Below are 55,666 nucleotides of genomic sequence, written 5' to 3'. Positions count from 1 at the left end.
CCAGTTCGCAAGGTACAGGTCAGGGCGCAGCTCAAGGTAAACCGGCCGGTAAACCTGCTCACAAGGGCAAGGCCCCGACCCGCGCCGGCTCTGCCAAGCCGGGCGCCAAATCCGCTACTCAGGGCGGCAAGCCTGCGGCCAAAGGCAATGGTGCCAAGCGCCCGGCACGGTGAGTTTTCTGACTGGAAAGCGATAGAAATAAAAAGGCGACCGAATGGTCGCCTTTTTATCTGAACATTAGAATTTTTCAGGAAAGTCTTCCTATTTGAAAAGAATCAATTTATTAACATGTAAATATTTTATTGAGAAATGACTTTAAATCATCCAATGAGGTGCTATTCATATCTACATATCCATGTTGTGCAGCATAACCTACAGTGGATATATCATCATAAAAACTAGCTAGTATGGCTCTAGCTTTCGCTTTAGCTTCATTGTTTGGATATTTAAAATCTTGAGGTTTAGGCCTAGCTATACCCTGTTGAGGCGTGTGTTTTTCAAGATTTTCTGCTAATTTAGAAAAATATTCATCTACATGCTCTAATATAGGTGTGCTTTTTTGCGTGTCGATAAATAAATCTTCAAGCATTCCAGTGTCTTCACCTGGCTTTGAAATTATAAACACACCTATGTGAACGTTTCCTTTATTGCAAACGATAATATCGCCATGCTTATTTGGCGTTGAGAAATTATTTCTCGCAAGGGTTTTCTTTATTAGCTGGAATGCTTTTTCTTTAGAGTCATCGGCATCTACAATAATAGCAAAACGTTGTACCTGGCCAAACATACTTTCTTTTATTTTTGCTTGGAATTTTGATGGGAATGATGTTATACCACCAGCCCTTATTATCTGAACGCTTGTTTCAAGATTAATTTCTTTTAGTATTGCTTTAATGAAATGTTCATCGTCTGAGCCTTCAACGAAAATTAAGTTTTTCTCAGATATTGCATCATGAATTGATATGGAAGACTGATTTGATTGACTGGTTTGCTCTGAATTTAAAATAAGAGGCATGATTATCTTACCTCCCAGTTACTTTCAATTGCAGTTTTGAGTGTATCAAAATTATAGTGATTTATTTTTATGTTTTCTGTCTCTTTATCTAATCGATAATAAGATATGTCTGAATATTTATCTTGCAAAGCGCTTTGACACAAAGCAACGAGAGCCTCGTAGGAATGCGTGGTGATAAACAACTGGATTTTATTTTCTCTTGCAGCTTTGTTTATAATTCCCCAGATTTGAGGGAGTGCACTATAATGTAAACCATTTTCTATCTCATCGATTAATATAATATTTCCTTTATTAGCTTCAATTGCGAGAAGGATACCAAGAAGTTTTTCTATTCCCTCACCTAGAAAGCCGATAGGTATTTTTGTTTTTAACCCAACATCTCCATATATTGACACCTGCCCACCACTAACACCTAGAGAGATATTTTTAAGTTTTGGCTCTATGACTTTTAATGAGTTAACTATATTAGGTATCAAGCCTTTTTTATCAAGCTGGGTAAAATACTCTGCGTTTAATTGAGCATTTCCCTTCAAAGATGATGACAGATAGACAACAGATAAAGGAGCTCCAGTTAACATCTCAAAGTGCGATGTCATTTGTTGTCCATTTGATGTTATTTGTACCTTACCAGCGCTTTTTCCTCCTTCAACGTACGATATTGATAAACCTTCTTGGTTAAATGCCAGAGTTTGGTTTATTATCATACTTTCATTATTTGGTGAGTATGTTGCATTATTTCTCACATCTAGCTTGCCATATTTTATTGTAGCTTTACTAAGTTTTTCATCTTCACTTCTAGCGACTAGATAAATTTGATTGCTGAGGTCGTAATTATGAAAAATTGGTGCCCAAACACTATCCTTATCTAGCAGGATATTTCCAATTCCTCTCCATGCATATTGTTTTATTGTTAGTTCTGGACTTCCTCTGTCATATAAAGTAAAAATGGCTTCTAATATTGAACTTTTACCTGTGTTATTTTTTCCACCAATAATATTTATGTTCTCGAGATTTTTTATTTTTAAATTTGAAAATTGTTTGTAGTTAGATATTGTGAATTCGGTTAGCATATATATCCCTATAGTAATATATAATTTTGGAATACCTACCTTTTGATTTCCCGCCTTGGTTTGCGTAAAAAACCTGGGGCACCCAGCTTTTTGAGTTAGGCGTAATGCTGCTGAATCCGACGCTACCGCCCTTGGATTACAGTTTCCAATATGCTCCATTGACCTGCCCTTGCAGCAACCCATCGCAGCTCAACAGGTTCTGAATGGTCATGGTAAGCCAAACGAAACTGCTGATGTGAGTATCAAATTGACTTAATAATCAGAAAAGTTTCGTTTTTTGACCGGCATCAAACTCTCTTGCTCTGTATCCTTCACATCTTCCCAAACAGCGTCAGGCCCTGCCTATTGGCCATGGCTCGGTGGTGATAAGAAGTGGGTACCCAAGCTCAAATGATGGCTGTCCTCATCAGGAAAGGCTTTGTTATCTTGCCGGGGATGTCGGCAGGGGCGATCCGTGCCCCCTTATCTCACTCCAACAGGAGCAATCAGATGGCAATAAAAACGCGATCCCGCAGGGAGAAGGTGGGCAGCGGCCTTGGGCTGCTGCTCGGGATCATCGGTTTCAATCTGCTGGTGCCTTTTTTCTTTGAAAAGCAGGCGGGCTTTGATGGCAACCAGATGCTCTGGGCCGCCGTGACGGCGCTGGTCTGCTCCGAGCTGGGGGCCAGAGTGGGCAAGTGGCTGGATCGCCGGGAGCAAACGAGAGCCGGCGATTGATTCAGGAGGCAGCCGACAGGTCGCGCGTTGCTCTGAACTGGCTGGGAGTCAGGCCGGTGATGCGCTGAAACTCGCGATTGAAATTGGATTTGGTCTGAAAACCGGCGTTCATCAAGATCTGGGTGATGCTTTCATCCGTGTTCAGCAGAGCCTGTCTGGCATGGGCAATTCGATATTCGTTGATGACCCTGGGGATGCTCTGCTGGTGCACCAGATTGACGGCACTGGAGATCTGCTTGGCGGGAATGCCCAGTTTGCGTGAGAGACGGGCCAGGGTCAGCTCAGGATCCAGATAGCAGGTTTTATCTTTCATCAGGTTATCCAGCAGAGCCACTATCTCCCGGGCGCGATCTTCGTTCAGCAGCGGCGCTTTCTCCGCAGGCTCGGGTTCGGAGGCTGGTATCTCCTCCTCTTCTGCGTCAGGGGTATTGACCCCTACCACCACCACGGCCGCCGCCAGCATGGGCACCAGCATCAGATGACCCAGCGACAGGATATAGGGCGCCAGCTGGCCTTGATTGAAGGCGAAGTCGAGGGAGACGACGGCATCGATGGCCGCCGAAAACAGCAGCATCCAGCCCGCGATATGTTCCGCCCGTCTGACCCCCTCCCACTCATTGAACGAGACATACAGCAGCTGCTGCGTCTTATCGGAAAAACGCACCAACGCGATGCCGTAGCAGAGATAGATGGCGGTCAGCAGGCCATCCAGTGGCAGTGGCAACCAGTTGTGGGTCAGCATACCGAGGGCAACCAGCGCGGGACCGATGCCGTGCAGCCAGGAAAAACGGGCCCCTGGCACCTTGGCCCGGCTGAAGATATGCCAGGCGGCCACCGGAATAAGCGAGGCGAGGATCGGCTGCGCGAGAGTGAGCAGCGCCAGATCGAAGGTCCAGCGCAGCCCCACCACGCCGGTGGTGATGGCGCACAGCAGCAAAAAGAGGGCGGTCGTTCTGGCCGCCCGGCCAAGGCGCGCCAGCAGCACGGCGGCCAGCAGTGCCAGCAGCAAGGAGACGATAAAGGGTATGGGTATGGCCAGCATCATGTATCCCGTGTGCAAAGAGAGGCCGTTGACCGGCGGCGGCATGCCAGCATAACGGCTTGGGTCAGGCGAATGAAGCCCATGATGGCGCAGGCGCGGTTCGAGGACGACCTGAAACCGGTTTGAGGACGCCCGGGGGCGCTTTGCTCCCCATGATAAGGGCTCTCAATCACCATAAAAGGCAGGTATCCATGTTCTCTTTCTACTGGCTGGCGTGGCAACGCGCCCTGGATTTTTCGGGTCGCGCCACCCGGGCTGAATGTGGGTGGTTCATGTTGGGCCATCTGCTGGTCACCCTGATCTGCATCTGGCTGGACGTGCTGCTTGCCAATCTGGGCTGGCTGGATCTGGGCTACGGCCTGGTGAGCAGCGTGCCCCTGATTGCGCTGATCGTGCGTCGCTTGCACGACACCGGCCGCTCCGGTTGGTGGGGCTGGGTGTTTCTGGTGCCGGCCGTGGGGCCCTTGCTGCTTATCTATTTGCTGGCGCAGCAAAGCGGGGAAACCCATGTTGGCAAGGAGGCATCGGCATGAGACACGCACTCTGGTTGTTTATGCTGTGCTGCTCGCTGACGGTGGCTGCCGTCGACAATCCCCACGATTTTCCCAAGGGGACGCTGGGCCTGCTGCAGGTCGACAGCCTGATCCGTGGCGAGCTGCTGTGGATGCAAGGGCGGGTGGGGGAGGGAACCTATACCACCACTGATGCCGAGGGGCGTCACTGCGCCATCCGGGTGCCGGTGGCGGTCGGCAAGGTGGCGAGCTGCGGCCTTGGCATCGACTCCGCCGCGGGGCTGGCCATCGTCGTCATGACGCCGCGGCTCGATGTGGCGCTCAGCAAGGGTGAGCGGGTGAACAGCAGCGACTTCATCTTCTCCCGCGAGGCCGCTGACCCGGCGGCCGACGGCTATATCGTCAGCGGGATCGCGGCAGACGAAGGGTTTGTGCTGAACTCGCGGCGGCGCTGGATAGCCTGGTTGCTGGAAGACAAACCGGTGCTGCGCTGTCAATGAGGCCTCCCTCGTCAGAAGGATGCGCCGGCCAAGGAAGGTCCACTGGCCGGTGTGCCTACTGCCACACTTCCTGCCCCTTGGCATTGAGCAGGGTGTGAAACAGATAGTGATCGTCCCGATCGTAATAGACGGTGAGGGTGTGCTGCTCGGTGTAGTCCGCCGCCACGCTGGCCACCGTCATGGGTATCAGGATCAGCTCCCCCAGCCCCATTGTCACGGCGCTCGCCGTGGCCTGGCCATTGCCGTCAGCGCGCTTGTGGATCTTGCCTAGCACGGTAAAGCGATCGCAGCCCTGCACCTTATCCTCGGTCAGAAAGGCGGCCTGCTGACAACGCTGGGGCTCGCCCAGTTCGGCGCGAATGGTCGTGCGGGTCTGCCCCGCTGCCAGGGTGTTGCGAAAGCGCCCCGAGTAGTGATCGATGGCGGCGGCGCAGCCGCTCAGCAGCCCGATCAGCAGCAGCGGTGTGAGCCGCAGACAGGCGGGTTTCATGGGCGGGCCTCGTTATCCGCCGAGGGGGCATAGCCCCGCCGCCCGGGTTCGCTGCGATGCAAAAAGGTGGTCAGGGTATCGCGCGGCGGCGTGATGCCGCACTGCACCAGGATCCGCCCGATCGCCCCCCTGTGATAGCCGCCGTGGGTCACCAGATGCAGCAGCATCTCGGCGCGGCTCATCTGCCCCCTGTCGCCATCCACGAAGTTGAACGAGAGCACGGCCTCGCCATCTGCCTCGCTCAGGCCGGCAAGGTAATCCAGATACCAGTCATCCAGCTTGCCGATGGCGCCGTGCAGCATCGCCAGGGTCGGTGTCTCGGGGGTATTGGTGGCGGTAAAGCCGTGCCGTTCCCCCAGCAGATTGGCCTTGAAGATGGCATCGACCACATGGATATGGTTGAAGATGCGCAGGGCCGTGTGGTGAGCCTCGCCGTCTTGCGCGGCATCCAGGGTGGCGAGGGCATCGAGCAGTTCGCCATCGGCCCAGGCCTTGTAGCGAAACAGCGAGAGCAGGGTTGAGCTTGGCATGGCACTCCTTGGCGCTTCTTGTGTCCAAAAGCGGGCATATTATCCAGATGGAGCCAAAAATGACACTCCCCCGGCAATGGGGGCGGTTGGGCCAGCCATCGGCTGTGTCCGGGTCGGTGAGGATGCTACCCTGTCAGCCGTTGCCGGATAACACGGCGCCCATAACCCGCCGCCACAAGGAGTCCCCATGCGCATTGCCCTCGTAGGTCTTGGTGATATCGCCCAGAAAGCCTATCTGCCGCTGCTTGCCAGTGACGAGCGAGTCACCCCGCTGCTCTGTACCCGCAATTCGGCGGTATTGGACAAGCTGGCACGCCAGTACCGGATCGCCGAGTGCTTTACCGAGCTGGGCGACCTGCTGGCAAGCCGCCCGGATGCGGTGATGATCCACGCCGCCACCGCGGTGCACCTTGAGCTGGCTGCCCAGTGCCTGCGCGCCGGCATTCCCACCTTTGTCGACAAGCCGCTCTGCGACACTCTTGCCGGGGTAGAGGCGCTTGCCAATCTGGCACTGGCGCAGAACCGTCCGCTGTTTGTCGGCTTCAACCGCCGCTATCTGCCCGCCATGAGCGAAGCCCGCGGCCAGCCGCTTACCGAGCTCAACTGGCAAAAGCACCGCCACGCCCTGCCAGGGGCGCCGCGCGCATTTCTGTTCGACGACTTCATCCATGTGCTCGACAGCCTCTGCTACTACGGCGGCGCGCCTGATGGGGATCTGCATGCGGTGCTGCGGCGCTGTGCCCAGCAGCCCGAGCTGCTGGCCGGGGTGAGCGTGGCCTGGCAGAGCGGGCAGGTGGCGGTGAGCGGCAGCATGAACCGCAGCGCCGGCCTCACCGAGGAGCGCATCGACGCCTATGGCGACAACCTCTCCCTGCATATCGAGAATTGCACCCGGGGCACCCTGGCCCGCGATAAAACCGTGCAGACCCTGGCGCCGGGCGATTGGCAGTCGGTGCTGGCGAGCCGGGGCTTTGCCGCCATGCTGGCCCACTGGTATCAGCAGATTGAGGCGGGGCGGGCCGACGGGGCGCTGATTGAGAGCTACCTGCACGGCCACCGGCTGGCAGAGCAACTGGTCACCCTGGCAGGGGAGTGAGGGTGATCGCCGCGCCGGTTTGCCCGGGCCATGGGCGGAGTGGTGGGCGAAAAAATCGCCGGACCACTGTATGAGATGGCGCATCCCTGCGCAGTTGATTGGCGGGGGCGCTGCCGCGCAAGCCAAGCGGGCGCTTGTTTGCTATCTTGGCGGCCATGAACTGCCAGCAGAGCGACAGAGTGTGATGAACCAGCTATTGAAACGGGGTGGCCGGCTGGCTGCCCTTGCCAAACGGGAGCGGATCCCCGCCATGATGGCCAGGGTGGCCCGTCCATGAGCATCATTTTGGGGATAGACCCGGGTTCGCGCATCACAGGTTACGGGGTCATTCGCATCGTGGCGGGCAAGGCTGAGTACCTGGGCTCGGGCTGCATCCGCACCGATTTGGGCGAGCTGCCGTCACGTCTCAAGCAGGTCTATGACGGGGTGAGCGAGATCATCACCCAGTTCAAGCCGGACGAGTTCGCCATCGAGCGGGTCTTTATGGCGCGAAATGCCGATTCGGCTTTGAAGCTGGGTCAGGCTCGTGGCAGCGCCATCGTGGCGGCGGTCAATGCCCTGCTGCCGGTGAGCGAATACTCGGCCACCCAGATCAAGCAGGCGGTGGTGGGCACCGGCGGCGCCGCCAAGGAGCAGGTGCAGCACATGGTGACCCATTTGCTCAAGCTCTCGGCCACCCCCCAGGCGGATGCGGCGGATGCCCTCGGGGTGGCGCTCTGCCACTTCCATACCCGCCAGATCCTGATCAAGATGGCCGGGCGCAGCACGGGATCAGTGCGCGGTCGTTACCGCTGAGCCGACATTGCCGGTCTGATACCGGCAATTTCAGGCAAGCGGCCATGTGCCGGCTGGTTGCCCCTCTGGTTGCGGCGGCTGTCGGCAAAAGCCCCAACAGAGTCACAAGCTGTCGCACTGCCTTTCCGCCTCATGTTGCTGCTCATTCGGGCGCTAACGATAATCTTCTCAGTTAATCAACAGCTTGTGATGCAAGTTACGTTTTTAGGCCTTCATCGCTTCCCTTCGCTTGCCCGATCGGGACTCCCATAATATGCGCCGGCCGCGTGGTGCGGCCCGGTGAGCCGCAGGCTCCCGCTTCATCCATCATTGGGAGAGTTGAGAAGTGAAACCTTTTGCAGCTGAATTCATGGGCACCTTCTGGCTGGTGCTGGGGGGCTGCGGCAGCGCCGTGCTGGCCGCCGCCTTTCCGAACGTCGGCATCGGCCTGCTCGGCGTGGCGCTGGCATTCGGTCTGACCGTGCTGACCATGGCTTACGCCATCGGCCATATCTCGGGCTGTCACCTGAACCCGGCCGTGACCATTGGTCTCTGGGCTGGCGGTCGCTTTCCGGCCTCCGGCGTGCTGCCCTACATGGTCGCTCAGGTATTGGGCGGGATTGCGGCAGCGGCGGTGCTCTACGTGATTGCCAGCGGTCAGGCCGGTTTCGATCTGGCGGCGGGCTTTGCCTCCAACGGCTATGGCGAGCACTCACCGGGCGGCTACAGCATGCTGGCGGCGCTGGTGTGTGAAGTGGTGATGACAGCTTTCTTCCTGTTCGTCATCATGGGCGCCACCGACAGCCGGGCCCCGGCCGGCTTTGCCCCCATCGCCATCGGCCTGTGCCTGACCCTCATTCACCTCATCAGCATTCCGGTGACCAACACCTCGGTCAACCCGGCGCGCAGTACGGGCGTGGCCTTCTTCGTAGGGGACTGGGCACTGGGCCAGCTGTGGCTGTTCTGGGTTGCGCCCATCGTCGGTGCCATTCTGGGTGCATTGGCCTATCGCGCGATCGCGACCAAAGCCTGATCCGTCAGGGCAACAAAGTGTGGTATCGACACGCCCCCGGGCGTGTTTTTTCGTTTCTGGCTGGCACGAAAACGGGCCGCAAGGGCCCGCAGGGTTGTTTGGTCGTTGGCAAGAGGGGAAGGGCTACAACCCCTTGGCGCTCAGCATGTCCTTGTAGCGCTGGCGCAGCAGTTGCACCCGCTCTACGTAGGCGCGAGTTTCAGCATAAGGGGGGATGCCCCCATGTTTTTGCACCGCGCCGGCGCCGGCGTTGTAAGCGGCGGTGGCCAGCGCCACGTTGCCGCCATACTGCTTGAGCAGCCCCGCCAGGTATTTCACCCCGCCGAAGATGTTCTGCTCCGCCAGCAGGGCGTTGCCCACCCCCAGCTCCCGCGCCGTGGCCGGCATCAGCTGGGTCAGCCCCATGGCACCCTTGCGGGACACAGCGAGGGGGTTGAAGGCGGACTCGGCGTGGATCAGCGCCCGGATGAGGGCCGGCTCCACCTGATAGGCCTTGGCCGCCGCCTGGATGGTGCTGGCGTAGTCATAGAGAAACAGGCCGGTGGTGTGCCAGTTGACCTTGGAGTCGGGGTCGCAGGCGTAGCAATCGTTGAACAGCAGCAGCTCGTAGTGACCCTGCTCCGGCATCATGTCGGAGTAGCGCACCACGCCGTTTTTCTGCACCGACTTGTAGACCTGGATCTGGCGGGTGCCGGGCGGCAGCGGGGGGCTGGCCGGCTCGGGGGGCGGCAGCACCCCCGGGGTGTGCAGGGTGACGGGGGGCGCCGCCGGCGGCTCGGCGGTGAGGATCACCACCTCGGCCGGGGCGGGTGTCTGGCTCCAGCCGGGGGAGGAAAACAGCGGGATCAATCCCATCAACATCCATGCTTTCAACGGCTTGCTCCTTCAGCCTCGTTAGCCTTGTTGAGTAAAGCATCACGGCGCGGGCAGAACAAGCCCGCCCTGACCGACCCGTGCACTCGGCCGAGAAAATAGCGGCGGCAGAGCAAATAAAGAGGCCGCCCATTGGCGGCCTCGCGCGGCAACTGCCGGTTTACTCCTGCAGCCAGAGGCGGGCGCTGCGGGCGGGAATGGCGACCCGCACCCACTGGCTCTGCACGTTGACCACGGCGTTTTGGTCGAGCACATCCCGGTAGTTGCGATACCAGTTCATCTCGAACTTGGCGGTATCGAGCCAGTACTCCTGCTCGTAGTCGCACTTGTTGATGCCGACCAGCCCCTGCTTGCCGCGCTTGAACAGCACGAAGCAGTCGCCGCTGCCGACCAGCTGCATGGGCTGGCCCTGCACCGCGTTGTGGAAGCGGATCATCCCCTTGAGGTCGCTGCGCAGGTAATAGTCCTGCCAGCGCAGCCCGTCCTTGGCCTGGGTCTCGCCATGATCCGAATAGACCAGCGGCGAGCCACCGTCGCGGCCGAGCAGGTAGGCATAGGCCAGCTTCTCGTCGGTCGGGTTCAGGATCTGGTAGCGAAAGCCGTCGTTGGTGGGGATGTCGTGGGTGATGGCGAAGGTGACCGCCCGGCTGCCCGGCAACGCCTGGCCGTAGGCCCCCGGATCCGCCAGCTGATTCATGCTGCCGCCATAGCCAAGCGCCCCGCGCAGGGAGGCAAACAGCGGGAAGTCATAGGCGCCCTGACCGCTGCTGTCGAGATAGGGCTTGAGGAAGCGCTCGTAATCGTTGCTGCCGGCGCCGCCGGTGGTGATCACCTCGCCGAACACGTGCATCCCCTGCTTTATCTCGGGGGTGAACACGGCGTTGATCTGGTAATCGCTCATGTGCTTGACCGCATCGACCCGAAAGCCCTTGATCCCCATCCCCTTGAGCGCCTTGAGGTAGGCCTGCTGCTGGCTCACCACCCAGTTGTTGGGGTCAAGATCCGGCAGCCCCTTGTCGCCCGCGCCGCCGCACAGCCGCCAGTACTGCACGTTGCCCGGATCGTTCCAGTCGCTGATGCACCCTTCCGGGTGGAAGTCCTGACCGGCGAGCAAGTTCTGGCCCAGATCGCCAAACAGCTTCTGCCGCTCGAAGTAGCCGGGGTTGGCGGCATAGCTTTGCAGCAGCTCGCTGCCGGGGTAGTTGAGATCGCTGCGCTTCCAGCTCTCGTTGGCCATGTGGTTGAGCACCACGTCCGCATAGACGGCGATGCCCCGTGCCTGCATGGCGGCGATCAGCTGCTCGAGATCCTGCTTGTTGCCAAGCGGTGTGTCGATGAGGCGCAGATCCTGGGGTTGGTAGCGTGCCCACCACTCGTTGCCCGATGACTTGAGGGGCGGCGAGATGAGTACCTGTTTGTAGCCGGCGGCCTTGATGAGATCGGCCTTGGCGGTGACTTCACTGTATTTCCAGTTGAAAGCGTGCAGTATGACGTCCGCATGTGCCAAAGGCGCGATCAGCATGCCTGCGATCGCCCAGATTCCCGCTGTGTGTTTCATTATTGTCAGTCCTTGTTTTGGGTGCCCAGATGGGCACCCAGAGCCTCACACCGGCCTGTCTTGCCAGCAATCACCGGGCGGCGATTTTGTGAGCACTTTCAAAGCGGACTGTGCGGATCTGTGACGGCTTGCAAAAAACCGCGCAGGCCGCGCCATTACTGACTTTTCAATCACTTCACCGGACTCTTTTCGGCTCAGTCAATCCCGTTGTTGTAGAGCGGCTGCCAGGCGCAGTAGCGCTGGCCATTGCGCTGGTTGTAGAGCCAGAAGCGGTTGCAGTTGTCGTCGTAGTTGCTGGCGCCGACGTTGACGGCATAGCTGCTCAGCCGCTGCCCCTGCAGGGACTGGAACACCCCGTTGTAGAGCAGGGAGAAGTGCAGGTGCGGGCCGGTGGAGGAGCCGCCCTCGCACAGCGCCTCGTTGCGGTTGCCGGCATAGGTGCCGATGGGGGTGTCGGCGGCCACGTAGTCGCCGCTGCGCACCGAGATCCCGCTCATGTGGTAGTAGTTGGTGGCCCAGCCGTTGGGGGCGGTGACTCGCACCTGGCAGCGGGAGAAGACGGTGACGGTGCCGCTGTTGGCGGCGGTGACCGTGTAGGTGGCGCCGCCCCAGCCCGGCCAGTCGTAAGAGACATCGATGGAGGAGTAGGGGTAGCCGGAGCCGGTATGGGAGTGGGCGCCATTGGCCTTCCAGCTGTAGCCCTGGCGCCAGGGCAGCTGGAACTGACCGCCGGCCAGCGGTGCGGCGGTGGCGGCCGCGCCGCCCCTGGGGGAGGTCATGGCGTCCTGGCCGAACAGGGTCCGCCACTGCTCACCGAGCTGGCGCTGCACCGACGTGCTCAGCAGACTGGCGAGGGCAGCCTGGTGCGCGGCCTGCGGCGCCAGGGCGGGGGCGCTGCGTTGCATAAGCCTTTGCTGGGCGCGAGCCTGATAGAAGCGCTCGGAGAGCTGGCGCGCCATCAGCTCCAGCTGGTTGTCAAAGCCCCTGGCCTTGACCAGCTTGGCGAACGGCGCAGCTATGGCCTGCTCGGAGGGGGCCGAGATGAGCTGGCTGCTCGCTTCCATCAGGGCCAGCAGCAGCTGGGGGTTGAGGCTGGTGATGCCGCTCCAGTGCAGGATCACCTCCTCCTTGGGCAACAGGTGGGGCGCCTGTTGCAGCAAAAAGTCGTGCAGATCGAAGGCCATGGCTGCCTCGCTGAACACGAAGTGGGCCTCATCCAGGGGGAGGGCCGGGGTCTGACTGGCGGCAAGCTGCTGCGCCGTGAAGTGATAAGGGGCAAGCGGGGCATGGATGTCGCCGGCCCAGCCGGCGGCGGGAAGCAGGGCCAGCATCAGCAGGGAGGGGATCGGTCTGGACATGATAACTCCTTGGCAAAGTGGTGAGGTGTCGGTGTGGGGATGGACCCACGCGGGCAACAACAGCGCGAGGCTATGCCAAGGCTTCACCATAGGGGTAAATGCCAAAGTTGTTATTCAAATGGGGCTTTTTATGCAGGGGGAGAGCGGTATTTGTTTGTTAACAAATGTTTACAAAAAGGGTTTGTAGAGCCAAATCAGTGAGTTGCGGGCCATGAAATGGCGGGCTGCCGTAAAGGGCGGGGAAGAGGCGCAAGCAGTGTCTGCCACTGGCTTGCCGTGATAGGATCGCCACTGGCCAGACCGGCTGACGGCATGTTAAAAATTATGCAACTCGGTGTGGTTATTGGCTTTTTTGTTATTAAAAGCCGTGATATCGTCAATCTGGTCGGATCTCTGCGACCGACATCAATGTATGAGGACCGGGCCGAATGGCCATGGATGGAACGGGTGTGATAGGCAAGCGGGCGATGGAACTCACGTTCGAAGAGTACTGTGATGCAGACCTTTCCCTGATCAGGGATTACTACGAAACCACTTTCTCCCACTATGTGCCGGATCTGGCCGAGCGGATCTTCGTGGTACGCGACGCCCACTGGCTGGTGGGGGCCGTGCGCCTGCGCGACGAACAGGATTACTACCACCTGTGCGGTTTTCGTCTGCTGCCCCACTACCAGTCGCTGGGGCTGGGCTCGCGCCTGTTGCAGCACGCCTGCAACGATCTGCAGGACAAACCTGTGGTGTGTCAGGCCTTGCCGTTTGAAAAGCCGTTCTACCTCAAGGCCGGCTTCGCCGACCTGCCCCTGCATGAACTGGAGGGGCCGCTCTTCTCGCTGTATGACCAGCAGCGCGAACAGGGTTACCAGATCGAGCTGCTGGTGCGCCAGGCCAAAGCCCCGGTCTACAACTGACGACTCACTGGGGCTTGGTCAACAGGTGGATCTTGCCCGGTGACAGCTCCAGCCCCAACAGATTCTCCTTCAGCCAGGCCTGGTTCGGATCCTTGTCGTTGAGCCGATAGACCGGCTGGGTCTCCAGCCGCTTCTCCATGCTCTGCAGCAGCATGCCGAGCATGAAACCGAACTTCTGCTGCGCCGCCTCCGGCTCCAGCTTGTATTCAATCAACTTCATGTTGTCGAGGAACAGCGCGCTCTGCGCCTTGTCGTAACGCGGTCTCGCCTCATAGGTCATGTTCAGCCGCGCGTCGTACTCGGTCTGATCCGGCAGGGCGATCTTGAGCTTGCCCTTGCCATAGACCCGGGCGGTGTCCGGGCTCTGGCGCCCGATCTGGACATCGCTCTGTTCGAGCTGCACATGGGCCTTGATGATGCCGGGCAGCTCCAGCTGTTTGTTCACTTGCACCTGGGATTGCAGGTACTGGTTTATCTGTTGCTCATTGATGTCATATGAGCCTTGACCTAGCATGGCCAGACTGAGCAGCATAGATTGCAGGATCATGCTAACGACCTGATAGAATGGGTGTGTTTTACAGCATACCATCCTGGCTTCGCGGGATCTGCCCACCGCATTTCACTCGTCTGTAAAAGGAGTTCTCGTGATCAACGGTCTGGAGCACGACATCCAACTGCTGTTTTCCCAGTTCCTCGGCTGGTTGCTGCTGCTGTTTCACACCGTGATCGTGGCGGGGGTCTCCTTTCGGGTGGTGATGAAGCGGCGCCCCATCGGGGTCTCGCTGGCCTGGCTCGCCCTCATCTATGCCATCCCGTTTGCCGGGGTCGGCTTCTACGTGCTGTTTGGCGAAATCCGCCTCGGCCGGCGCCGCGCCGAGCGGGCGCAGGCCATGTACCGCCCTTACGCCATCTGGATCCGCCAGCTGGCCCGGCTCTTCCCCCAGCACTGCTGCGAGGTGGGGGAGAAGGCCCAGCCGCTGCACGATCTGATCCAGGGCCGGCTGGCCATGCCCATGCTCTCCGGCAACCGGATGACGCTGCTGAGCAAGCCGGAAGCCATCCTGCGCGAGATAGTGCGCGACATCCGCCAATCCTCCCAGTCCTGCTACCTGGAGTTCTACATCTGGCACCCGGGCGGCGACACCGACGAGGTGTGTGAAGCCTTAATGGAAGTAGCGGCGCGCGGCGTGGATTGTCGCTTGCTGCTCGATTCCATGGGCAGCAAGACCTTCTTTCGCTCGTCCTGGCCGAAAAAGCTGCGCAAGGCCGGGGTCAAGCTGGTGGAGGTGCTGCCGGTCGGGGCCTGGCGCATTCCGTTCCAGCGCCAGGACCTGCGCATGCACCGCAAGCTGGTGGTGATCGACGACCGGGTCGGTTATACCGGCTCCATGAACATGGTGGATCCCCGCTTCTTCAAGCAGAACGCCGGGGTCGGCCAGTGGGTCGACATCATGATCCGGGTGCAGGGGCCCATGGTGCCGCTGATGTGGTCCATCTTCGTCTGGGACTGGGAGATGGAGACCGGCGAGCGGCTGCTCGACAGCCTGCAGCACGAGCCGGAGGCCTGGCCCCAGAGCAACTACCGGGCCCAGCTCATTCCATCCGGCCCCTTCGTCGGCGGCGACTGCATCCAGCAGAGCCTGCTGCTGGCCATCTACCAGGCCCGCCACCATCTGGTGCTGACTACCCCCTACTTCGTGCCGGACGATCCGCTGGCGGCGGCGCTCTCCTCGGCGGCGGCCCGCGGCGTGCAGGTGCAGCTGGTGCTGCCGGCGCGCAACGACTCCCTGATGGCCAATTACGCCTGCAACGCCTTCATGGAGGAGCTGCTGGAGGCGGGGGTGGAGGTCTATCGCTATGACGCCGGCCTGCTGCACACCAAGAGCGTGCTGGTGGATGACGACTTCGCCCTGGTGGGCACGGTCAATCTGGACCGGCGCAGCCTCTGGCTCAACTTCGAGGTGACCCTGCTCATCGACAACCCGGTGTTCGTCGCCGAGATGACCCAGCTGGTGCAGGGCTACATGATAGAGGCGACCCCCATGTCGCTGGCCAAGTGGCGGGCACGCCCCTGGTACAAGAAGGTGATGGAGAACATGTTCTACCTGTTCAGCCCCTTGTTGTGACATCACTTAATTGCGGCAGGCGCCGAATTGCGCTTGCCTAGCCCCAAGCTGGCCCCGTAGAGTGCGGCAATCACTCCCTGGAGAAACAGAAGAAGATGAAGAAGCGAGTAGCGCTGGCCGTCACGGCGGCCTTGGTGGTGGGTGGGCTGGGTGCCTGCTGGTACACGGGCAACACGTTCGATCGCATCATGGCCGAGCAGATCGCCAAGGTGAAGCAGGAGAGCGGCGTCGAACTGAGTTGGCAGCCGAGTTCGAGCAACCTGTTCGCCCGCGATGGTGTGCTGAAGGTGGTCGTCACCCCGCAGACCCTGGCCAGCCTGGATGGTCAGCTGGAGGGGAGTGAGCCGGTCGAGGCGCAGTTCATCGTCAACAGCCGCATCCTGCCGCTCTACATCAAGAGCCACATGCTGCTCGACACCAAGCAGGGTTCGCTGGCGCCGGTGTTCAACGCCTTCAAGATGGAGCAGTGGCAGTTCGGCATCGAGTCGGTCAGCAGCCTGTGGACCGCCAGCAACAGCAGCCGCTTCTGGGCCAACGAGTTCAAGATCAAGCAGGGGCTCGACGAGTTCAACTTCCTGCCGATGAAGGGCGACTATCACGGCGATCTGGAAGGCAATGGTCACGTCACCTTCCACTGGCAGGGCATGACGGTGCACGAAGAGCAGAACAAGATGGACATGGTACTGGCCGAGCTCAAGGGCAGTGCCGACATGGCCGAGATCAGCGGGATCTGGCTCTCTCCGCGCAGCGACATGACCCTCTCCGCGCTGTCGGTACAGCTGCCGGACAGCGTCAAGGTCTCCCTGCAGGGACTGACCACCGAAACCCAGCTGGCGGGGGATGATGCCCAGACCCTCTCCAGCAGCTACCAGATGAAGGTGGACACCCTCAATCTGGAGAACGAGACCGACAACCTGGCGCTGACCCAGAGCAAGCTTGCCCTCAATCTGAAGGGGCTTGATCTGGAAGGCTATCAGGCGCTGCAGGCCTCCAGCGGCCAGGGCGTGGAAGAGGAAGCGATCCAGCAGGCGCTAGACAAGATGCTCAAGCGTGGCGCCACGCTGGAGCTGGTGGACTTGAGCTCCCATCTCAATGGCGAGCCGGTGGCCATGAAGGGCGACATCAAGCTGGCGGCCACCTCGCTCGAGCAGCTGTTCAACAGCGAAGAGGGGATGCACGCGCTCTCCGGCCTGCTGCACGCGAACCTGAGCGGCAAGCTGGGCAAGGCGGTGCCGCAGCTGGCGCCCATGCTGGATCAGTTCGCCGCCATGGGTTACCTCAAGGCGGACAAGGAGCAGCTGACGGCCGAGCTCAAGCTCGACAAGGGCGCCATGACCGTCAACGGTCTGCCGCTCTGATTGACGTTGCTTTCGTGCACATAAAACAAAGGCTCCCGCGGGAGCCTTTGTTGTTTTCAGTGGCCGGGATTACTTGAATACCACCGTCTTGTTGCCGTAGACGAACACCCGCTCGTTCAGCACCAGCTCCAGTGCCCGGCTCAGCACCGATTTCTCCACGTCGCGGCCGGCCTTGGCCATGTCGTCGGCGCTGAAGGTGTGATCGACGTGGATCACGTCCTGCTCGACGATGGGGCCCTCATCCAGATCGTCGGTGACGAAGTGGGCGGTGGCGCCGATCAGCTTGACCCCGCGATCGAACGCCTGGCGATAGGGGCGGGCACCGATGAAGGCGGGCAGGAAGGAGTGGTGGATGTTGATGATCTTGCGCGGATAGGCCTCGACGAAACTCGGGGTCAGCACCCGCATGTACTTGGCCAGCACCACGTAGTCGGGCTGGTAGCCGTCGATGATGGCGCGTACCTGCTCTTCATGCTCGGTGCGGCTCAGATCCTCGTGGCTGACGGTGTGGAACGGAATGTCGAACTTGCCGGTCAGCTCGGCGAGGGTGTCGTAGTTGCCGATCACCGCGACTATGTCCATGTCCAGCGCACCGGCGTAGTTCTTCATCAGGATGTCGCCGAGGCAGTGGGTCTCCTTGGTCACCAGGATGACGATGCGCTTCTTGCCGGCCTTGACCAGGCGGCGCTGGGCACCGGCGGGGAGGGCATCATCGAGGTCGGCCAGCAGGGTCTCGTCGTTGAAGCGTCCCTCCAGCTCGGTGCGCATGAAGAAGCGGCCATTCTCGTGATCCACGAACTCGTCGTTCTTGTTGATGTTGAGCTGGTGCTTATAGCAGATGTTGGTGATCTTGGCGATGAGGCCCTTGGCGTCCGGGCAGTCCGTCAGCAGTATTTTCTTTTCCATCTCTGTCATGATTCCGTTTGTGTTGTTGGCGCCTGAGTCTGCGCAGGCTGCGCGTTTTTTCAGGCACTATGCCACAAACAAAATCAGAAAAGACAGTGCGCCGTGCGCCCTGATGCAATGCGGCCACAAGCGGTACGCTATTCATCTTTGATGGGTTTTGGGCTGGTATCCGGCGTTTTTTTTCTTTACGCTGTCTGCGCTTATTCTCAGGGCGGGGTGAAATTCCCCACCGGCGGTATCCCGATGTGACTCGGGGAGCCCGCGAGCGCCCGACCCGGTATTGCACCGGGACGGGGTCAGCAGATCCGGTGAGATGCCGGAGCCGACGGTCATAGTCCGGATGAAAGAGGATAAGACAGATATTGCAGGCAAGCCCCATGGGCCGGCCGCTGCATACCTATCTCTGTCTGCCTTTCCATGCCCTGATTCTGGTCCTTGTCTTGTTTAGGAGTCTTACCATGAATCAGTCTCTTCTCAGTGAATTTGGTGATCCCATTGCCCGTGTCGAAGCGGCGCTGGCGGCTCTGCGTGCCGGCCGCGGCGTGCTGGTGGCCGACGATGAAGATCGGGAGAACGAAGGGGATCTCATCTTCGCCGCCGAATCCATGACCAACGAACAGATGGCGATGATGATCCGCGAGTGTTCCGGCATCGTCTGCCTCTGCCTGACCGACGAACGGGTACGCCAGCTCGAACTGCCGATGATGGTGGAGGCCAACTCCAGCCATTATCAGACCGCCTTCACCGTGACCATCGAAGCGGCGCAGGGGGTGACCACCGGCGTGTCGGCGGCCGATCGCATCACCACCATCCGGGCCGCCATCGCCGACGGCGCCAGACCGTCAGACCTGCACCGCCCGGGCCACGTCTTCCCGCTGCGGGCCCGCACCGGCGGGGTGTTGACCCGTCGCGGCCACACCGAAGCCACGGTCGATCTGATGCAGCTGGCCGGACTCAAACCGTTCGGGGTGTTGTGCGAACTGACCAAGGAAGATGGTTCCATGGCGCGGCTGCCGGATCTGGTGGCATTCGGTCGCCAGCATCAGATGCCGGTGCTGACCATCGAGGATCTGGTGCAATATCGTCAATTGCTGTCAGAACGTTCAGCCTGAGCCTCATACGAAATTGTAATAAGCCCAAAATTTGGTTACGCTTTGTGCGAACCTCATCCAGAGACCCTCATTTTTGGCTTAACTTTGCACAAAAAGTGTACGTTTAAAAAAAAATGAGGGTTTTAATGCATTTATCTGTGATGGGGCCTATCCAAACTATGATTTTTTTGTGCCATAATCACGCCGCTTGCTAAACGTCTGGCGAGTTAAAGGGAGCTTTTAAAATGAAAAAAATGTTGTTGGTAGGTGTTGTTGGTCTGTCCGCTCTGCTGGGCGGTTGTGCAAACACCAGCGAACTGGAAACTTCCGTTCAGAATCTGTCTAACAAAGTTGACCAACTGGCTCAAGATGTTAGCGCTGTTCGTGCTGATCAATCCAAGATCGCTGCTGATGTTGCAGAAGCCAAGCAAGAAGCTATGCGTGCTAACCAGCGCATCGACAACATGGCTACTTCCTACAAGAAGTAATCCATGCGAAAAAAATGGCGCAGTTATGCGCCATTTTTTTTTGCCTGAAATTCGTCAAATTCCCGCGTTTTCCCCGCTGATACCCGCCTGACAAGGCAATGCCGAACACTCGGCATCACCCCGTTTTTCATTTCCGCATCGATCAGTAGAGCAGGCTGTAGAGCTTGCGACGGTAGCTCTGCGCCGCCGGGTTGCTGCCCATGGTGGTCAGGATGTCGAGATAGGTCTTCTTGGCATCACCGAAGGCGAGATCCCGCTTGAGGATGGCAAACAGCAGCGTCAGCGCCTCTTCCTGCCGGCCGGCCTGGCTGTATTGCACCGCCAGCTCCTGGGCCAGGGCAAAGTTGTCCGGCTCCTGCTGGTGACGGGCTTCCAGCGCCCGCAGCTCCGGGCTGTCGGCGGCCTGCTGGGCCAGTGCCAGCCGGGATGTCAGGGTCTGGTAGTGATCGTCCTGGGCGATCATCGGGATCTTGCCCAGTCGCTCCTGCGCTTCGTCCAGCAGATTGAGATCGAGCGCCGCCTGAATGAGCCACAGGCTGATGTCGTGGCGCTCCGGTGCCAGCTGATGGGCCTTGCCGAGATGGGCATAGGCAAGGTCCGCCTGACCCTCCGCCAGTGCCTGTTGCCCCTGTTCGAACAGCAACTCCTCCTCCTTGGGGGCGAAGGCGGCAAAGTAGTGGCGCAGGGTGGCTTCGTCCTGCGGGCCTTCCAGAATGGCCTGCTCGTCAGGGCGGCCCTGGTGGAACAGTACCAGCGCCGGCAGGGCGCGCAGGCCGAGCTGGCCAGCCAGCGGCTGCAACTGCGGATCGTTCATGTCCACTTTGGCCAGGGTCACCTGGGGATTGGCCGGACCGACCAACGCTTCCACCTGCGGGGTCATGGCTTGACACTCCGGCATCTGGGGGGCGTGGAAATAGATGACGATCGGCTTTTTCATGGAAGCATCGATCAGGGCGCTTTGGAAATTCTGGGGATGGATGTCGACGATCATGAGGCTGACTCTTGGAAAATGGTGTGAGTTAACATGGGGTTGATGGGCACAGAATTCAAGCTGCCGTCGAGCAGCCAGCCGTTGACGGCGAGAGTCGGTGCCGCCAGGCTGAGCCAGCCTCGGCCGATGGGCCAATCCTGCACCCGGTAATCCTGTTCATCGAGTTGGTTGTCGAGCCGCCACGCTTCCTCTGGCACGAAGCGCACCTTGTCGAGGCCGGCGGCGATGCCAGCGCCTTGAGCCTTCAATACCGCCTCCTTACGCGACCAGAGCCGATAGAAGGCCGGCTCTTGCTCCGCCTCGGGTAGGGCGAGCAGCCACTCATATTCACTCTGCGCATAAAAACGGCAGGCCAGTGGCAGAATCTGGCGACGCCGCTGACCCATCTCTATATCCACTCCGAGCGGGCCGGCGGCACAGAGGGCGATCGCCAGCCAGTCACCGCTGTGGCTGAGGTTGAACTGCCAGCGCCCGTCGCTCAGCGCCGGCTTGCCGTGCGGGTTGCTGCAAAACTGCAGCGCATCGGGGCGGCACTGCAGGCGCTCGGCCAGCAGCCGTCGCAGCAAGCCACGGCTGAGCAGGTACTCCTGGCGGCGTGCCAGCTGACCGATTGACTGCCATGTCTGCCGTTCTTCGGGGGAGAGCAGGGTTTGCAGCAGGCTCAGCTGGTCGGCGTCCGTGTTTGCCGGTTTTAACAAATAGAGATCCACAGAGATCATAATTTTTCACTTAAAAAGCATGCTGAAACAGCGATAAAAGTCAGTTTGATCCGGCCTGGGTGGCCCCTTTCGAGATTGTATATTGTTTGGCCACGATCACATTAATCAGGAAAAATAATGCATTTCCTTGCAAAAATGTGATGTCGATAGGGATTTTCGCTTGCCTCGATAGAATTCTTGGATATAGTCGGGTGCTGTTGCCTTATAAATTGCCCGTTCGGGCCGTATTTTAACAAGTTTTACTATTTTGCGGGGATAAAGGATTGCGCCACCTGATGCTACTGCTGGTCGCGCTCGGAATGGTGGGTTGTGCCTCGGCACCCCAGCCCGAGGTCGCGAGCAAGATTGAAGTTTCCATGATGGAACCCGTTATTGAACCGGAAGCTTCGCAAACCCCAGATGTAAACGAAATCCTGACAGTATACAAAGAGTGGCGCGGTGTTCCTTACCGCATGGGCGGCAGCAGCCAGCGCGGTATCGATTGTTCCGCCTTCGCCCGTGAAGTGTTCCGCAACGCCGTCGGCATCGAACTTCCCCGTGATACCCGCTCCCAAGTCCATGAAGGCACCCGCGTTTCCAAGCAGGATCTGGTCGAAGGTGATCTGGTCTTCTTCAAGATCAATCGCCGTCTCAATCATGTCGGCATCTATGTGGGCAATGGTGAATTCATTCACGCCTCCACCCGCGCCGGGGTGACGCGCTCCAAGCTCGACAGCTCCTACTGGCGCAGCAAATTCTGGCAGGCACGCCGGATCGACATCTGAGTCAGGCTGGACAAACGGCTCGCAGTACGGACTGTTTTTCCAACCTCACTTGAACCGGGCTCGACAGCCCGGTTTTTTATGGCCGTCATTTAGACTTTCCGGGGCCAAGTCACTATAGTGTGGGCCCGTTTTCCTCGGCAGGCCCAGCATGAAGACCCATTCCGACCGCAAATCCGGATTGCATCCACGCAATCGCCATCAGGCTCCCTATGATTTCGATGCGCTCTGCCAGCGTACCCCCGAGCTGCAACCCTTCGTGTTCGTCAACGAGCACGGTACCCAGACCCTGGACTTTGCCGATCCGGCCGCCGTCAAGGCGCTGAACAAGGCGTTGCTGGCGCTGCACTATGGCATTGCGCACTGGGATCTGCCGGCCGGTTATCTCTGCCCGCCCATTCCGGGGCGGGTGGACTATCTGCATCGGGTGGCCGATCTGCTGGCCGAGAGTGCCGGCAAGGTGCCGACCGGCAAGAGTGTGCGGGTGCTGGATATCGGGGTCGGTGCTAACTGCATCTATCCGCTGCTGGGGGCCCGCGAATATGGCTGGCGCTTTGTCGGCTCCGACATCGATCCGGTGTCGGTCAAGGCCGCTACCCTGCTGGCCAAGAGCAACGGGCTGGGCAGCCAGATCGAATGCCGTCTGCAGGGCAGGGCCGGCGACATCTTTCAGGGGATTGTGGCGCCGCGCGAGCGTTTTGCGCTGACCCTCTGCAATCCTCCCTTTCATGCTTCACTGGCAGAGGCGAGCAAGGGAACGGAGCGCAAGCTGCGCAACCTGGGCAAGGAGGCGACGGCCAAGCCGGTGCTCAATTTCGGCGGCCAGAGGGCCGAGCTCTGGTGCGAAGGGGGGGAGGCCGCCTTTCTGGCCAGTATGATCACTCAGAGCAAAGCATTCGCCAGCCAGTGCCTCTGGTTTAGCTCGCTGGTGTCAAAAAAAGAGAACCTGCCGGCGGCCAAGCAGGGGCTGAGCCGGGTCGGGGCCCGTCAGGTGCGGGTGCTCGAGATGGCCCAGGGCAACAAGATCAGCCGGGTCCTGGCCTGGTCTTTCCTGGACGAGGCGGCCAGCAAACAGTGGTGGTCGCCGATGGCGCACAATAACGCCTGAGCCGACTGAAGCGGGACAACGACAAGGGGTATACCGATGGTATTCCCCTGTTTTTTGGGGAGCGTCAGTGGTCAGTCTGGGTCGATACCCGGCACCCACGACAATCGTTTTTCCCCTTGTGTCATCTGGGTTGGCGCCTGCATGTTAGTGATCACTTTCATCCTCGGTACAGTTGTACGCTGAGATTTTTTTGCACTTGCAGTTGAAACTTTCATAAAATAGGACTGGTTAGACCTCTTTACAGGCTTTGAATCGAATAGGGATCGGTACATGAAAGTTGTCGATTTTCTGAAGCGCAAGCGCGAAATACTGGCGCAGCACCCCTTTGAGCTCAAGGATTGGCTCTCTCCGGCGATCCGCGACTACTGGCGTGAGTTTCAGCAAAAGGCACACCTCCACCCTCTGCTGGGCCGGGTGCTGGATTTGCAGAGCGACAGCCAGTCCACGCAGCAACAGCAGGGCGCGGCGCAAGCCGTCAACGGCCAGCCCGTGCCGCTGGATACCCCTGCCGTCGAACTCAGCGGCGAGGCAGCAGCCTTGTTTTCCACCTTGCAGGAGCGCATCGGCGAAGAGACCCATGTCGGTGAGTGGCTGCTGGTCAACCAGCAGATGATCAACGAGTTTGCCGCCGTGACCGGTGACAACCAGTGGATCCACACCGATCCGGAGCGCGCAGCGGCCGAGTCACCGTTCAAGACCACCATTGCCCATGGCTTCCTGACCCTGGCGTTGTTGCCGCGGTTGACGGGCAGCATCAACGAGGCCGCCCCCGAGTTTCCGACCGCCCGCATGGTGGTGAACTTCGGCCTGGATCAGGTGCGTTTCCCGTACCCCATCAAGGTGGACAGCAACATCCGTGCCCGCACCAAGCTGGCTCGGGTTACCCCGATCAAGGGTGGGCTGGAGCTGCTCAAGGAGATCAAGGTCGAGATCGAGGGTATTCGTCGCCCAGGCTGCGTCATTGAATCGGTCACCCGGATCTACTTCTGACGGGGGGACGGTGTCACCCGCTGGCACGAATCGTATTGAAAAAAACAGGCTCACCTCGGTGAGCCTGTTTTGTTTATGGCGGTTTGTTGCACTTGCCTATGTTGCCTCTATGTAGGCGCCACTCACACATCCATGGCTTGCCCCGAGGGCTAGAAGCTGGCCCCCAAGCTGATCAAATGGCGCCACTCTTTGCCTGATAAGGGTGTCTGAACACCTTGATAATCCAATCTGGAGTCTTCCCAATCGAGCTCGCTCGACCAGGAGAGGCGCAGGTGATCGTTGAAGTAGTAGCGCATCCCCAGGCTGCCTTTTACGGCCTGCTCCCGGGTGATGTAGGTCGAGGGCTGGTCCAGATAGCGCTTGTAGGTGCCCTTGCTGAACAGCTCCAGTTGCTCCGACCAGAGTGCGATGGGTTGGCGGTAGTCCCAGCCAAGGCCCATCAGGGGATAGTTGATGATCCTGTCGTTGAAGATATCGGGGATGATGAAGTCGTCCCAATAACCCGGTCGGAAGTAGGAACGCTCCAATCCTGCCTGGCTGATCAGCTCCAGCCGTCGCCGCTTGTCGTTCCAGAACCGGTAACCAGGCCCGGTCACATAGCCCACATCCATGTATTCGGGGTCCAGCATCTGGTATTCAAAGTCGACGGCGGAGCGCAGAAACCAGCGCTGGTCGAAGAAGAAGTCCAGCATGGGCTTGAGCCGGTACTCATGGCTGTTGGTGACGTTGTTGGCGGTCTCGTAGATGTACTCCCCATCCAGCGTATAGCGCCAGTCGAGGTTGGCCACCTCGGTGGAGGCCTTCAGGTTGACGTTGTTGGTCTGCTTGTCGCTGTGCTTGAGCTTGACGTTCAGATCGCTGCTGCCGCTCCACAGCCAGGCTTTCTGGTCATCCGGCGTCAGGGCCAGCAGGGTAATGCCGGTCTTGACGGTCGGTTTGGGTTTGTCCTGCTTCTCGATGCGCCAGCGCTTGACCGCCTCGCGCTTGACGGTGACGGGGGCGCTGTAAGGGAGCGCGATGCGCACTTGCTGGTCACCTATTTCCTCTATGGTGCCGGTCAGCCGGTCACCGTTGTCCATCCAGAGGATGTCGGCCGATACCGCCGGGCTCAGCAGCAGGGCCAGCAGACAAAAAACGCGGTAGCTCATGAAGATCCTCGTGAACATGGTTGGCCATCAGCCGCTGACGGGACGGGGGATACCGTTCTTGCTGTTTAGCACGCCGGCGGCCTTGTCACCATCGACTTCCGGTTTGGCGATGAAGGCCTCCACCTCAGGGGAGAGGATCAGCGGGGCACCCTGCTCCAGCTCCAGTTCGGTACGAGAGAGCGGTGAGTGCACCTCCAGCCAGTGGCGGCCATCGGGCTCGATGGCGGTTTTGACCGGCTGGTTGATGACCCGCACCTGAGTGCCGATGGGGACAATCTTGAACAGGGCCTCGATGTCGTCGGGGCGCAGCCGAATACAGCCGGCGCTGACCCGCAGACCGACGCCAAAATCCTTGTTGGTGCCGTGGATGAGGTAGTCCTGCTTGCCATAACCGAGGCGCATGGCGAATTTGCCGAGGGGATTGTCGGGACCGGGCGGCACCACCGCCGGCAGGGTGATCCCTTTTTGCTCGAGCCAGGACTTGCGCACCATGGGGCCAGGCACCCAGGTCGGATTGGGGTTCTTGGCGATCACCGTGGTGGTCATCTCCGGCGTCTCTCGCCCTATGTCACCGATCCCGATGGGCAGCACCATCACCTCGCTTTTGCCTTTCGGGAAATAGTAGAGGCGCAGCTCCGGCAGATTGATGACGATGCCCTCGCGAGGCACGTCCGGCAGCAGCATCTGGGTCGGCAGGGTCAGCCGGGTGCCCGGTTTGGGCAAATAGGGATCGACCCCCGGATTGGCTTCGAGCAGCGCCAGAAAACCAATCTGGGTGTGCTTGCCGATGAGCTCAAGATGTTCATCTGGCTGGACTATGTAGTCCTCCAGTTCGCCGATCAGGCGGCTGCCTGCCGGGGGCAGCGGGTAGGTGGTGGCGAGGACCGGAGCCGTCAGCAGGCTGGCGGTCAGCGCCAGCAATGAGAGGGTTCGTGCTATGAACATGTACTTCCTGTCTGATTGAGATGAGGGGGCCGCGAGGCGACCGCCTTGGGTAAAAGGGGGAAATTGTCAGTCAAACGGGTGACGATTGCCAGCTTGGCCGGCCAGGGCTACAGCCGGGTCCCGACGTGGCAATCCATCATGTTGACCGTTTCTTGCCCGTTTTTAATGCAAGGCAGCATAACCTGCAATGAACAGCATGCCTGGCGGGCGGTGGGAGAGGGGATGAGTGGTGAGTAGCACCGGCGGCACCGGTGCAGGGGACGTGTCTCGGCGTCGGTACTGCATCGACAGCAGGCACGACAGCGGAGAGTATCTCGCCACCGGGTGCACGCTCACCTGCTGGTTTTATGTGCAGTCGTTTGATCTTTAAAGAGATTCAAGTTGATTTCCAGAGGCGGCTCCGGTAACAATGATGCCCCGTGGAGAGATGCCGGAGTGGCCGAACGGGATTGACTCGAAATCAATTGTGGCAGCAATGCCACCCAGGGTTCGAATCCCTGTCTCTCCGCCATCTTCAAGGCCCAAGCTGCCAGACAGCTTGGGCCTTTCTCTATTTGCACGCTTGCCGGCTTGTTACCCGGCAGGGCGTGTCAGGGCTGGCATGCCGGCGCGCCGGTGGCAGGGGCAGAGCGCCACTGCCAGGGTCTTGTCACGGCGTTACATGCTGGAGAAGACATTCATGATCACCCCGCCCGAGATGATCAGCGCCATCGCCAGGATGGCGGGCAGATCCGGTTTTTGCTTGTAGAGGAGCATCGAGCAGATGGTGACCCCGACGATGCCGAAGCCACACCAGAGCGAATAGGCTACCCCGACCGGAATGGTGCTCATGGCACGGGTGAGGGCGAAGTAGCACAGGCTGTAGGCGCAAACGACCAGTATGGATGGCCCCAGTCTGCTGAAACCGTTGGTCTTCTTGATCATCGAGGTGCCGGTGATTTCAGAGCCGATAGAGAGCGCCAGCCATAAAAATCCGAAATTAAACATGGGTCATTCCTTTTGCGTCAGTTGGCGATGTTGTTGTTCATGGGGGGAGTGAGGGGCTCGGCGGAGGCATCGCTGCCCTCTTCGCTGCCCATCTTGGAGAACAGGTTCATGATGACGATGCCGCTGGCGATGACGGCCATGCCGATCATGGCGGCGGTGTCCGGGTGCTGGCCGTAAAACGCCATCCCCAGCGTGGAGACCACCAGGATGCCGGTGCCGGACCAGGTGGCGTAGGCAAGCCCAACGGGAATGTCTTTTACCGCGCGGGAGAGGGAGTAGTAGCAGGTGCAATAGAGCAGCACGAGCAGGCCGAGCAGCAGCATCTTGGTGGTTCCTTCACTGCTGCCAAACATCTTGAGGGTGGAGGTGGCCGAGGTTTCGGACACGATCACCAGCAGCATCCATAGCCAACATTTTGTTTTTGAAGACATAAGTTAAACTCCGGGTTTGTTATTTAAGGTAAGGTTGTTTTTCTTTTCTTCTGCTTTTCAAAAAATCGATGGCGGCATCGGTCAGTTGGGCCTCGGCCGTCTGTGCCAGCGCCGGATCCTTCTCTACATCGCTGACCGTGAGATAACGGCGCGCCGTGCCCGCCGGCACAGGGGCTGCGTCGTTCGCCGGAGCCAGCCTCTCCAGCAGTTCATTCATGGTGCACAGCACCACACCTATCTCGCCCAGACGGCTGAGCGCCGCCTGCATGTGCTTGGCGTATGGCGTGCCCGGTTGCGCCCCCAGCAGCTGGTTCAGCTCGCTGGCGGGATCGCAGTGATAGCGCAGCGCCAGCACCGGCAAGCCGCTCAGCAGGGCGTCGTGCAGCCGCCGGGCGACGGGGCTTTGCAGCGAGCCGCTCAGCAGGTCCATCGCCAGCGGGTAGTCGAGAAAGGGCAGCACCAGCGCGCGATAGGGGGCGGGCGGCAGGGCCTGTTGCCAGACGCTGGCCGGCACTGTCTCCCCCAGCGGTTGCCACAGCGCGCCATCCTCGATGTCTGCTGCCAGCGCAAGCTGCAGGGGCTGCCCACAGCCGGCCAGACGATTTCGAATGGCCTGCCGATAGCCCTGGGCCGCGGTCACCATCACCAGCAGCGGTGGCTGCATGCGCCTGAGCATCTGTTCGACCAGGCGTTCAATCTGTTGGTCTGTCATGGGGATCTCCGTTAGCCGAGCAGCTTGACCTGCGCGCCGTTTTTCAAGCCGGCGGCGTTGGCCTCTTCGGTATCGATGTGAAATTCCAGCGCGAAATCGTCGCGCACCCGTACCACCACCTCATCGAAGGTCAGCTGGCGCTCGCCGTCGCTGCGCACGCTCACCTTCTGGCCGTGGGTCACGTTCAGCTGGCGAGCGTCTTGTGGCGAGAGGTGGATATGGCGCCAGGCGCAGATCACCTGGGAGCGCAACTCCACGTGGCCGGCGGGGCCGATGAGCAGGGCGCTGCCGGTATTTTCCAGCTGGCCTGACTCACGGACCGGCGCCTTGATGCCGAGGGTGAAGCAGTCAGCGCGGGAGATCTCCAGCTGTGAAACCGGCCGGGTCGGGCCGAGCACCCGCACCCGGGTCAGCGAGCCCTTGGGGCCGACCACGGTGACGCACTCTTCGGCGGCAAACTGGCCCGGCTGGCGCAGCGGTTTGAGCGGCGTCAGGGTGTAGCCCTTGCCGAACAGGGCCTCCACATCCTGTTGTGCCAGGTGGACGTGGCGATTCGAGATGCCGACCGGGATCGCCGGGCTGACCAGGCTCAGACGGGCAGCGATCTTTTGATGCAGTTGGGGATCGATCATGCTTTCTTCCCTTTTCTTGCCGCGGCCTGTCGGTCTTCCGCCTGATCCGCGGCTGGCTGGCTGGCAGGTGGAGTGGCCGGTTCGGTATCGGCACTGCTTTCCGGTGACAGGGCCGGCACAGCGCTTGTTGCGGTAGTCATCTCCTTCTTGGTGTTGGCCGGTGCGCGCGGCGGGTAGCCCTTGAGGTTGCCGAGCGCCGCTACCGCGCTTGGCTCCGGACGGGCAATCACCAGGGAATGGACCTGCTGGTCGATGGTGGCGGCCACCGCGACGCCACGCTCGATGGCGGTATGGATGGCGCTGATCTCCCCTTCGAAGCAGACACTCACCAACCCTGAGCCCACCTTGCGATAGCCGATGCAGCTGACGCCTGCCGCTTTGCAGGCGGCGTCCACCGCCTGAATGGCGGCGACCAATCCTCGCGTTTCAATTACGCCCAAACTTTTCATCGTCGACTCCTGTTAATGGCGGACCAAGCGAATATCGAAATCAAATTGTGCAAAGAAGGCCTCCAGCCGATCCAATTCGTCCGGCGTGTAAGAGGGGTCTTGCGCAATCGGGTAGGGCATATCCAGCCGCTCATATTTCTTGCGGCCCAGCTGGTGGTACGGCAGCATGTCGATCCGCAGGATATTTCCCCGCTTTGCCAATTTCTGTACATATTCGATGGCGCCGGTAATGGCATCCCATGAATCGTTATATCCACGGATGAGCGGCATGCGCACAATCACCTTGGCGCCGTAATCAACCAGCCATTCCAGATTGCGGCGAATACCTTCATTGCCGATACCCAGCATCGCCTTATGCTGTTCGCTGTTGATTTGCTTGATATCGAACAAAAAGGTATCGGTGACGGGCGCCAGCTGCTGGTAATTGGCCAGCGAGGTGGTGCCCTGGGTCTCGATGGCGGTATTGATCATCATTTTCTTGCATTCGCTAAACAGCGCGACGGCAAAGTCGGTCTGCAGGCTCATCTCGCCGCCGCCGATGGTGACGCCACCGCCGGAGGAGATGTAAAAGTCATAGTCCTGCATGATGATCTCCATCAGCTCGCTGACGGTGACATCCTTGCCCATGATGTCCAGCGCATGCTGGGTGCAGACCTCTTCGCATTTGCGGCAGCCAATGCAATCCTTATTGCGATCGATGAAGTGTTTCATGCTGCCGTTCTCTTCGGCCCGGTAATGGACTCCGGCCGGACAGACATTCACGCAGTCACCGCAGTTGATGCATTTGTCGTGTGAAAACATCACCTGAAATTGGCTGCTGAGCCCTTCAGGGTTGGCGCACCAGGGACAGCGAAGGTTGCAGCCCTTGAAAAAAACCAGCGTGCGAATGCCATCGCCGTCATATATCGAATATTTCTGGATATTGAATATGCGGCCGGTTAATTCATTATTTGCGATCACGCTTGCCTCCTCTCCGGATGTGGCAGGCCGCAGTCGCATTATTTGCGACCTGCCATTGCGGAGTACTTCCGGTTATTCTGGCGATTAAGAAAGACGGGTTATCAACGCATCGATCAGAACTTCTCAATCACGGTGCGGCTGATGATCTCGTCCTGCACCTCTTTGCACAGCTCGACGAAATAGGCGCTGTAGCCGGCGACGCGCACGATGAGGTCGCGGTACTTCTCCGGCTCCTGCTGCGCCTTTTTCAGCACTTCGTTGTCGACATAGCTGAACTGCATCTGGCCATTGCCGAGGATGGAGGCGGTACGCAGCAGGGTGATGAGGCCATGGCGTCCCTCCTGGGTATCCAGCAGCCCCTTGAGGAACTTGAAGTTATGCACCATGCCGATGTTCATGGTCTCCACGTTCATCTTGCTGACGGACTTGATGATGGCCGTCGGCCCCTGCTTGTCCGCCCCCTGGGTCGGGCTGATGCCGTCGGAGAGCGGCATCCAGGCCAGGCGTCCGTTCGGCGTGGCGTTGGTCAGCTCGCCGATGGGGGTGTTGTTGGAGATGGAGAGGGTGCCGTGGCTCAGGGTGGAGTAGAGCATCTTGTACTTGCGGCACTCTCGCTCGGTCCACTCGGTGATATCCAGCGCGTACTGGTCGACGTAGTTGTCGTCGTTGCCGTACTTGGGCGCATTGAGGCAGTCGCGGCGCAGCGCTTCGAACCCTTCGAAGTTGGCCAGCAGCGCATCGCGGATCTGTTCGAGTGTGTATCTCTGCTCCTCGAACACCAGCTTGCGGATTGCCGCCATGGAGTCGACATAGGTCGCCAGCCCCGAGAAGATGAGGCCCGGCCCGTGGTTGACCACGGCGCCACCGGCGGCGACGTCCTTGCCCTTCTCCATGCAGCCTTCCACCAGCAGTGACATCAGCGGTTTAGGCGCCACGTCGCGGTGCACGCGCTGGCTGATCACGGTGCCGATGGCCGACAGGCGAACGATGTGGGCAATCTGCTGTTTCACCGCCGCATCGAACTGCTCGAAGGTGCGCAGCTCGCGCAGGTCGCCGGTATCCAGCCCCTGATGGCTGTCGAACAGCACCATGCGTCCCCGGTTGAGCACGAACTCGATGGCGATGGGCCACTGGGTGTAACCGGTGGAGGTCCACTGATAGATGCGCCCCGACTTTTGCGGCTCGACGCAGCCCATCAGGCAGTAGTCGCGGGCGTCTTCAAAGTCGAAGCCCTTGCGCAGCATCATCTTGATGTGGGAGTCGTCAAAGTGGCAGGCCGGGAAGCCCATCCCCGCCTTCACGACGTCGACGATCTTCTCCATGTATTTCTGCGGTGACTGGTTGTGAATGCGGCAGGCCAGCGACGGTTGATAGACCTTCACGAACCGCACGGCATCCATGATGAGGTAGGTCAGATCGTTGCAGGCATCGCCGCCGCTGCGCTTCTGGCCACCCACGGTCAGGTTGATGAAGGGCTGATATCCGGCGAAGTATTTGGCCCCCAGCTCGCTCGACATCCACATCAGCTCGGCGCACTTGATGATGAAGGCCTGCATCAGCTCGAGCGCGCTTTCGTGGGTCAGGCGGCCCTCGCGGATGTCCGCTTCGAACATGGGGTAGCAGTACTGGTCGACCCGACCGAGTGACAGACCGGTCTGGTTCTCCTCGATCTCGAACAGCGACTCCACCGTCCAGATGCTCTGCAGCGCTTCTTGCAGGGTCTTGGGCGGGTTGGCCGGCACGTTCTCGTTCACCTCGGCGATGGTCAGCAGCTCGGCGCGGCGCTGGGCATCCTGTTCTTTCACGGCCAGTTCACGGGCATGGGCCGCGATGCGGCGGGCGTAGTTGACCACCCCTTCACAGGTTTCGATCGCTGCCTTGTAGTAGTAGATGCGATCGATGTCGTCCGGGTTCTCCATGCTCAGCTGGTCGAGATGGGCCTGGGCGTCGGCCTTGATGCCGTTCATCCCCTTGGTGAACAGCAGCACGTCGTAGCCCGGGCAGGTGTCGCCGCCCCCGTTGATCTGGTGGTAGGAGAGGTCGCTGACGAAGGTCTCGCCGCTGAAGGCCCAGACGCCGGCTTCCCGGTACTGCGCTTCGCAAATCTCGTCCAGCGAGCGACCTTCCCAGAACGGTACTATCTCTTCACGGATGGTTTTCTTGTCCGCCTCGCTGATTTCAAAGGGATCTTGCGGACGGGTGCTCATGGTCTCGAGTTCGTCGCGTACCCAGCGCCAGGCAATGTCCGGCGAGAAGGCGCCGGCGCGCGGCTTGCCGCACGGGTGGCCGACGATCAGCTCGTCGTTCTGGATAAGGATGGGGGCGGTTTCACAGGCGTGACGGAACGCCTTGGCCCGCAGCAAGATGGTCGGCATGCCAGGGTTGGCCTTGACGACCTCGGTAAAGGCCAGTGCCCGGTAGATGGAGACGCTGGGGCGCACGGTCAGATAGTGGTTGCGCAGGCGCTGCAGGCGTGGTGTCAGCCCCTCCATCACCGGCGTATCGGCACAGGCGGCGAACGGGGCGACAGAGACGTGCTGCACTCCGCGAAAGAGGCGAACCGGCAGCTTGAGGGCGCTCAGGTTTTGCTGGGCGCAGAGGAACATCTCGGAGAGCGGGTTGATGCTCGCCTGCTCCAGGCTGGCGCCGTGCAGCAGGGCATCAAACATGGGGTAGCCGTCGATGGCGCAGGTGGCGCGCACTTCGCTCAGCTCTGCCAGTTTGAACCACAGGCACTCGACGATCTCGTACGCCTGTTGCTCGGTCAGCGCGCCGTTGGCGATGTCGCGCTGGAAGTAGGGCAGCAGCGCCTTGTCGGCCCCTTCCGGGTTGACCGCATAGCTGCCGTTGTCGAGTTGAAGCGCCAGCTGGAACAGGTAGAACGACTGGCAGGCCTCTTTGAAGTTACGTGCCGGGTGGGCCGGTACATGGTGCAAAATGGCGGCGCTGTCGCGCAGCTCGGCCTGGCGGAACGGGTTGGTTTCGGCGGCGGCCAGGGTTTCGGCGCTGTTGGCCAGGTTCTGTGCCAGTGCCATCAGGGCATCGCAGGCGTGGATGGCGGCGCGGCAGCCGTTGACCTCGTCCATGCCGCTGCGGCTGACGGCGCTGCCCAGCGCGCGGGTTTTCTCTTCCAGCTGCTGCTTGATGGCCAGCACACCCTTCTCCACCACCAGCTTGTAGTCGGGGGAGTCGATGGCGCTGTTCAGATTCAGGAACTGGAAGGTAGACGGGCGCTGCCCGGCACTTTCATCGTGGAAAATGGCGCCGTGCGGGGTGCGGGTCTGGTTGCCGACAATCAACTCGTCGGCATTGATGGTCAGCGGCAGCTGGCGCATCAGCTCGTAAAAGCGGCGTGCCGGTTTGACGGCGGCGGGAATGCCCGCGATGTCGCCATCCAGCCCGCTCAAAATCGTGGCGTGTTCGCTGCACAGGGTGCTGGTGTGCGCCAGTAAACGTTCAGCCAGCACGTTGACGCGCGGCGTTAAGCTGTAGTGTGCCATGAGGTAGGTTCTCCAGTTCTTGTTCTTAATGGCCGGCGGCGAGAGTGCCGCACCATGCCTTGCGATAGAGTTCGGTCAATGCCCGGGCATCCGGCGCGCGCGGGTTGGTCGGAGTGCAGTTGTCGCGCAGCGCCTGGCTGACCATCTCCGCCAGCCGCTGGTCGAAATCGGCAGCGAGGAGGCCGGTATCGCCAATGCCGGCGGGCATCTTCATCTCGTCTTTGAGTGCCTGGATGGCCACCAGCAGGCTGTTGACCCCCTCGCGCGGCGTCTGGGCGGGCAGGTCCAGCAGGTGGGCCAGACGGGCATACTTGTGGGCGGCCTGGGTATCGCACTGCCCGTCGTGGTCGGCGTTCCATGCCACGACCTGCGCCATCAGGAGCGCGTTGGCACGCCCGTGCGGGACGCGGAACACGCCGCCGAGGGCATGGGCCAGGCTGTGGGTGATGCCGAGCGAGGCGTTGGTGAAGGCCATGCCCGCCATGCAAGAGGCGTTGTGCATCTTCTCCCGCGCCAGCAGATCGTGGCCGTCGCGCCAGCAGGCGGGCAGGTAGCGAAAGACCTGCTGCACCACCTTCTCCGCCAATGCGTCGGAAAAGTCGCTGGCCGCCCGGGAGACATAGGCCTCCAGCGCGTGGCACAGCACGTCCATCCCGGTGTCGGCGGTGATGGCGGGCGGTACCGATGCCACCAGCGACGGATCGAGAATGGCGATATCCGGCAGCAATGACGGGTCGACCAGCACCAGCTTCTCGCTGCGGGCCTTGACCACCGAGAAGCTGGTCACTTCCGAACCGGTGCCGCTGGTGGTCGGGATGGCCACGAAACAGGGGCGCTCGCGCCCCAGGTTCGGGCGGGTTTGCGCCAGGGCGAACATGACCGCTTTGGCTGCATCAATCACCGAACCGCCGCCGAGCGCGATCACCAGATCCGGATAGCAGCTGTCCATGAGCTTCATGCCGCGCACGACCGTGGTGATGTCCGGATCGGCCACTACATCGTCCCAGCACTGGAAAGGGATGCCGCGCTGGCGCAGGATCTGCGTCACCCGGTCGGCCAGGCCAACTTTCACCATCATCTGATCGGTGACCAGCAGCGCCTGGCGGGCGGGCACTTCAGCCAGGGCGGACAGGGCGTCCTGACCGAAGCGGATCCGGGGTTTCAGCAAAAATTCACTCATTGGGTCATTCACTCCTCAAGCGTCCCGAAACACCTTCTCGACAATGGCGACCACCGACATGGCCTTGTAGCGGTCTCTGTTGAGCGCGAGGTACTCCTCGGCCAGTACGACGTCGTGCATGCCTGCGCCGACACTGTCGACGGCGACCCAGGAGCGGTCCTTCATCGGTTGCTGCTGATCGTCCAGCTGGGTGATGAGCAGCAGATTGCTGCCACGCAGCTCATCGCACTTCTGCGTGGCGACGACATGTCCGGTTACCTTTGCGAGAATCATGGTTCTTATCGCCTTATCTCAATGGGTTACTTGCCAAGGCGCTCAAGCACCTGACGGATGACCCGCTCCACGTTCTGCTCGCTGATCTCGCCGCCGACCTCGGCGCTGGCGCCGGCAAAGCGGTCGTCGGTGCTGTGGCAGGCTGGCGCTGGGGCACTGAAGCGGGCATCGTCGAGGATGCTGCAGGGCTGGGGCGCTGCCGGGGCGGCGCAGGTGGGCTGCACTGCAACCGGCTGGATGGGGGCGCGCAACTCTTCGATGGTGCGCACGCCGTAACCCACCTTGCGGATGTTGAGCAGGTTCATCGGGCCGACGTTGTCGGAGCTGGAGCCGCCGCCGACGGCGCCGCAGCCGAGGGTCAGTGCCGGCGTGAGGTTGGTGGTGGCACCGATGCCGCCGAGGGCGGCCGGGGTGTTGATCAGGATCCGGTTGACCGGTTTTTCAAGGCTGAACTGGCGGATCACGTCCTGGTTGCGGGTATGGATCACCAGGGTGTGGCCCAGCCCTTCGTTGGTCAGCAACTCGACCACCCGATGACAGGCGGCGCGCCACTCCTCTTCCACGTAGAGGCCGAGCACCGGGCAGAGCTTTTCACGGGAGTAGGGGTTGCTGTGGGAGACGGTGGTCTGTTCTGCCACCAGCACGCGGGTGCTGGGGGGGACGCTGAAACCGGCCAGCTGGCTGAGATGGAGCGCCGTCTTGCCCACCACTTTCGGGTTGATGGTGCCGTTCGGGCGCAGCAGCAGGGCAGCCATCTTGGCGGCTTCGTCTTCGTTCATGAAGTAGGCGCCCTGGGCCGCCAGCTCGCGATGAACCTCGTCATAGATGCAGCGTTCGACGATGATCGACTGTTCGGAGGCGCAGATCACGCCGTTGTCGAAGGTCTTGCTGGTGATGATGTCCTTCACCGCTTGGTGAATGTCGGCGCTGCGCTCGATAAAGGCCGGGCCGTTGCCCGGGCCGCCGCTGATGGTCGGGGTGCCGGAGGCATAGGCCGCGCGCACCATGCCTTCGCCACCGGTTGCCAGGATCAGCGACACGTCCTTGCTGTGCATCAGCTCGGAGGTGGCCTCCAGGGTCAGCTGGGTGACACCGTCCACGATGCCCGCCGGGGCACCGGCGGCTTCGGCGGCGCGCTTGACGATTTCGATGGCTTTCCAGCTGCACTGGCGTGCGCCCGGGTGCGGCGAGAAGATGATGGCATTGCCCGCCTTGAGGGCGATCAGGGTTTTGTAGAAGATGGTGGAGGTGGGGTTGGTGGAGGGTACCAGCGCGCAGATCACGCCCAGCGGCACGCCCACATCCATCACTTTTTTCACCTGATCGTCATGAATGATCCCGACGGTCTTCATCTCTTTGATGGCATCGTAAACGTGCAGCGAAGCGAACCGGTTTTTCAGCACCTTGTCCTGCCAGTTGCCAAAACCGGTCTCTTCTGCGGCCATTTTCGCCAGCGTTTCGGCATGGCGCGCGGCTTCTTCGGCCACGTTCTTCACGATGGCGTCGATTTTCTGCTGCGAAAAGGTGGCCATAATCACCTGCGCCTGTTTGGCGTTGCGCACCAGTTCTCTCGCGTTCTGGCGGGAGAGCAAATCGGTATCGAGTTCAATCATGAATCTATCCTTCATCAGACTAAAAAAGTGCGGGCGGGGCGTGCCCTCTCAGGTCATGCCTTGTGCTGCGCCGCGATTTTTTCGATGTCGTTGTGCGGGCGGGCGATGACGCGAGAGGTCACCACTTCGCCAATGCGTTTCGCCGCTTCCACACCGGAATCCACCGCCGCATTGACCGCGCCGACGTCGCCTTTCACCATGGCGGTGACCAGGCCAGAACCGACGTTCTCATAGCCGATCAGCTCGACGTTGGCGGCCTTGCACATGGCATCTGCCGCTTCGATGCAGGCCACCAGGCCTTTGGTCTCAATCAGACCAAGCGCTTCTTTCATCATGTTCTCTCCCGTTATTCGGCAATTTTGTAGTGGGCGACAATCTTGCTGATGTCGTTGTGCGGGCGGGCGATGACCAGCGAGGTCACCACTTCACCGATGCGCTGTGCGGATTCCACGCCGGAGTCCACCGCGGCTTTCACGGCCCCTACGTCGCCTTTCACCATGGCGGTGACCAAGCCAGAGCCGACGTTCTCATAGCCGATCAGCTCAACGTTGGCGGCTTTGCACATGGCATCCGCCGCTTCAATGCAGGCCACCAGGCCCTTGGTTTCAATCAAACCCAATGCATCACCCATTTGCGATCTCCCGGCCTCAAGCCTTGTGTTTAATGACGATTTTGTTGATGTCGTTGTGCGGACGGGCGATGACCAGCGAGGTCACCACTTCACCGATGCGCTGTGCCGACTCCACGCCGGAATCCACCGCCGCTTTCACCGCGCCGACATCCCCCTTCACCATGACGGTGACCAGGCCGGAGCCGATGTTTTCATAGCTGATCAGCTCCACGTTGGCGGATTTGCACATGGCATCCGCGGCTTCAATGCAGGCCACCAGACCTTTGGTTTCGATAAGCCCCAATGCATCACCCATGGTGATCTCCTCAGAACAGATTGTGTGGTGTGGTTAAGGAACCCCGTCCGTGTTACGGCGTTGAGCCACGGTTGCGGCGTTCAATCGCCACTATAGGTACTGGCGGCATTTGTGGAATTTGAATCTGTAAAACTGAGATATTTAGTTTGTTGTTCTGAATTTATGATTTCTATAAGCCTTATTTATCTATTTATGCTGCAACCACGAGGCTGTTTTCGTCTTGCATAAGGCTGAATTCAGGCCCGGGAAAAGATCGTTGGTCGATGTTAATGAGTTGTTGGTTGATGGGGGCCGAGAGGTAATTTGGCCGGCTGTTAACTGTGGCGGAGCTCATGTTTTGTCGGCGAGGCTAAATGTAAAAAGTGAGCCGGGTGTGACGGGAAGAAGAGATAAGGGTGGTGATGGCGGGTCAGACGGGATGAGGCTGCATTGAGAGCGGGGTGTGAGTGATGTGGATGCCGGCGCGAGGGGGGATGGGGCGGGCTGGAAAAGTTGCGGGTGCCGGTCCTGCCTGGTGATGCGCAAGGGGCGTCTTGTCGGTACGGATGTGCAGTCGGGGGAAGGGGTGGCAGGCAATCACCACGGCATTGCCTTCAGGACAAACAGGCGGACAGGCCGCATGAGGGCAAAGTTATCAGGGGCTTGCGCGAGTCAGCTTGTGGGGGCAGGGCGATACGTGCGCGTCATCGACGCTTGGGCCGGGGTATCCGCCGTATTGCCGGGACTAGTTCAGTTCGCTACCGGATTTGAGGGTGCAGATCCAGAGCGGCGAGTTGATGGAGCTCAGCAGTATGGCCTGCTGATTGAGCCGCTGGGCACTCAGAAACAGCCCATCGTGACTGTCGGACATCTCGCGCATGAAGTAGTCGAAGATGACGTCCGGCGATTGATCGATGGAGGAGGCGCTCGCTTCCCATTTGTTGATGCGGTACTGACGCTCGGTGGCGGAGACCCGGTTGCTGCTGTAGGTAAACGTGACGTAGCGCTGGAGGTAGAGCCAGCCTGCGGCCGAATCGGTATAGCCTTCAACCACCATGGAGCCTTTCCCTTGGCGGCCGAAATTGAAGTGGATGTTGCCGTTGACGTTCTCTTTGTGCATGTCCTCAAAGCGCATGATGCCTTTGGTGGCGCAGCTCATGACGCCATCATTTTCGCTGGGCAGTTGGTAGCAGGCATAGAGTGCCGCGGCGAGGAACAGGGTGCAGGAGAAGAGAAAGAAGGGACGCGGCGCAAGTCTCATCACGGCTTCCAGGAGTAGTAGAAATAGTTGTCGCAATAGCTGAACGGGTTGTCTTCATGCATGGCGCAGTGGGCCAGAAATACCCGGCCCAGGCCGTTGGTTTCCAGTCTGTCCCCGTAGAAAAACAAAAAACGCTCGCCCGGTTTGCAGCTGATGTTCAAACGCTGGCGCACCTGTTCGAAATGCTCACCATAGGTCGTGGCGCTGACCGAGCGCAGCATCTCGTCGCTGGCCAGCAATTCGCACTGGCTGTTGGGGATCCCAGTCAGGGTGACGGGGCGCGGCTCACGGCCATTCAACAGACCAAATGCCAGCAGCATGAGGGCAAACGCGAGCATGCAGCCCCCCGCGATGTACCAGCAGATGCCGCGTGAACGGGGGGTGAGGGGAAGTGGCCATTCGGCAGGGTCGAATGCCGGCTCGGCGGCGGCCACCGTGGAGGGCGAAGGCACTATTTCAATGGCCGGTGCAGGCGCATTTTCAATAGGCTCGATGATGACCTCAGGATTGAGCTGCAAATAACCGCGCGACACCGTGATGATGATATTGTCGATATCGTAGTGGCGAAAAGCCTTGCGCAATATGCTCAGGTATTGGTTGAGGTTGCTGTTCGATGAGGTTAATCCGTTATCGTCCCAGACTTTTTTAAGCACCTCTTCGCGGCTGACAATTCCGGTATTTCGCAAGAAAAAATAAAACAGCGCATTGGCGGTGATGGATAATTGGCTGTCCGGCTCAACGCTTTCCCGCTGAGTCAGGGAACCATCGGTCGCGTCATAAATGAAGCGGGCATTGATGTGGTAGCGCATCTCGGCCTCAATCCATCAGCTTCACGTGGGGAGTGTCATATTATGCAGGGTCTTGACCAGCGCCTGACGGTGCTCGGTGCTCATGGTGCGCCCTTCGGTCAATTCCGATAGCCAGATGCCGTCTGCGGCATAACGTACCAGGGTGCCGGTATGGCCATTATCCAGATCATCCCCTTGTGCCAGATGCGCCAGCATCCAGTCACGCCAGCATTGTCGCAGCACCGGCTCATCCGGCATGGCCAGCGAGAGCACCATCAGCTGGCGGCTCTCCTGGGTGTCCGTCAATTCAGGAGCAGAGAGATAGTGCAGGTAAGCACGGGTAAAGCGGCCGTAGGCGGTCTTGTCTGCCGCCATCAGCGCTGAGATGGCCTCTTCCATGATGGCCAGCAGACGCGCAAACAGGGCAAAGATCAGCGCCTGCTTGTTGGGGAAGTGGTGCAGCAAGCCCCCCTTGCTCACCCCGGCCTCATAGGCGACGGCGTTCAAGGACAGGGCGGCGATACCATCCCGGCCGGCGATGGTGGCGGCCGACTCCAGCAGTTGTCGATAAAGACGTACAGGGTCTTTTTTTCTATGTTGGGTTTCGATGTTCATGGCCCAATCATACCGACCAGACGGTATGTTCATTCTTGATCGCCATCAATATGAGGAAATGGGGAACGGGAGGAAAAGTCGTTATTGTGTGGTGCTTCACAAATAACCTTTAAATAAAGATGAAAGCGTCGCTTTAAATATTTAAATTGGATTTGCTTGAGAACTTGATTTGTCGGTGAATCACGACTTTTTTATCTCCTGGTTAAAGTCGTTCTCAATGAAGAATAACTATTTAAAGGAGTCGGAATAGGGATTAAGCTGTCATTTACTTACCTCATTGCAGCAATCATTTTCCTGAGTGTTTATCTCTTCTATTTAACCACGGCGCGATTGTTTTCAGTGGTAAGGTATATATTTCTGCCACCTTTGGCCATGGCAGAAATATAAAAAAGCAGTGTGTTTGTTGGCGTCACCTTATTTTTCAAGAGGGGCGTCTGCCTCTTGCACCAGTTCGAGGAAGGCGCGCATGGCGGGGGTGATGCTGTGCTGGCGGGTGATGAAGGCGGTATGGCCGATGTCGCGTTGCGGCGCCAGCGGCAGGCAGAGCAGATCCGAGAGCTTGCTGGCGGATCGGGCGAGGCCGGCACTGACGATGGCCCAGCCCAGCCGGTGGCGCACGGCGCTCACCAGGTGAAACAGGGAATCGGTTTCCAGCACCACGTCAAGCCGGATGCCGGCCCGCTCGGCGGCGCGGTCCAGATACTTGCGAAACTGCATGGTGCGGCTGGGCAGTACCAGCGGCCGCTGCTGCAGTGCGGTCAGGGTCAGCTCGTTGCCGGGGAGGTGCTGATCCGCCTCGTCGCGGTTCATCAGCACCGCCATCTGGTTGTTGCCCTGGGGATAGAGGTGGAAGGTCTGTCTGGCGGCACCGGTGAGCGGCTCGTCAAACCCCAGCCCGATATCGCACTGGTGCAGCTCCAGCTGTGACAGCAGGGCTTCGTTGCTGAGCACCGAGAGACGGATGACGATGTCGGGGTAGCGCTGCTTGCAGCGGGCGATGAGCGGCATGATGTCGACATTGGACTGGGGCACGATACCGATGCGCAAGGTGCCGGAGAGCTCGCCATGAAACAGTGCCAGCTCCTGCTTGAGCGCCTCCTGCTCCAGCAGCATCCGCTCGGCATACTGGCGCACCAGCTCGCCCGCTTCGGTGAGGGCGACAAACTGGCTGGTACGCACCACCAGATCGGTGCCGAGGTTCTTCTCCAGCGCCGTGATGCTGGCTGAGAGGGTCGGCTGGGTGATGTGGCAGGCCTTGGCCGCTCTGGCAAAATGCTGGTGTTTGGCCAGTTCGTGGAAATAGTGCAGCTGCTTGATGTTCATGATCATTCGGGAGGAGAGGATGAATCTAAAAATTAATCAATTGAAAAAACGCCGTCAATAGAACAACTCTATTGCCATATAGATTTATTTCATTGGTTTTGCGTCTGCCGCCTCTCTAAACTTGAATGCAGTTTGCATTTTTTAGGCCAACCTGCATGCCTGCCTACACGCCCGTCGACATCCCCGTCAATTTGCCTGCCTCGCCTTCACTGGATCATCTGGTGGAGGAGGTAGCCGTCGCCATCAACATCAATGGCATCAACCATGCGGTGATGATGGTGACCCCGGACGATCTCGACGACTTTGCCGTCGGCTTTCTGTTTGGCGAGGGGATCATCCGGCACAACCACGAGGTCCACGACATCCAGATTGGGCCGGCCGAGCAGGGGATGGTGCTGGATGTGACCATCGCCAACCGCTCCCTGGCCGCTCTGACCCAGCACAAGCGCCGGCTGACCGGGGCGACCGGTTGCGGCATCTGCGGTGTGGCGGCGGTGGAGCAGGCGCTGCCCGCACTATCGGTGTTGCCGCTGACGCCGCCGCTGGATGGGGCCTTGCTGGCGGGGCTGCGCCCGCAGATCGCCCAGTGGCAGCTCAAGGGACAGCAGCATGGCGCCCTGCATGCGGCGCTGGCGCTGGATGCCGAGGGGCGGATCCTGCACTGCCGGGAAGATATCGGGCGCCACAATGCCCTCGACAAGCTGATCGGCCTGCTGCTGCGTCGGCACAGTGCGTGCGACACCCTAGTAGTGACCAGCCGCTGCGGCAGCGAGCTGGTGCAAAAAGCCGCCCGCTTTGGTGCCCGTCACCTCATCTGTCTGGCATCGCCCAGCCAGCTGGCGATCAGGCTGGCCCTCAAATACAACCTCAACGTCGTTCATATTCCCAAGTTTGATGCCCCGGTCAGCTATTCGAGCTATCGCCCGGCGGATCCCATCGGAGAGTGCCATGAGTCATATTGAAAAGCCCGCCAAAGCCGGCGGTTTTTCGTCCCTGCAATCCACCATGAAACAGGTGCTGCGCAGCCAGAAGACCCGTCAGAACATCAAGAACCTGCTGCGGGTCAACCAGACCGACGGCTTCGACTGCCCGGGCTGTGCCTGGGGTGACAACGACCACGGCACTTTCCAGTTTTGTGAAAACGGCGCCAAGGCGGTGGCCTGGGAGTCCACCGGCAAGACGGTGGGGGCCGAGTTCTTCGCCGCCCACTCGGTGCGCCAGCTGGCCACCCAGAGCGACTACTGGCTCGAGTATCAGGGGCGGCTGACCGAGCCGATGCGCTACAACCAGGCGACCGATCACTACGAGCCGGTAAGCTGGGACGATGCCTTCGCCCTGATTGCCGACACCCTCAAGGGGCTGAATAGCCCGGACGAGGTGGAGTTCTACACCTCGGGGCGTGCCAGCAACGAGGCCTCCTATCTTTATCAGCTGTTTGGCCGCCTGTTTGGCACCAACAACTTCCCCGACTGCTCCAACATGTGCCACGAGGCGAGCGGGGTGGCGCTGATCCAGTCGGTCGGCATCGGCAAGGGGACTGTGGTGCTGGATGACTTCGATCAGGCCGATGCGGTGTTCGTCTATGGCCAGAATCCGGGTACCAACCATCCGCGCATGATGAATGCCCTGCGCCAGGCGGCGCGCGGCGGCTGCAAGATCGTCAGCTTCAACAACTTGAAAGAGGTGGCCCTTGAGCGCTTCGCCAGCCCGCAGAGCCCGCTCGAGCTGCTGACCCCGGCGGCCACCACCATCAGCCACCAGTACCTGACGCCGAAACTGGGTGGCGACATGGCCGCCATCCGTGGCATGGCCAAGTACATCTTGGAAGAGGCGCCAGAGGCGGTGGATCGCGACTTCATCGCCCGCCACACCCGCCACTTTGCCGAGTACGAGGCGCAGGTGCGTGCCACCGACTGGGCGGCAATCGAGCAGCAGTCCGGCCTGACTCGCGCCGAGATCGTGCAGGCCGCCCGGGTGTTTGCCGCCAGCCAGAGCATCATCAGCTGCTGGGCCATGGGGGTCACCCAGCATCTACACTCGGTCGATACCATTCGTGAAATCGTCAACCTGCACCTGATGCGCGGCCAGATTGGCAAGCCGGGGGCGGGGCTCTGTCCGGTACGGGGCCACAGCAATGTGCAGGGCAACCGCACCATGGGGATCAACGAAAAGCCGACCGCCGCCTTTATCGACCGGCTTGAGCGTCACCTGCAGGTGAACCTGCCACGGGCTCGTGGTCACAATGTTTACGAAGCGCTCAAGGCGCTGGACGAGGGCAAGAGCAAGGTGCTCATCTGCCTGGGTGGCAACCTGGCGGCAGCGGCGCCCGATACCGACTTCACCTACGGGGCGATGAAAAAAGCCGGGCTCAATGTGCAGATAAGCACCAAGCTCAACCGCAGTCATCTGCAGGTGGGCAAGGCGGCGCTGATCCTGCCCTGCCTCGGCCGCACCGAGCTCGATATCCAGCGCAGCGGCAACCAGAAGATCACGGTGGAGGACACCTTCAGCATGGTGCACGCCTCGACCGGCGCGGCCGAGCCGGTGTCGCCGCTCTGCCTCTCCGAGACTGATATAGTCGCGCGGATGGCTCATGCCACCGTGGGCAGCGAGCGGGTCGACTGGCTGGCCCTGCGCGATGACTATGGCCGTATCCGCGATCTCATCGAGCAGACCATCGCCGGTTTTGCCGATTTCAATGCCCGCATCCAGCAACCGTGCGGTTTTCATCTCGATAACTCCGCGGCGCTGCTGACTTGGAATACCGCCAGCGGCAGTGCCGAGTTTCGTGCCAGCACCCTGCCGCAATCAGTGTTGCCGGAGTGTACCCGCCATGCCGAGCAGATGGTGGATCAGCCAGTGTTGCTGCTGCAGAGCCTGCGCTCTCACGATCAGTACAACACCACCATCTACGGCATGGATGACCGCTATCGCGGCATCAAGGGCCAGCGCAACGTGGTGTTCATGAACGAGGCCGATGCTCGCCAGCTTGGCTTTGCCGAAGGGGATCGGGTCGACATGGCGGCCATCTGCAACGATGGGCGCGAGCGCTGCGTGACCGGTTTTGTGGTGGTGATCTACCAGATCCCGCGTGGCAACATCGCGGCCTACTATCCGGAGACCAACCCGCTAGTGCCCATCGACAGCATAGGGGCGGGCTCGTTTACCCCGACCTCCAAGTCCATCCCGGTGCTGGTGACCGCCTCCCGTCAACAGGACAATCTGTTGCTGCTATGAGCTGAGAGGTTTGCAGGCTTGAGCCGGTTCAAGCCTGCCAGCCCTCTGCTGCAGAGCCCGGACATCCTATAAACAACAACGCCGCATAAGACATGCGGCGTTGTTGTTTGCGTGATTGGTGCCGGTAAGAGGAGTCGAACCCCCGACCTTCGCATTACGAATCCAGATTGTTATAGAATCAAGAAGTTTCACTAAGAGCGATAATTTATAAAAACACCATTTAAATTAATAAGTTATTTTCTTCCTGAAGTCTCATGTTGTCTCAGGTAGTTCCACGCCATATCATCACAAAAGCGGGGTATGGAGAGGGGTATGAAACGTGGTGAACAAGCTACTCAATACAGCTACAGAAATCTCTGCTGCGACCCTGAGAGAAGGTGCAACAGTGCAGCGGTTTGCAGTTCAGTCCAAGCATGGTGGCGGCTTGAAGTTGGAGCTTCGTAGTCACGGTTTGAAGCGTTTTATCTATCGTTACAAATTGGCTGGAAAAGAAGGAGAGTTGCTGCTGGGGAGTCACCCCGCTATGAGTTTAGCTGCCGCTCGTCTCGCCCATGCTGATGCAGTTGCTTTTGTGAAGCAGGGAATTGATCCGCGCCAGGCAGCGAAAGAGGCCAAGATCAAAAACACCCAGATGCCAACACTGCGGGAAGTGTATCGTGATTGGTTGATGCTACGCGCCAAGTCAAAGCCAATAGGTCCAAGGACACTGGCTGACTATGAGGGAACCTTTACACGCCATATTGAAAGAGTGTTGGGCAATCTTCGTGTTTGTGACTTGTCACGTGCCGTACTGTATGAGCATTTTCGCCAAGTAGATACGGCTGAAGGGACACGCAAGGGATTAATCGTGCTGAATCAATGTTTGGATCATGCTGTTCTTCAAGGCTACATTGAAATTAATCCCGCTCGACTGTTAAAACCAGCCATGTTTGGAGCATCAATGCCGCCTCCCCGTGAACGGTGGCTGACTAAAGAGGAATTAAGGAGATTATGGCTTGCACTTGATCAGGCAACATCAGGAGCCGGCGCTAAAGCGAGTGGAGGACGTGGTATAGCTTCTAATGTGGTGTTGTCTCTTTCGGTAGCAAATTGTTTACGACTAATTTGTTTGACTGCGGTCCGGCGTTCAGAAGCCGTAGCTATGAAGTGGGAACAAATTAATGGTGAACGTTGGACGATTCCAGAAACGAAGAATGGACGAAGTCATGTTGTTACATTATCTCCTCTAGCCTTAGATATTCTAGAGCAGCAGCGAAAATTCTCTCAAAGTCATTATGTGTTTGAATCAACGACTAGGTTTGGACACCCAATTACGGGGGATGCAGTTACAAAAGCATTAGAACGGGTTAGATTAAGATATCTGGCTGAGTTTGAACCATTTAGTCCACATGATCTGCGTAGGAGTGTTGCAACTGGTGCCGCTGAATATCTAGATGCTCCGGAACGTTTGATTGAGTTATTGCTTAACCATGTACCAAAAGACCGTTTGATTAGAACATACCAAGTTGGAGGTATGGCGGATAAGTTGCGGAAATTATTCTTGTCATGGGGGGGATTCATGAAGTCAGTGATTACTGACTTAGTTAGAGAAAATGACACAGGGAATGTGATTGCCGTTGAGTTTAGAAAAAAATGACAAAATCCTTCCAATATGTTCAGGAATGCGAATTAGGGTGATTGTTTGTTTTTTTGTGTATTTATTAGATTATTAATCTTGTTGGTGTAATAAGATCAAACATAAATGCTGAGAAGTGTGATGTAATCAACATTTCATAAAGGTGGCGTAAGTGTTCACCGTGACTGCATTAACGCAGACGCACGTCCGGATCTGTGCGAGGGTGGTGGGTGACCACCATTCCTACCGCGACCAAAATATATTCACTGTAGTGGGCTAAATTTTAGGGGGAGTTATGTTTCTGTAATCCGGAAAGGTAAACTCTATATTGTTGAGAACTAAGGTCATTTTATTTGGATTTTTTAATATTGGTTTAGTAAGTTGATCTAATCTATATACTGGTACAATAACAACGCAGTCACCGCAATACTCAATGGGGATCCAGCAATATACCCGAGAATCCTTTGATGTATCTGCAACCCCATTGATGCCAACAGAAAAAACGTTAATGGTTTTAATGATGGTTGTTTTTTCAATATCAAAAAAGAAGCCGTCGCAGACCACATCCTTTAAGTAAAGGAAGAATCCATCATTAATTACTCGCTTATATTTTGGAATATTATCATTTGGTTTTTCCACACTAAATTTAAATTTCCTTTTTAAACTTATATAACATGAGTAGTAGTCATGCGTTTGATCTTTTCTCGCACACTGCTTGATAATTCTAATCCCAACCTTGCATATGTTATCTAAGTGTGCCTGTTCATATATTCCCACTTCATTGTCGTTAACCTTGTCGAATATAACACAACCTGAAGGATCACTTTTTACGTCAACATTGCTCTCTAACAGATAATATTTATATACCAATAAATCGTTTTCGAAAACAGATTGGCAATATTTTACCGCATCAATTTGAATTGTTTTTTCTCTGCGCGGCAAGTCCTTTCGATAAATTTCAGATAACAGTCGCCTGTTTAATTCATTTCCTAGTTGATGATAGAAGGTAATATCATTGAGAGCCGGAACAGTAGATTGCAGTAATGCACTAATTGCCTTCGAGCGAGAAATGTTTTGTGATTTGCAATAATTATCTAGCGCACGTATCGTATCCATATTTTCAACATTAAATGTTATGCGATTAGTCATGGTTATATCTCATTATGCAAAAAATACAATATGCATAACTATTGACATAAAATACTTTTATGTCAATGACATTGCTATAAAAATCATGCGCTCTATCTATGATGAAACGCCTGAAGTATGACCACCGACATTGATCGGGAAATCCCATATGACAGACAGCATGTTAAGCAGCGGAATGCTCCTCAAGCATTTCGACGGAGCACTTGGTTAGGACATGCATGCCAAGCGCACCTGTCTTTGGTTAATGCCACTCTAAAGCGTGATTGAATAGGGGGTCATTGGCAATTAATACCATCGGCCCCGTCCTCTCCTTGGCCTACTGGCAGGGTGAGGTCGCGAACGTATTTTGAGCGACACAACCTCATTTGACCGAGCGCACAGGCTGTGATCTTATGCTCCCTTTTACGGGAGGCTTACCGTGCCCATTGATGCTTTTTCTCGATACTTCGCCGACCTGAAAGACCCGCGGCAAACCGCCAAGATTTCCTACTCGCTATTTGATGTCCTGAAGCTGTGCGCCGTTATCGGCGGTGCCGAAGGCTGGCATGATATCGAAGACTTTGGCGAGGCCTACCTCGACTGGCTCCAGCAGCGAGGGCTGTTTCCCAACGGGCTACCGGTGGACGATACCATTGCCAGAGTGGTGTCACGGCTCGAGTGAATGCACGCCGTAAAAAGTCGATCGCACCGAGGCAGGGGCGAGTCGCTTGCAGGCTGGAGATGGATTGCTAAGAGCCATCGCATCGCATTTTTTACATGAGAACCCTCTCCTATGGACGACAAGGAGGGCACATCATGAAACTACTGAAATTGAAAGACGTTATCGAAATGACATCGCTATCCAAGGCCTCAATCTACCGTCAAGTTAAAGCAGGGACATTTCCCGACCCTATCAGGGTAGGTCCAAGAGCAGTTGCATGGGTTGTTAGTGAAGTTGAGAGTTGGATTGAGGATAAAAAAAGTCTTAGAGGGAGCTAATTTCTGACGAATTACCGATCTTGTTTTGTTACATGCTGAGACTGTAGACCTCATTCCATCAGGCATTAGAGTAAGTTGGCTGCCTTGAGGGTTAAGGTTTTGATGCCGGCAATATTAATATATAACTACACACTTAATAAAACTGCACACTGCGTATGCGGTGCGACAGCACAAGTATGGCAGGAGTTAGCAACCACCGGTATAACTCAATCCATAGCCCACCATATCGCTAAGCTGACAACGCTGTTTCAAACCATCAATGCAAGTGCACACTTGCAAACTGCTACCCCAAATCTAATATGGGCATCTATTCGTAGAATGTGCTCATGCTTCTGTTTTATGGAGATTACTATGTTTGACAACCTTAATGAGTATCTGGCAGCAGCTGAACGCCATTACCAAAAACGTGGGTATTCTTTCGAGAAAGACAATCTCATTAAAATCATTTCTGTGATGAGTGATGCTTTTGCCAAATACCCTAGGGTCTTTGCTTTTAGAGTTGACCTTCACTTCCCTGATAATATTTTCACTAGGATGCTATCGGGTGGTAATTCACGCTATCATGGTGCGGTGCTGAAAGCATTTTTTGCGGAGCTTGAAAAGTTGTTTGTGCTGGATCAGATACGCCAAGCTACAAATGGAAAAAGGGTTCGCAAAACAACGATTAGATACGTTTGGGCGAGAGAGCAAACAGCTGAGGCTGTAGTTCCACATTATCATTTGATGTTTTTCTTAAATGGGGAAGCCTATTGCTCTCTGGGGAATTTTAAGTCTAAGAATATGAATCTGGCAAACAAAATCAGAGTGGCTTGGCATCGAGCCGTCTTTGAAGAGGATTTATCAATTGATTTTTGCACGGAGCGAGGGTTGGTTCAATTCTCAGAGAAGGGACAGCACGAAATTTTCTCCGATGATCCAGTAGCTATAAAAAAAGTGCTGCTTCATGCAGCCTACCTTGCCAAAAGGGAAACTAAGCGCCGTGGAGTGGGATATCAGTGTTTCGGGGGGACGAATAAATAACACCTAGATGGAGATGGTAAGGTGTTCTCTTCTTTAGTTTTAGTTGTGAGGGATGACATGCAACCCGGGAGTTTCTAACAAATTGTTCACGCTCTCGCCCTGGGTGGTGAGAAGCTTATCGGTGCGCTTTGAGGGACGAACAAAACTACTAAAGCCCCCGGCTTTGCCGGGGGAGACTTAGGTATATAATAACTTCCCGTAAACCACCCGAAGTCAATTAGTCGGCCTTGCCACACGCATCAGCCCACGCAGGATGAGCATCACTGCTAGGTCTACATGTGGGGTCATAGCAAGCATTTGGTTCTCCTCAACAGATAGACCATTGTTCAGGGCTGCAACTGAAAACCGTTCAAATTCGGCTCGGCCCTGCCACGCCGCATGCGACGTGGCCCAAGGTTGCACGAGACCGATTGTTTCGGTGATGTCGCGGGTACAGCCCCCGAAACCTCCCATCAGGTACAGCGGCTGTCCGCTCTGTAATGACATCAGCGCTTCCTCAGCGATGCCCGGCATAGAGCCCTTGTATTTGTCCACCCGGCCTCCAAGCACGATCCGGGCATCAGACACCGCTAACATGGTTCGGCGCATCGCGGTCAGTCCATCTGACCACTCGGCTTCCGTTGGCTGTTGTTGGGCTAATCTCAACCGTTCATCCAACGGTAACCGCGTACCGTCGAGCTGCAAGCAGACAAGTTCGGCACTACCTTCGAGGTCGTCCACCGTCGACTTAAGGCTAGGGGCCGGCTGTAGGATATGAACCGGCCATGCCAGGAAGTTCATTACGTCTGCATGGTAGTCGTTCTCTGCAGAATCGCGCCGATGTCGAGAAACTAGTTCGAAAAGCAACTCACTGAACCCGTGCTGACGAAGGTCGCCCCCGTATACTAAGCGAGCCCCAAGCGCGAGTAGGTGGCGCGCAATTTCCGCCATGGCATCACGCAGGTGCCCATCACTCAAGCCCAGAGCGGGCATATCCGGGCTCTCCGAGATGGAGATGGCTATAACCTGCTGTCCAAGCACCTCTTCATAGCTCATCGCACCGCTCCTGCCATCCATTCGGTCAAACTACGCAACTGAATTCTTGGAGCAACCTCCGCAAACAAGCGTTCCTCCTCCGCGCTGAGCGGCGGGTCCGGATAGACGATTAATGCCTCCGGTACATCTTCTGCCGGGGGAAGACTGGCGAGCGAGATAAGCTCAGGCGGCCTCGGTAGGAAGACCACTGTCGGGTCGGATACTCCTCGGGCGAGCTCCACTCGACAGCGCCATAGGAAATCCTTCAGCACCTCGTCAAGGAGGCGGCCGATTACGAAGTCGATTCGGCTGGCCCCATGTGGTTCTAAGCGCACGACCGGCACATTGCCCATGTACGGGAAAGCGCGTTCGTCTATATCGCTGATGCTGTTGGCTACCACAAGTGGCACATTCCAGCGCTTAGCCTCAATCACTTCGCGTCGGCACCACTCACGGGAGGAATAGGAATCGGTGTGAATCGCCACCATAGCACTCACGCGCACCTGCTGGAGCAGCACTTTCTGGAAACGCAGGCCAGCAGGGATGTCATGCACGTCGAAAAAGCTTGCTAGCCCATGGCCTTCGTGCAGCTGTGTGCGTATCGCTTTCGCGATACGCACACCATCCTCATCATGTTTTGAGTGGCTGAGGAAGATTTGGACCTTCTTAAGATACGCCTCCAGCGCCGCTTCGTCCTCGGCAGGGCGCTTCAGATGCTCAAGATAGTGGCGTAGCATCCGACAGAACTCGTAGGTTAACTCGGCCGTCAACTGTTGGTGATGTTCTTCCTGGGAACCCATCCAGAGGTCCCAACGCAGTGCTTGTTCTGCTACTCCCAAGCTTCCCAGCACCCCAGATTCAATAGCAACTGGAAATACCCGGGCGCCGAGACCGGCCTGTTCGGTCTGCTCTACGAGTTCTTGGACATATCCGGTCCAGGCCGTGTCAGCTACCAAGCTAGGGTCGGCCAGAACCACTATGGCAGTTGTTTCCGCCTCGTTGAGGTCTATTGGCAAGGGGCCTACTAACCCTGGGGCGGCGGCATAGCGATAGATAACACTAAGGCCAGTACCGCCCGCAATGTTCTCATAGAGCTTGCGACGGAAATGCTCTCGCAGAACATCAGCTATCGCACCACCCTCTGCGAAATCAGGATGCCAAATGACGTAAAGAACTAGGAGCGGGCGTGTCAGATCGGTCATAGATAGTCTCAATTATTGTGCAGTCTACGTCTTCGCTACCTGCTTTAGGTTCCAGTGCGTGGGCGTAAATTACGGCATAAATATCATGAAACGTGGTCGAGAGGGCGCAGTAATAAGTTTGACCACCATAGTGGCGATAACTGACAAAAACTTTATGCATTACAGGCACTTTGTCGCGAGACAAACCCTCTCAAACGTCATCACCCATGAGCGTCCTCAATGGCTTTAAAGGTGGGCGATAGACAAGGGCAACGCGGAGGCTGACTGCATCAGTGCGTCATGCCGCACACCAAACATTTCCTGTTGTACTTCATCATTTCCTGCGAGTTCTTGATGAACTTGGCGCGCGACGTTCTAGCCGCATACGCATCTTCAATCCATTGACCTAGTTCCTCAGGTGTTCTCGGATAGATCCAATATCTCGCGTAGCAGTCAATGTGTCCTTTCGTCCAATTCTCATTCAAGCGTGGCGGCATATTGGCAGTATTACCTTGACTCGGGAGGATGATGCCCATGACACCATTTGGCAATGTCTCACCTTGTTGAAGTGAACTCTTGAGCTCCCAGTCGACGTATCTCCGGCTATGGGTGCAACTTCCAACAAGCACAATAGTGACTGTCGTGTCCTGTAAATACTTCTTTCTAATTTGGGACATCACATAGGTAGGATTTGTGCTGTTGATGAAATCATCATTCTCGTTGGCACCAAGCACATATGGAGTGAATACCTTGTGCTTATTAGCAAACTCATCGATGAATGCGTTAACTTCGTTTTTATCACCCTTGTAGTGAGAAATGAAAACCTTCCTCTTGATACCTGTGTAAGCCATTTCAAACCCCCCACGCATTTGTAATGCCAACACTCTATCGCTTCTATGTGTTCCCGACAAACGCTTATGCCCAAAAGGTATTGCCTATCTGTGTGACTGTTTGTTGGCGTTGTTAATGGAATGGTCATCCCCTCTCAACCCCGCATCGCCTGTGCCAAAGTGAGACGATAGCCGACACCGTCGAGTTGATGTGACTCAAAACATGGTCGCAAAGGCTACGAGTGGGTAAACTAGCCCGCAATCGTGCGCCTTTGGTGCTCCCCTTAATCTCGTCTCAATCTCCGGGTATTCCATGGCCATCAAGAAGAACGAACTCTATTCCTCCCTCTGGGCAAGCTGTGATGAGCTGCGTGGCGGGATGGATGCCTCCCAGTACAAGGACTACGTGCTGACCCTCTTGTTTGTGAAATACGTCTCCGACAAGGCCAAGGGCAACCCCTACGCCATGATCGAGGTGCCGGGTGGGGCGAGCTTCGATGACATGGTGGCCCTCAAGGGCAGCAAGGAGATTGGCGAGGGGATCAACCGCATCATCAGTGCGCTGGCCGTTGCCAACGATCTGCAAGGGATTATCACCATTGCTGACTTCAACGATGAGGACAAGCTCGGCAAGGGCAAGGAGATGACCGACCGTCTCTCCAAGCTGGTGGCTATCTTCGAAGGGCTCGATCTCTCGGCCAACCGTACCGAAGGGGACGATCTGCTGGGGGATGCCTACGAATACCTGATGCGTCACTTCGCCACCGAGTCGGGCAAGTCCAAGGGGCAGTTCTATACCCCAGCCGAGGTGTCGCGCATTCTGGCCAAGGTGATCGGCATCAGCCGCCAGACTCCGCAAGATGCCACCGTCTACGATCCCACCTGCGGCTCGGGCTCCCTGTTGCTCAAGGCGAGCGATGAGGCCGGTCCCAAGGGGCTCTCCATCTACGGGCAGGAGATGGACAACGCCACTCAGGCGCTGGCACGGATGAACATGATCCTGCACGACAACCCGACAGCCAAGGTGTGGAAAGGCAATACCCTGGCCGATCCGCAATGGAAAGAGGCGAACGGTGCCCTCAAGACCTTCGACTTCGCGGTGGCCAACCCGCCGTTTTCCAACAAGAACTGGACCAGCGGGCTCGATGCCGAGCACGATCCATTCGATCGCTTCAACTGGGGCGTACCGCCCGAGAAAAACGGCGATTACGCCTTCCTGCTGCACATCATCAAGAGCCTGAAGAGTACCGGCAAGGGCGCGGTGATCCTGCCCCACGGCGTGCTGTTCCGTGGTAATGCCGAGGCGCGCATTCGCGAGAACCTGCTGAAACAAGGCTACATCAAGGGGATCATCGGCCTGCCCGCCAACCTCTTCTACGGCACCGGCATCCCTGCCTGCATTATCGTGATCGACAAGGAGCACACCCAGGCACGCGCCTTCAATCCCACAGGGGCCAGCAGCGAGCAGCAGCGGATCTTGATGGTCGATGCCAGCCGCGGCTTTATCAAAGATGGCAACAAGAACCGGCTGCGCGAGCAGGATATCCACCTGATTGTCGATACCTTCACCCGTGGCCTGACGCTGGATGGCTACAGCCGCTGGGTGCCGCTCGCTGAAATCGCCGCCAACGATTACAACCTCAATATCCCGCGTTATATCGACGGCAGCGACGGCGAGGATCTTCACGATTTGGCCGCTCACCTGCAAGGGGGCATCCCAGAGCGAGATATCGAAGCGCTCGGCTCCTACTGGCAGATCTTCCCGACCCTGAAAACCACCCTGTTTGCGCCGCTGCGCCCTGGCTACAGCCAGGCGCAGGTGCCAGCCGCCAAGGTCAGGGGCACCATTTTGGCCCATGACGAATTTACCCGCTTCAAGCAGGCGGCACTGGCGCCGTTCAGCGACTGGTTTGCGGCCTGCCAGTTGCCGGAGTTTGCCAAGGGCGATTCCCCTAAGGCGCTGATCGAGGAGATAAGCGAGGCACTGCTGGAGGCATACCGCAGCGCGGGCCTTGGCGAGTTGCTCGACCCCTACGCCATCTATCAGCTGTTGATGGACTATTGGCAGAGCCAGCTGCAAGACGATCTCTATGTGCTGTCGCAAGATGGCTGGGAGGCGGGCCGGGTGCTGCGCGAGTTGAAGGTGGAGAAGGGCGAGAAGCAGAAAGAGAGCGCCGATCTCGTGATCGGCAAGGCCAAATTCAAGGCCGAGCTTATCCCGCCCGCCTTGCTGGTGGCCCGCTTCTTTAGCAAGCAGCAGCAGGCGCTGGATAAGCTGCAAACAGCGCTCGATGAAGCCAGCCAGGCACTGGAGAGCTTTATCGAGGAGCAGAGCGGTGAAGAGGGGGGCCTCGTCGAGGCACTCAATGACAAGGAAAAAGTTACGGCCGCCAGCGTCAAGGCGCGCCTGAAGCTGGCCACCGACAGAGAAGAAAAAGAGGCGCTTAAGCAGGCACAAACGCTATTCGATACCGAAGCCAGTGCCAAAAAAGCCCATAAAGAGGCGAGCGACGCGCTGGATAAGGCCGTGTTTGCCCGCTACCCCAAACTTGACGATGCCGAGATCAAAACCCTGCTGGTGGAGGACAAGTGGCAAGCGAGCCTGTATGCAGCACTGGAAGCCGAGATTGAGCGGGTCACCCAGCAACTGGCAACTCGGGTCAAGGAGCTGGAGGAGCGCTATAGCAGCTCCCTGCCACAGCTCACCAAGAGCGTTAGCGAGCTGGAAGCCAAGGTGGCGACCCATCTGAAGGCCATGGGGCTGGAGTGGGCACTATGAACGTCTCGAAAAAAACAAACCACGATCTAAATGGATGGGGTCAATGCGAGCTAAATAACTGATCCCAATAGTGCTACACCTTCGCTGTGCCATAGCCATTCCCCGGGAAAGGAGACACGGTATCCAT

56 protein-coding genes, 1 tRNA gene, 1 pseudogene and 1 riboswitch (1 of these 59 cut by a window edge) are annotated in these 55,666 nt (G+C 58.1%); of the genes and pseudogenes, 23 read left to right on the top strand and 35 right to left on the bottom strand.

All coding sequences use genetic code 11. The features are described from left to right. Positions 1-173, top strand: partial view of a YgiQ family radical SAM protein gene (locus tag PG899_RS17155; protein ID WP_077098037.1) — the final stretch only. 2,245 nt of this gene lie to the left of the window's left edge; the window shows 173 of its 2,418 coding nt (coding positions 2,246-2,418); the start codon falls outside the window, past its left edge; its stop codon occupies positions 171-173. A gap of 110 nt (positions 174-283) precedes the next feature. Here PG899_RS17155 and PG899_RS17150 read toward each other — a convergent pair whose 3' ends face one another. Further along, positions 284-1,015: a DUF3226 domain-containing protein gene (locus tag PG899_RS17150; RefSeq protein ID WP_143239029.1), complete on the bottom strand. Its 732-nt coding sequence runs from the start codon at positions 1,013-1,015 to the stop codon at positions 284-286. 2 nt (positions 1,016-1,017) lie between these two features. Further along, on the bottom strand, positions 1,018-2,244 hold the full coding sequence (locus tag PG899_RS17145; protein WP_270697518.1) for an AAA family ATPase: 1,227 nt from the start codon (positions 2,242-2,244) through the stop codon (positions 1,018-1,020). A gap of 330 nt (positions 2,245-2,574) precedes the next feature. Here PG899_RS17145 and PG899_RS17140 point away from each other — a divergent pair, with 330 nt between their 5' ends. Next, on the top strand, positions 2,575-2,802 hold the full coding sequence (locus tag PG899_RS17140; protein WP_077098033.1) for a hypothetical protein: 228 nt from the start codon (positions 2,575-2,577) through the stop codon (positions 2,800-2,802). 1 nt (position 2,803) lies between these two features. Here the strand turns inward: PG899_RS17140 and PG899_RS17135 are convergent, their stop codons facing one another. Continuing rightward, positions 2,804-3,844, bottom strand: coding sequence for a helix-turn-helix domain-containing protein (locus tag PG899_RS17135; protein WP_077098031.1), 1,041 nt, complete (start codon positions 3,842-3,844; stop codon positions 2,804-2,806). Between the two features lie 191 nt (positions 3,845-4,035). Here PG899_RS17135 and PG899_RS17130 point away from each other — a divergent pair, with 191 nt between their 5' ends. Beyond that, positions 4,036-4,377: a DUF805 domain-containing protein gene (locus PG899_RS17130; protein WP_077098030.1), complete on the top strand. Its 342-nt coding sequence runs from the start codon at positions 4,036-4,038 to the stop codon at positions 4,375-4,377. Continuing rightward, positions 4,374-4,856, top strand: a complete 483-nt coding sequence (locus PG899_RS17125; RefSeq protein ID WP_264098582.1) for a hypothetical protein — start codon at positions 4,374-4,376, stop codon at positions 4,854-4,856. Before PG899_RS17130 ends, PG899_RS17125 begins: the two co-directional genes overlap by 4 nt. A gap of 55 nt (positions 4,857-4,911) precedes the next feature. On the opposite strand, the gene PG899_RS17120 is transcribed toward PG899_RS17125, so the two are convergent. After that, positions 4,912-5,346, bottom strand: coding sequence for a hypothetical protein (locus PG899_RS17120; protein WP_077098368.1), 435 nt, complete (start codon positions 5,344-5,346; stop codon positions 4,912-4,914). Then, complete coding sequence (locus PG899_RS17115) at positions 5,343-5,876, bottom strand: DinB family protein (protein WP_077098366.1); 534 nt, start codon at positions 5,874-5,876, stop codon at positions 5,343-5,345. The genes PG899_RS17120 and PG899_RS17115 overlap by 4 nt, the downstream gene beginning before the upstream one ends. 187 nt (positions 5,877-6,063) lie before the next feature. Here PG899_RS17115 and PG899_RS17110 point away from each other — a divergent pair, with 187 nt between their 5' ends. The 3 genes from PG899_RS17110 to aqpZ all read left to right on the top strand — a co-directional run bounded on the left by PG899_RS17110 (position 6,064) and on the right by aqpZ (position 8,779). Then, entirely contained in the window at positions 6,064-6,972 is a 909-nt protein-coding gene (locus tag PG899_RS17110; protein WP_077098364.1) for a Gfo/Idh/MocA family protein, read from the top strand. Between the two features lie 273 nt (positions 6,973-7,245). Continuing rightward, the gene (ruvC, locus tag PG899_RS17105) at positions 7,246-7,767 is read left to right on the top strand and encodes a crossover junction endodeoxyribonuclease RuvC (RefSeq protein WP_005298649.1); all 522 of its coding nucleotides are present in this window, start codon (positions 7,246-7,248) and stop codon (positions 7,765-7,767) included. Positions 7,768-8,092: 325 nt separating this feature from the next. After that, positions 8,093-8,779, top strand: a complete 687-nt coding sequence (gene aqpZ / locus PG899_RS17100; protein ID WP_017766545.1) for an aquaporin Z — start codon at positions 8,093-8,095, stop codon at positions 8,777-8,779. 123 nt (positions 8,780-8,902) lie between these two features. On the opposite strand, the gene PG899_RS17095 is transcribed toward aqpZ, so the two are convergent. The 3 genes from PG899_RS17095 to PG899_RS17085 all read right to left on the bottom strand — a co-directional run bounded on the left by PG899_RS17095 (position 8,903) and on the right by PG899_RS17085 (position 12,568). Further along, positions 8,903-9,640, bottom strand: a complete 738-nt coding sequence (locus PG899_RS17095; RefSeq protein WP_264098588.1) for a lytic transglycosylase domain-containing protein — start codon at positions 9,638-9,640, stop codon at positions 8,903-8,905. 172 nt (positions 9,641-9,812) lie between these two features. Then, positions 9,813-11,210, bottom strand: coding sequence for an alpha-amylase family protein (locus tag PG899_RS17090; protein WP_039215527.1), 1,398 nt, complete (start codon positions 11,208-11,210; stop codon positions 9,813-9,815). A 194-nt stretch (positions 11,211-11,404) separates the two neighbouring features. Further along, entirely contained in the window at positions 11,405-12,568 is a 1,164-nt protein-coding gene (locus PG899_RS17085; RefSeq protein ID WP_077097321.1) for a M23 family metallopeptidase, read from the bottom strand. A gap of 428 nt (positions 12,569-12,996) precedes the next feature. On the opposite strand from PG899_RS17085, the gene PG899_RS17080 reads away from it, so the two are divergent. After that, the gene (locus tag PG899_RS17080) at positions 12,997-13,476 is read left to right on the top strand and encodes a GNAT family N-acetyltransferase (RefSeq protein ID WP_011705218.1); all 480 of its coding nucleotides are present in this window, start codon (positions 12,997-12,999) and stop codon (positions 13,474-13,476) included. A gap of 4 nt (positions 13,477-13,480) precedes the next feature. Here PG899_RS17080 and PG899_RS17075 read toward each other — a convergent pair whose 3' ends face one another. Then, complete coding sequence (locus PG899_RS17075) at positions 13,481-14,023, bottom strand: DUF1439 domain-containing protein (RefSeq protein ID WP_026080151.1); 543 nt, start codon at positions 14,021-14,023, stop codon at positions 13,481-13,483. 97 nt (positions 14,024-14,120) lie between these two features. On the opposite strand from PG899_RS17075, the gene cls reads away from it, so the two are divergent. Together cls and PG899_RS17065 are read left to right on the top strand one after the other, a co-directional pair. Next, positions 14,121-15,602: a cardiolipin synthase gene (cls, locus tag PG899_RS17070; RefSeq protein WP_011705220.1), complete on the top strand. Its 1,482-nt coding sequence runs from the start codon at positions 14,121-14,123 to the stop codon at positions 15,600-15,602. A gap of 95 nt (positions 15,603-15,697) precedes the next feature. Beyond that, entirely contained in the window at positions 15,698-16,960 is a 1,263-nt protein-coding gene (locus PG899_RS17065) for a DUF945 family protein (protein WP_011705221.1), read from the top strand. A gap of 69 nt (positions 16,961-17,029) precedes the next feature. On the opposite strand, the gene purU is transcribed toward PG899_RS17065, so the two are convergent. Continuing rightward, positions 17,030-17,866: a formyltetrahydrofolate deformylase gene (purU, locus tag PG899_RS17060; protein WP_011705222.1), complete on the bottom strand. Its 837-nt coding sequence runs from the start codon at positions 17,864-17,866 to the stop codon at positions 17,030-17,032. 198 nt (positions 17,867-18,064) lie between these two features. Further along, positions 18,065-18,222, top strand: a riboswitch (FMN riboswitch). Positions 18,223-18,324: 102 nt separating this feature from the next. Between purU and ribB the strand changes: the two genes are divergently transcribed. Together ribB and PG899_RS17050 are read left to right on the top strand one after the other, a co-directional pair. Beyond that, positions 18,325-18,978, top strand: coding sequence for a 3,4-dihydroxy-2-butanone-4-phosphate synthase (gene ribB / locus PG899_RS17055; RefSeq protein WP_011705223.1), 654 nt, complete (start codon positions 18,325-18,327; stop codon positions 18,976-18,978). A gap of 224 nt (positions 18,979-19,202) precedes the next feature. Continuing rightward, entirely contained in the window at positions 19,203-19,445 is a 243-nt protein-coding gene (locus PG899_RS17050; protein ID WP_010634682.1) for an Lpp/OprI family alanine-zipper lipoprotein, read from the top strand. 142 nt (positions 19,446-19,587) lie between these two features. On the opposite strand, the gene PG899_RS17045 is transcribed toward PG899_RS17050, so the two are convergent. Beyond that, a complete protein-coding gene (locus PG899_RS17045; RefSeq protein ID WP_077097320.1) occupies positions 19,588-20,436 on the bottom strand; it encodes a tetratricopeptide repeat protein in 849 nt (282 codons plus the stop codon). After that, positions 20,433-21,155, bottom strand: coding sequence for a 4'-phosphopantetheinyl transferase family protein (locus PG899_RS17040; RefSeq protein WP_041216028.1), 723 nt, complete (start codon positions 21,153-21,155; stop codon positions 20,433-20,435). The genes PG899_RS17045 and PG899_RS17040 overlap by 4 nt, the downstream gene beginning before the upstream one ends. Positions 21,156-21,430: 275 nt before the next feature. Here PG899_RS17040 and PG899_RS17035 point away from each other — a divergent pair, with 275 nt between their 5' ends. The 3 genes from PG899_RS17035 (at position 21,431) to PG899_RS17025 (ending at position 24,014) form a co-directional block, all read left to right on the top strand. Continuing rightward, positions 21,431-21,919 carry a C40 family peptidase gene (locus PG899_RS17035; protein WP_005298673.1) on the top strand — a complete coding sequence of 163 codons (489 nt, stop codon included), beginning with the start codon at positions 21,431-21,433 and terminating at the stop codon, positions 21,917-21,919. A 148-nt stretch (positions 21,920-22,067) separates the two neighbouring features. Continuing rightward, positions 22,068-23,024: a 23S rRNA (adenine(1618)-N(6))-methyltransferase RlmF gene (gene rlmF, locus PG899_RS17030; protein ID WP_077097318.1), complete on the top strand. Its 957-nt coding sequence runs from the start codon at positions 22,068-22,070 to the stop codon at positions 23,022-23,024. 270 nt (positions 23,025-23,294) lie between these two features. Then, a complete protein-coding gene (locus PG899_RS17025) occupies positions 23,295-24,014 on the top strand; it encodes a MaoC family dehydratase (protein WP_077097316.1) in 720 nt (239 codons plus the stop codon). A gap of 149 nt (positions 24,015-24,163) precedes the next feature. On the opposite strand, the gene PG899_RS17020 is transcribed toward PG899_RS17025, so the two are convergent. Continuing rightward, positions 24,164-25,162, bottom strand: a complete 999-nt coding sequence (locus PG899_RS17020) for a DUF481 domain-containing protein (RefSeq protein WP_045529462.1) — start codon at positions 25,160-25,162, stop codon at positions 24,164-24,166. 27 nt (positions 25,163-25,189) lie between these two features. Next, positions 25,190-26,107 carry a L,D-transpeptidase family protein gene (locus PG899_RS17015; protein ID WP_077097314.1) on the bottom strand — a complete coding sequence of 306 codons (918 nt, stop codon included), beginning with the start codon at positions 26,105-26,107 and terminating at the stop codon, positions 25,190-25,192. 421 nt (positions 26,108-26,528) lie between these two features. Between PG899_RS17015 and PG899_RS17010 the strand changes: the two genes are divergently transcribed. Further along, positions 26,529-26,618, top strand: a tRNA-Ser gene (locus tag PG899_RS17010). A 146-nt stretch (positions 26,619-26,764) separates the two neighbouring features. Here the strand turns inward: PG899_RS17010 and PG899_RS17005 are convergent. The 17 genes from PG899_RS17005 to PG899_RS16925 form a co-directional block, all read right to left on the bottom strand. Then, a complete protein-coding gene (locus PG899_RS17005; RefSeq protein ID WP_010634671.1) occupies positions 26,765-27,094 on the bottom strand; it encodes a DMT family transporter in 330 nt (109 codons plus the stop codon). Positions 27,095-27,111: 17 nt separating this feature from the next. Then, a complete protein-coding gene (locus PG899_RS17000; protein WP_016350021.1) occupies positions 27,112-27,525 on the bottom strand; it encodes a DMT family transporter in 414 nt (137 codons plus the stop codon). 19 nt (positions 27,526-27,544) lie between these two features. Continuing rightward, a complete protein-coding gene (locus tag PG899_RS16995) occupies positions 27,545-28,237 on the bottom strand; it encodes a hypothetical protein (RefSeq protein WP_077097310.1) in 693 nt (230 codons plus the stop codon). An 11-nt stretch (positions 28,238-28,248) separates the two neighbouring features. Continuing rightward, the gene (locus PG899_RS16990) at positions 28,249-28,869 is read right to left on the bottom strand and encodes a phosphate propanoyltransferase (protein WP_077097308.1); all 621 of its coding nucleotides are present in this window, start codon (positions 28,867-28,869) and stop codon (positions 28,249-28,251) included. Next, positions 28,866-29,318: a BMC domain-containing protein gene (locus PG899_RS24300; RefSeq protein ID WP_077097306.1), complete on the bottom strand. Its 453-nt coding sequence runs from the start codon at positions 29,316-29,318 to the stop codon at positions 28,866-28,868. Before PG899_RS24300 ends, PG899_RS16990 begins: the two co-directional genes overlap by 4 nt. 12 nt (positions 29,319-29,330) lie before the next feature. Then, complete coding sequence (gene cutD / locus PG899_RS16980; protein WP_179101483.1) at positions 29,331-30,278, bottom strand: choline TMA-lyase-activating enzyme; 948 nt, start codon at positions 30,276-30,278, stop codon at positions 29,331-29,333. 113 nt (positions 30,279-30,391) lie between these two features. Next, the gene (gene cutC / locus PG899_RS16975; RefSeq protein WP_077097302.1) at positions 30,392-33,778 is read right to left on the bottom strand and encodes a choline trimethylamine-lyase; all 3,387 of its coding nucleotides are present in this window, start codon (positions 33,776-33,778) and stop codon (positions 30,392-30,394) included. A gap of 25 nt (positions 33,779-33,803) precedes the next feature. After that, positions 33,804-34,958 carry a 1-propanol dehydrogenase PduQ gene (locus PG899_RS16970; protein ID WP_077097300.1) on the bottom strand — a complete coding sequence of 385 codons (1,155 nt, stop codon included), beginning with the start codon at positions 34,956-34,958 and terminating at the stop codon, positions 33,804-33,806. Between the two features lie 15 nt (positions 34,959-34,973). After that, on the bottom strand, positions 34,974-35,231 hold the full coding sequence (locus PG899_RS16965) for a EutN/CcmL family microcompartment protein (protein ID WP_010634663.1): 258 nt from the start codon (positions 35,229-35,231) through the stop codon (positions 34,974-34,976). Between the two features lie 26 nt (positions 35,232-35,257). Beyond that, positions 35,258-36,844 carry an acetaldehyde dehydrogenase (acetylating) gene (locus tag PG899_RS16960; RefSeq protein ID WP_252411069.1) on the bottom strand — a complete coding sequence of 529 codons (1,587 nt, stop codon included), beginning with the start codon at positions 36,842-36,844 and terminating at the stop codon, positions 35,258-35,260. 53 nt (positions 36,845-36,897) lie between these two features. Next, entirely contained in the window at positions 36,898-37,179 is a 282-nt protein-coding gene (locus tag PG899_RS16955; protein WP_017408466.1) for a BMC domain-containing protein, read from the bottom strand. 11 nt (positions 37,180-37,190) lie between these two features. Continuing rightward, a complete protein-coding gene (locus tag PG899_RS16950) occupies positions 37,191-37,475 on the bottom strand; it encodes a BMC domain-containing protein (RefSeq protein WP_011705244.1) in 285 nt (94 codons plus the stop codon). A 16-nt stretch (positions 37,476-37,491) separates the two neighbouring features. Continuing rightward, a complete protein-coding gene (locus tag PG899_RS16945; protein ID WP_010634659.1) occupies positions 37,492-37,770 on the bottom strand; it encodes a BMC domain-containing protein in 279 nt (92 codons plus the stop codon). Between the two features lie 724 nt (positions 37,771-38,494). Further along, complete coding sequence (locus PG899_RS16940) at positions 38,495-39,010, bottom strand: FidL-like protein (RefSeq protein WP_024946440.1); 516 nt, start codon at positions 39,008-39,010, stop codon at positions 38,495-38,497. Beyond that, complete coding sequence (locus tag PG899_RS16935; RefSeq protein WP_077098386.1) at positions 39,010-39,819, bottom strand: winged helix-turn-helix domain-containing protein; 810 nt, start codon at positions 39,817-39,819, stop codon at positions 39,010-39,012. The genes PG899_RS16940 and PG899_RS16935 overlap by 1 nt, the downstream gene beginning before the upstream one ends. Positions 39,820-39,840: 21 nt before the next feature. Next, a complete protein-coding gene (locus tag PG899_RS16930; RefSeq protein WP_179101550.1) occupies positions 39,841-40,413 on the bottom strand; it encodes a TetR/AcrR family transcriptional regulator in 573 nt (190 codons plus the stop codon). 414 nt (positions 40,414-40,827) lie between these two features. Then, complete coding sequence (locus tag PG899_RS16925; RefSeq protein ID WP_077098282.1) at positions 40,828-41,742, bottom strand: LysR family transcriptional regulator; 915 nt, start codon at positions 41,740-41,742, stop codon at positions 40,828-40,830. Between the two features lie 149 nt (positions 41,743-41,891). On the opposite strand from PG899_RS16925, the gene fdhD reads away from it, so the two are divergent. The 3 genes from fdhD (at position 41,892) to PG899_RS16910 (ending at position 46,609) form a co-directional block, all read left to right on the top strand. Continuing rightward, positions 41,892-42,698, top strand: a complete 807-nt coding sequence (gene fdhD, locus PG899_RS16920) for a formate dehydrogenase accessory sulfurtransferase FdhD (RefSeq protein WP_179101546.1) — start codon at positions 41,892-41,894, stop codon at positions 42,696-42,698. Continuing rightward, positions 42,685-44,973, top strand: coding sequence for an FdhF/YdeP family oxidoreductase (locus PG899_RS16915; protein ID WP_077098278.1), 2,289 nt, complete (start codon positions 42,685-42,687; stop codon positions 44,971-44,973). The genes fdhD and PG899_RS16915 overlap by 14 nt, the downstream gene beginning before the upstream one ends. Before the next feature lie 322 nt (positions 44,974-45,295). Beyond that, positions 45,296-46,609: a tyrosine-type recombinase/integrase gene (locus tag PG899_RS16910; RefSeq protein WP_270697517.1), complete on the top strand. Its 1,314-nt coding sequence runs from the start codon at positions 45,296-45,298 to the stop codon at positions 46,607-46,609. Positions 46,610-46,864: 255 nt separating this feature from the next. Here PG899_RS16910 and PG899_RS16905 read toward each other — a convergent pair whose 3' ends face one another. Then, positions 46,865-47,737 (bottom strand): hypothetical protein, encoded by an 873-nt coding sequence (locus PG899_RS16905; RefSeq protein ID WP_270697516.1) that lies wholly within the window; start codon positions 47,735-47,737, stop codon positions 46,865-46,867. A gap of 418 nt (positions 47,738-48,155) precedes the next feature. Here PG899_RS16905 and PG899_RS16900 point away from each other — a divergent pair. From PG899_RS16900 to PG899_RS16890, 3 genes and pseudogenes are all read left to right on the top strand, one after another. After that, positions 48,156-48,395 (top strand): annotated as a pseudogene (locus PG899_RS16900) (transposase family protein); the annotation flags it as partial. Between the two features lie 137 nt (positions 48,396-48,532). Next, positions 48,533-48,715, top strand: coding sequence for a helix-turn-helix transcriptional regulator (locus PG899_RS16895; protein WP_270697515.1), 183 nt, complete (start codon positions 48,533-48,535; stop codon positions 48,713-48,715). Between the two features lie 351 nt (positions 48,716-49,066). Then, positions 49,067-49,735: an inovirus Gp2 family protein gene (locus PG899_RS16890; protein ID WP_270697514.1), complete on the top strand. Its 669-nt coding sequence runs from the start codon at positions 49,067-49,069 to the stop codon at positions 49,733-49,735. Between the two features lie 213 nt (positions 49,736-49,948). On the opposite strand, the gene PG899_RS16885 is transcribed toward PG899_RS16890, so the two are convergent. From PG899_RS16885 to PG899_RS16875, 3 genes are all read right to left on the bottom strand, one after another. After that, the gene (locus PG899_RS16885; RefSeq protein WP_223917578.1) at positions 49,949-50,770 is read right to left on the bottom strand and encodes a hypothetical protein; all 822 of its coding nucleotides are present in this window, start codon (positions 50,768-50,770) and stop codon (positions 49,949-49,951) included. Next, the gene (locus tag PG899_RS16880) at positions 50,767-51,951 is read right to left on the bottom strand and encodes a toll/interleukin-1 receptor domain-containing protein (RefSeq protein ID WP_223917576.1); all 1,185 of its coding nucleotides are present in this window, start codon (positions 51,949-51,951) and stop codon (positions 50,767-50,769) included. Before PG899_RS16880 ends, PG899_RS16885 begins: the two co-directional genes overlap by 4 nt. Positions 51,952-52,220: 269 nt before the next feature. Then, complete coding sequence (locus PG899_RS16875) at positions 52,221-52,814, bottom strand: TIR domain-containing protein (protein ID WP_270697513.1); 594 nt, start codon at positions 52,812-52,814, stop codon at positions 52,221-52,223. 259 nt (positions 52,815-53,073) lie between these two features. On the opposite strand from PG899_RS16875, the gene PG899_RS16870 reads away from it, so the two are divergent. Continuing rightward, positions 53,074-55,539, top strand: coding sequence for an N-6 DNA methylase (locus PG899_RS16870; RefSeq protein WP_270697512.1), 2,466 nt, complete (start codon positions 53,074-53,076; stop codon positions 55,537-55,539). Positions 55,540-55,666 lie beyond the last annotated feature (127 nt).

The sequence above is a fragment of the Aeromonas sp. QDB39 genome (genome assembly GCF_027707585.1).
In the GTDB taxonomy this organism is placed as follows: domain Bacteria; phylum Pseudomonadota; class Gammaproteobacteria; order Enterobacterales; family Aeromonadaceae; genus Aeromonas; species Aeromonas hydrophila.
Note: the sequence above shows the minus strand (reverse complement) of the source record. Positions and strands in the feature narration are given on the sequence as shown.

Excerpts from the sequence above, each read along its gene's own strand:
- PG899_RS17150 (WP_143239029.1), bottom strand. The coding sequence starts at position 1,015 with ATGCCTCTTATTTTAAATTCAGAGCAAACCAGTCAATCAAATCAGTCT.
- PG899_RS17145 (WP_270697518.1), bottom strand. The coding sequence starts at position 2,244 with ATGGAGCATATTGGAAACTGTAATCCAAGGGCGGTAGCGTCGGATTCA.
- PG899_RS17140 (WP_077098033.1), top strand. The coding sequence starts at position 2,575 with ATGGCAATAAAAACGCGATCCCGCAGGGAGAAGGTGGGCAGCGGCCTT.
- PG899_RS17135 (WP_077098031.1), bottom strand. The coding sequence starts at position 3,844 with ATGCTGGCCATACCCATACCCTTTATCGTCTCCTTGCTGCTGGCACTG.
- PG899_RS17130 (WP_077098030.1), top strand. The coding sequence starts at position 4,036 with ATGTTCTCTTTCTACTGGCTGGCGTGGCAACGCGCCCTGGATTTTTCG.
- PG899_RS17125 (WP_264098582.1), top strand. The coding sequence starts at position 4,374 with ATGAGACACGCACTCTGGTTGTTTATGCTGTGCTGCTCGCTGACGGTG.
- PG899_RS17120 (WP_077098368.1), bottom strand. The coding sequence starts at position 5,346 with ATGAAACCCGCCTGTCTGCGGCTCACACCGCTGCTGCTGATCGGGCTG.
- PG899_RS17115 (WP_077098366.1), bottom strand. The coding sequence starts at position 5,876 with ATGCCAAGCTCAACCCTGCTCTCGCTGTTTCGCTACAAGGCCTGGGCC.
- PG899_RS17110 (WP_077098364.1), top strand. The coding sequence starts at position 6,064 with ATGCGCATTGCCCTCGTAGGTCTTGGTGATATCGCCCAGAAAGCCTAT.
- ruvC (WP_005298649.1), top strand. The coding sequence starts at position 7,246 with ATGAGCATCATTTTGGGGATAGACCCGGGTTCGCGCATCACAGGTTAC.
- PG899_RS17095 (WP_264098588.1), bottom strand. The coding sequence starts at position 9,640 with ATGTTGATGGGATTGATCCCGCTGTTTTCCTCCCCCGGCTGGAGCCAG.
- PG899_RS17090 (WP_039215527.1), bottom strand. The coding sequence starts at position 11,210 with ATGAAACACACAGCGGGAATCTGGGCGATCGCAGGCATGCTGATCGCG.
- PG899_RS17085 (WP_077097321.1), bottom strand. The coding sequence starts at position 12,568 with ATGTCCAGACCGATCCCCTCCCTGCTGATGCTGGCCCTGCTTCCCGCC.
- PG899_RS17080 (WP_011705218.1), top strand. The coding sequence starts at position 12,997 with ATGGCCATGGATGGAACGGGTGTGATAGGCAAGCGGGCGATGGAACTC.
- PG899_RS17075 (WP_026080151.1), bottom strand. The coding sequence starts at position 14,023 with ATGATCCTGCAATCTATGCTGCTCAGTCTGGCCATGCTAGGTCAAGGC.
- PG899_RS17065 (WP_011705221.1), top strand. The coding sequence starts at position 15,698 with ATGAAGAAGCGAGTAGCGCTGGCCGTCACGGCGGCCTTGGTGGTGGGT.
- purU (WP_011705222.1), bottom strand. The coding sequence starts at position 17,866 with ATGGAAAAGAAAATACTGCTGACGGACTGCCCGGACGCCAAGGGCCTC.
- ribB (WP_011705223.1), top strand. The coding sequence starts at position 18,325 with ATGAATCAGTCTCTTCTCAGTGAATTTGGTGATCCCATTGCCCGTGTC.
- PG899_RS17050 (WP_010634682.1), top strand. The coding sequence starts at position 19,203 with ATGAAAAAAATGTTGTTGGTAGGTGTTGTTGGTCTGTCCGCTCTGCTG.
- PG899_RS17045 (WP_077097320.1), bottom strand. The coding sequence starts at position 20,436 with ATGATCGTCGACATCCATCCCCAGAATTTCCAAAGCGCCCTGATCGAT.
- PG899_RS17040 (WP_041216028.1), bottom strand. The coding sequence starts at position 21,155 with ATGATCTCTGTGGATCTCTATTTGTTAAAACCGGCAAACACGGACGCC.
- PG899_RS17035 (WP_005298673.1), top strand. The coding sequence starts at position 21,431 with ATGCTACTGCTGGTCGCGCTCGGAATGGTGGGTTGTGCCTCGGCACCC.
- rlmF (WP_077097318.1), top strand. The coding sequence starts at position 22,068 with ATGAAGACCCATTCCGACCGCAAATCCGGATTGCATCCACGCAATCGC.
- PG899_RS17025 (WP_077097316.1), top strand. The coding sequence starts at position 23,295 with ATGAAAGTTGTCGATTTTCTGAAGCGCAAGCGCGAAATACTGGCGCAG.
- PG899_RS17020 (WP_045529462.1), bottom strand. The coding sequence starts at position 25,162 with ATGAGCTACCGCGTTTTTTGTCTGCTGGCCCTGCTGCTGAGCCCGGCG.
- PG899_RS17015 (WP_077097314.1), bottom strand. The coding sequence starts at position 26,107 with ATGTTCATAGCACGAACCCTCTCATTGCTGGCGCTGACCGCCAGCCTG.
- PG899_RS17005 (WP_010634671.1), bottom strand. The coding sequence starts at position 27,094 with ATGTTTAATTTCGGATTTTTATGGCTGGCGCTCTCTATCGGCTCTGAA.
- PG899_RS17000 (WP_016350021.1), bottom strand. The coding sequence starts at position 27,525 with ATGTCTTCAAAAACAAAATGTTGGCTATGGATGCTGCTGGTGATCGTG.
- PG899_RS16995 (WP_077097310.1), bottom strand. The coding sequence starts at position 28,237 with ATGACAGACCAACAGATTGAACGCCTGGTCGAACAGATGCTCAGGCGC.
- PG899_RS16990 (WP_077097308.1), bottom strand. The coding sequence starts at position 28,869 with ATGATCGATCCCCAACTGCATCAAAAGATCGCTGCCCGTCTGAGCCTG.
- PG899_RS24300 (WP_077097306.1), bottom strand. The coding sequence starts at position 29,318 with ATGAAAAGTTTGGGCGTAATTGAAACGCGAGGATTGGTCGCCGCCATT.
- cutC (WP_077097302.1), bottom strand. The coding sequence starts at position 33,778 with ATGGCACACTACAGCTTAACGCCGCGCGTCAACGTGCTGGCTGAACGT.
- PG899_RS16970 (WP_077097300.1), bottom strand. The coding sequence starts at position 34,958 with ATGAGTGAATTTTTGCTGAAACCCCGGATCCGCTTCGGTCAGGACGCC.
- PG899_RS16965 (WP_010634663.1), bottom strand. The coding sequence starts at position 35,231 with ATGATTCTCGCAAAGGTAACCGGACATGTCGTCGCCACGCAGAAGTGC.
- PG899_RS16960 (WP_252411069.1), bottom strand. The coding sequence starts at position 36,844 with ATGATTGAACTCGATACCGATTTGCTCTCCCGCCAGAACGCGAGAGAA.
- PG899_RS16955 (WP_017408466.1), bottom strand. The coding sequence starts at position 37,179 with ATGATGAAAGAAGCGCTTGGTCTGATTGAGACCAAAGGCCTGGTGGCC.
- PG899_RS16950 (WP_011705244.1), bottom strand. The coding sequence starts at position 37,475 with ATGGGTGATGCATTGGGTTTGATTGAAACCAAGGGCCTGGTGGCCTGC.
- PG899_RS16945 (WP_010634659.1), bottom strand. The coding sequence starts at position 37,770 with ATGGGTGATGCATTGGGGCTTATCGAAACCAAAGGTCTGGTGGCCTGC.
- PG899_RS16940 (WP_024946440.1), bottom strand. The coding sequence starts at position 39,010 with ATGAGACTTGCGCCGCGTCCCTTCTTTCTCTTCTCCTGCACCCTGTTC.
- PG899_RS16935 (WP_077098386.1), bottom strand. The coding sequence starts at position 39,819 with ATGCGCTACCACATCAATGCCCGCTTCATTTATGACGCGACCGATGGT.
- PG899_RS16930 (WP_179101550.1), bottom strand. The coding sequence starts at position 40,413 with ATGAACATCGAAACCCAACATAGAAAAAAAGACCCTGTACGTCTTTAT.
- PG899_RS16925 (WP_077098282.1), bottom strand. The coding sequence starts at position 41,742 with ATGATCATGAACATCAAGCAGCTGCACTATTTCCACGAACTGGCCAAA.
- fdhD (WP_179101546.1), top strand. The coding sequence starts at position 41,892 with ATGCCTGCCTACACGCCCGTCGACATCCCCGTCAATTTGCCTGCCTCG.
- PG899_RS16915 (WP_077098278.1), top strand. The coding sequence starts at position 42,685 with ATGAGTCATATTGAAAAGCCCGCCAAAGCCGGCGGTTTTTCGTCCCTG.
- PG899_RS16905 (WP_270697516.1), bottom strand. The coding sequence starts at position 47,737 with ATGACTAATCGCATAACATTTAATGTTGAAAATATGGATACGATACGT.
- PG899_RS16895 (WP_270697515.1), top strand. The coding sequence starts at position 48,533 with ATGAAACTACTGAAATTGAAAGACGTTATCGAAATGACATCGCTATCC.
- PG899_RS16890 (WP_270697514.1), top strand. The coding sequence starts at position 49,067 with ATGTTTGACAACCTTAATGAGTATCTGGCAGCAGCTGAACGCCATTAC.
- PG899_RS16885 (WP_223917578.1), bottom strand. The coding sequence starts at position 50,770 with ATGAGCTATGAAGAGGTGCTTGGACAGCAGGTTATAGCCATCTCCATC.
- PG899_RS16880 (WP_223917576.1), bottom strand. The coding sequence starts at position 51,951 with ATGACCGATCTGACACGCCCGCTCCTAGTTCTTTACGTCATTTGGCAT.
- PG899_RS16870 (WP_270697512.1), top strand. The coding sequence starts at position 53,074 with ATGGCCATCAAGAAGAACGAACTCTATTCCTCCCTCTGGGCAAGCTGT.